Source organism: Klebsiella quasipneumoniae subsp. quasipneumoniae, assembly GCF_020525925.1.
In the GTDB taxonomy this organism is placed as follows: Bacteria; Pseudomonadota; Gammaproteobacteria; order Enterobacterales; family Enterobacteriaceae; genus Klebsiella; species Klebsiella quasipneumoniae.
Genome location: NZ_CP084876.1, coordinates 3,796,319 through 3,853,989 on the forward strand (window position 1 = coordinate 3,796,319; position 57,671 = coordinate 3,853,989).

The window sequence follows — 57,671 nt, forward strand, 5'->3', positions numbered from 1 at the left end:
TGGGCCAACCTGCTGCAGGGCAGCGCGATCCTGCTGATTGTGGCGATGGCGATGACCTTGATCGTCAGCGCGGGCGCGATTGACCTGTCGGTAGGCGTCGCGCTCGATTTTGGCGCCGCCTTCGCCCTCGTCGCCCTGAAAACCTGGCATCTGCCGTGGCAGGCGGCGGTGGGCTGCGCCCTGCTCGGCGGGGTGCTGATTGGCCTGCTCAATGCTTTTCTGATCCTCATCTGCCGGATCCGCCCCTTCCTCGCCACCCTCGGCACCTGGTTTATCGCCAGCAGCGCCGAACGCATCTATACCGATGGCGGCGGCGCGATAGCCTATCGGCGGATGGCCCCCGAGTATCACGACCTGGCGGTGGGTAACCTTGGCGGCATCCCCACGCCGGTCGCGATCGTGCTGGCGCTGTGGCTGGCGGCCTGGCTGGTCACCGAGCGTACCCTGTGGGGCAAATATATCCGCGCCATCGGTCAGAACAGCGAAGCGGCGCGCATCGCCGGGATCCGCGATCGCCTGACCATGCTCGGCGTGCTGGTGGCCGCCTCGGCCCTCTGCGCCATCGGCGGGGTGATCCTCTCCGCCAACCTGCGGCAATTTACCCCGCTGGCCGGGCAGTCTTATCTGATGGACGCCATTGCGGCGGTGTTTATCGGCACCGCCTTTAACCGTCTGGGACGGGTCAGCATCGCCGGCACGCTGGGCGGCGTGCTGTTCCTCGCCATTATTGATAATGGTCTGAATCTGATGGGGCTCAATTATCTGGTGAAGGACGCTCTGGTCGGGGTGATTCTGGTGGTGGCCCTCGCCCTATCCTTCTGGCAGGCGCGCCTGCGCCAAACGCATCGCTAAACGGGAGAACGATGGCAACCTTTGACGCCGTGTTTGTCGGCCTGACTATTCTGGATATCGCCGGGCGCCCGGTGGTGGCGATCCCGCCGCGCGGCGGCGTCGCCTTTATTGAGCAAATTCGCCTCAACCCCGCCGGCACCGCCGCGGGGGCCAATATTAACGCCGCGAAGCTCGGGATCCGCACCGCAGCGGTGGCCTGCCTGGGCGAAGATGAAAAAGCCGACTTTATCCTCGCCAGCTATGCCCGGCTGGGCATCGACTGCTCGCTTATCCAGCGCACCGCGCTGAAGGAGACCTCGGCGACGATCCTGCCGATTCGCCCCAACGGCGAACGTCCGGCCCTGCACTGCCGGGGCGCGTCTGACGCCCTGTTCGTCAGTGAGGCGGAATTTGACGCCGTCCTTGACTGTCGCTTCCTGCATCACGGCGGGACCGGACTGCTGGCGGCAATGGACCAGGGACAGAGCGCGCGGCTGTTGCAGGCGGCCAAAGCGCGCGGGGTCACCACCAGCTTTGATCTTATCGCCCCGAATGAACACACCCTGGAACTGCTGCGGCCCCTGCTGCCGTCGGTGGATTATTTCATGCCTTCCCTGGAGGAAGCCGCCTTTCTCTCCGGGGAGACGCAGCCGGAGGCCATCGCCCGCTTTTTCTTTGCGCTGGGCGTGGGCACCTGCATTCTGAAAGACGGCGAGAACGGCTCCTGGCTTATCGGCCGCGATGGCGTGCTGGAGCATATTGCGCCGTGGCCGGTCGAGGCGGTGGATACCACCGGCTGCGGCGACAGCTACTGCGGCGGGTTTATAGCCGCGCTGGCGCGCGGACTCAGCGTGAAAGCAGCGTGCGACGTCGCCTCGGCGGTGGCCGCGCTGGTGGCGACCGGGATGGGATCGGATGCCGGGGTGGTGGACTGGGAACAGACCCAGGCTTTTATGGCGGCCCATCGCCCCTGACGCTGGACCCGCGCCGCCGCAGGCGCGGCGGCGCTAGCGGCTTAACGCCACTGGTACAGCAGCGGCTCTCCGGCGACATAGCGCTGAAGATCGGCGGCAATCATCGCCGTGTGTTTGGCGATACTCTCCCGGGTAGCCCCGGCGATATGCGGCGTAATAATCACGTTATCAAACTCGGTGACAAATGGGTGATCGCGCCACAGCGGTTCTCGGTGATACACGTCCAGCGCCGCGCCGCCCAGCGGGCCGTGACGCAGGGCATCAATCAGCGCCGCTTCGTCGACCACCGCCGCGCGGGAGGTATTGATCAGCAGCGCGCCGGGCTTCATGCTGTTTAACAGCGCCGCATTCACCAGCCCGTCGCTGTGCGGTCCGCTGCTCAGATGCAGGCTGACGATATCCGCGTCGCGGAACAGCGCCTCCAGGGTCGTTTTCTGTAGCCCTGGCTCATTGATATCCTCTGCGGCGACGAACGGATCCACCACCCGCACCGCCATGCCGAACGCCCGGGCGATACGCGCCACCCGGCGGCCAATGTTGCCATAGCCCACCAGCCCCAACGTTTTATTGCGCAGTTCACTGCCCTTAAACACTTCATAGGGGCTTTCCGGGCTTACGTCCCAGACCACATCCCGCCGCAGGCCCTGCTGAGTGGCGGCGGCGGCATTATCAGCCTGCGTGAACTCCCCCCGCTTCAGCGCCGCATGGGATTGCGGAATGTGGCGCGCCAGGCTAAGCATCAGGCCAAGCGTCAGCTCCGCGGCGGCATCGGCATTGCGCCCCGGGGTGTAGAGCACCCGGATGCCGCGCGCCTGCGCGGCCTGGGTATCAATATTCACCGGATTGGCGCGGCTACAGGCGATCACCTGCAGACGCGGACAGGCGGCCATCACCGCGTCCGTCACTTCATCATAGCTGGTCACCAGCACCTCGGCGTCGTGGGCCAGCTCAATCAGCTGGCCGGCGCTGAGTTTCGGTTTGCCCAGCGCCCATCCCTCCACCAGCAGCTCGCCCAGCTGGTGGAAGGCGCTAAGGTCGCCAGCATGCTCGGCGGTAAAAACGATTTTCATGGTTGTACTTCCTGAGAAAGATGTTGAAGAGCGGCCTGCCTGGCCTGCCATACCGGCAGCATCTGCTCGCGCAGCAGGCGATAAACGGGATACAGCGCCGCATAGCGGGCATGCGCCTGAGGGCGCGGCTGATAGCGGGTCTGCGCCAGCGGAGGCGTCTCGGCCAGCGCAGCGACGCTGCGGGCCGCCAGAATCGCCGCCCCGCGCGCGCTCAGTTCGTTAAAGGCGCTGGAGACCACCGTGCGCCCGGTACAGTCGGCGATAATCTGCAGCCAGGTGGCCGAGGCGGCGCCGCCGCCGGTCAGATACAGCTCGCCGCCCTGCGGATAACCCTGCAGCGCATCGACAATGGCGAAGGCCAGGCCTTCAAACACCGCGCGCTGCAGTTCGGCGCGGGTGGTGTGCGGGCTAATGCCGATAAAGCCGGCCCGCGCGTCGGGACTGTAAAACGGCGCGCGTTCGCCATTGAGGTACGGCTGCCAGAAGACGCCGCCGCTGCCCGGCTCCACGTCCGCGATCGCCTGCTCCAGCCGACCCAGATCGGCGTCCAGCGAAATATGCTGCTGCAGCCAGTCAATGTTTGGCGTACCGGCCTGCATCGGAAACAGCGAGATCACCTGTCCGGCTTCGGTATGGGTGACAAAGCGCGTCGCCTCGTTCACCGTCTGCGGGCCGCGGCAGACGATCCCGGTGCAGCAGGTGGTGCCGAGGATCGTGTAGATGTCCCCTTCGTTGACCGCGCCGCAGCCCAGCGCGGCGCTGCAGACATCCAGCGCCCCGGCGGCCACCGGCGTCGCGGCGGGCAGCCCGGTCAGCGCCGCCACCGCGTCGCTCAGCGTGCCGGCCGGAGCATCCGGGGCCAGCAGCGGGGGAAACAGCGGCAGCAGTTCGTCCAGCCCCATCTCGTTCATCACCACCGAGGACCAGCTGCCGCTCTGCTGATTGAGTAACGAGCTGCTGGCGTCCGTCAGCTCCAGCGCCGCCACGCCGGTCAGGCGAAAGCGGATCCAGTCCTTGGCGAAAAACAGATAGCGCGCGGCCGCCAGCCGCTCCGGCTGATACTGTTTCAGCCAGTACAGCTGCAGGCTGGTATTGCAGGGCTGCAGGTGGGTGCCGGTATCGGCGAAATAGCGCCGGTCAAAGCCGGGCCGGCGCAGCAGGTCGCTCATCAGCGCGTGGCTGCGGGTATCGCTCCACAGGATCCCCGGGCCCACCGGTTCGCCCTGCTCATCGCTGAGCCAGACTCCCTCCCCTTGCCCGGCGAGGCCGATGGCCCGCAGCCGCCCCGCCTGCAGCGCCGGGTGGCGGGCAATCTGGCGCAGAATAGCCAGCACCGAATGCCACAGCTGGGTCATATCCTGTTCCGCGTAGCCATTGGCCGACAGGCGGGGGGAGGTGTTTTCCGCGGCGCTGGCGCGCGCGGTGAAATGCTGATCAAACAGCACCGCTTTCACCCGGGAGGTGCCGATATCGATACCAAGATAAAAATCCATACCTGCTCCGGCTCAAGGCTCGTAGCGGCGGCGCATCAGCTCGCACTCGAACAGGAACTCCAGCCCTTCCAGTTGTCGGCGGGCCTCCTGAATATCTTTCCCCCAGCAGGTCAGGCCATGTCCGCGCAGCAGAAAGCCGTAGCGCAGCGGGCGGGTTTGCGCATAATCGGCAATCCGCGCCGCCAGGGCGTCAATATCCTGATCGTTATCGAAGATGGCGACCGGAACGGTGTCGAGATGGCTGTGCTGCCCGCTGAGGGTTTTCTGCATTTCATACCCCTGCAGCGCCAGCGTGTCGCTTTTTTCGATGCGCGACAGCACGGTGGCGTTGACGGTATGCACATGCAGCACCACGTTGGCCTCCGGGAACAGGCGATAGACCAGCGTGTGCAGGCCGGTCTCGGCCGACGGTTTCCGTCCGGAAGGGGCCTGGTTGGTGGCGATCTCCACCTGCAGGAAATCCTCGGTCGTCAGGCTGCCTTTGTCGCGGCCCGACTCGCTTAGCCAGCACCAGGTGTCATCCTGACGCACCGACATATTGCCGCCGGTCGCCGGCGCCCAGCCTTTCGCGCCGATCCAATGACAGGTGGTAACCAGTTGCGCGAGTCTTTCTTGCCACATAGCAGTTCCTTAGGTTAGCGATGATTTATTTAGCCGTCTAAATGGCTATTTACCCGATACTAACACCGCTAACCGGAGGGAACAATATTTCAGGAAACACACATAAGACAAATGGTTATATCATAAATGCATATTAAATAACCTTTATTCACAGCAATTTAACCAACCGCGGTGAGTCCGCTACGATTCCCTCCTGTCTGGCGCCAAAACGCTGGCGGATTCTGCTGGTTGAAATTCTCCGCCTGCGCCGGGAATACCGTCGCCGCTCTCCTCTGCCCCCGGCTGGTGCAAAACATGGCAGGATGCACACTAAAATGGCATTACTCCCCCTGCATCCTGCAATAACTGTGCATATTGCACACCGCGCGCTATTCCCCGTGCCCGGTTTTTCCTGGCACATCTCTTGCTACTTCCGGCTATCACCGCCCATCTAACCAGCCAGAGGTTCCAGGATGTCAAACAGCAATGATTTTCCCCTCGTCGAAGCGCCCGCCGCCGGACGTAAAGGCGTATTTTCCATCGCCATGGTGTTATTCAGCTTTACCTTTTTCACCGGCACGATGTTCGCCGGCGGTAAACTCGGCGTCTCCTTTTCCATCGTCAATCTGCTGTGGATAGCCTTCATCGGCAACGCCTTGCTGGCCCTGTATGCCGCATCGCTGGGCTGGATCGCCGCGCGCAGCGGCCTGAATACGGTGCTGATGGGCCGCTTCTGCTTCGGCGAAATCGGCAGCAAGCTGGCCGATTTTATCCTTGGCTTTGCCGAGCTGGGCTGGTACGCGTGGGGGACGGCCACGGTCGCTATCTCGCTGGTGAAGATCCTCGCCCTGCCCGAGGCGCTGACCCTGCCGCTGATGGTGCTGTTTGGCATTCTGTTCTGCGTCACCGCGCTGGTGGGCTACAAGGGGCTGGACGCGCTGTCGCGCCTGTCGGTGCCGCTGATGTTCGTGCTGCTGGTGGTCTCCATGTATCTGGCGCTGCGCCACGCCGGCGGCTGGCAGGCGATGACCCGCATTGCGCCAGGCGACGCCATGACCTGGTCGGCGGCCATCACCATGGTCTTTGGCACCTTCGCCAGCGGCGCCACCCAGGCGACAAACTGGACCCGGCTGGCCAACTCCAGCCGTACCGCCATTCTCGCCAGCATGGGCAGCTTCCTCGTCGGCAACGGGCTGATGATCGTCGCCGGCGCCTGGTGCGCTATCGTCTATCAACAGGCCGATATCGTCGAAGTGCTGATCCTGCAGGGGCTGTCGGTAGCCGCGGTGATCATGCTGTGTCTCAATCTGCTGACCATCCAGGGCCCCACCATCTATAACGTCTCCGCCGCCGCCTGCCATCTGCTGCGCAGCGAACGTCGCCGCACGCTGACCCTCGCCGCCGCCGGGGTGGGCATTGTGCTGGCCATTGGCGGTATGTACGAAATGCTGATCCCGTTCCTCGTGCTGCTGGGCAGCATTATCCCGCCCATCGGCGGGGTGATCCTCGCCGACTACTGGTTCGCCCGCGGCGGGCGCTATCCCCTGCTGCAGAACGCCCGCTTGCCGCGTTTTAACTGGCTGGGACTCGGCGCCTACGCCGCCGGCGCGGTGGTGGCTTATCTGTCGCCGTGGATCGCGCCGCTGGTGGGGATCACCGTCTCCGCGCTGGTCTATATCGCCCTGACCCTGCTAAGCAAGCGTCAGCCTGCCGCCGTCGCGGAGCAGGAGCCATGAGCCTGACGGTCAGCGAACTGCTGGCCCTTGAGGGACTCTCCGCCCTGCGTCTGCGGGCGGGAAAGCAAGGGCTGCAGCGGGCGGTACGCTGGTACTACGTGGCGGAAAATGAGCATATCGCCGAGTGGATCATGGGCGGCGAGCTGGTCTTTATCACTGGCATCAACCATCCCCGGGATGAAGCCAACCTGATCCAGCTGCTGATGGAGGGCAAACAGCGCGGCATCGCCGGGATGGTGATCCTCACCGGCGAGGCCTATATCCACGCCATTCCCGCCACGCTGATCGCGCTTGCCGACGAGCTGGGCATTCCACTGATCGAGCAGCCCTACCTGCTGAAGATGGTGATTGTCACCGAGCGGGTCGGCACCGCGCTGGTTCGCAGCGAAAGCGCCCTGCAGTCGCAGCGCGACATCCTGATGCAGCTGGTCACCGGCGACTATCCGGACCTGCAGATGCTCCACCAGCGCGCCCTCCACCAGCAGCTCGATTTTACCCGCCCGCTGCGGCTGGCGGCGCTGCGCCTGGAGGGACTGTCCCGCCTGTTTCGCCAGTTTCCGCCCGAACAGGCCGAAGCCTGGCTGCAGCAGGCCCACCGCAGCGTGCGCCAGCAGCTGCAGCTGCAGCTCAACCAGCAGGGCAACCCCTTCCCGCTGCTGGAGCGCAGCAATATGTTCCTTTTCCTGCTGCCGGATGAGGAGGGGGAAGGCTTTCAGCAGAAAAAGTGGCTACAGCAGTGGCTGCAGACGCTGGCGGAGGGAGAAGAGAGTTTGTCGCTGCTCTGCGGCCTTTCCGCGCCGGTCAGGCAGCTGCAGGGCTACCCGCGGGCGCTGTCGCAGGCGCGACAGGCACTGGATCTTTGCGATACCCTGCGGCCGACCCAGCGGATCAGCGACTATCAGCAGCTGGGGTTTATCAAACTGCTGTCCGCGGTCAGCGACCCGGCGCTGCTCAACGATTTTATGCACGACACCCTGGGCTGCCTGTTCGAGCCGGGCCGTAAAGCGCCGTGGCTGCTGCTGGAGACCCTCGAGACGCTGCAGCAGGAGAACGGCAACGTGGTGCGGGCCGCCGACCGGCTGGGTCTCCATCGCAACACCTTGCATCAGCGCATCCAGCGTATTGAAAAACTGACCGGCTACCCGGTCAGCCACCCTCAGTTTCATCTCAACGCCTCGGTCGCGCTGGTGATCTGGCGTTTATCGCAAAACCATTTACAGGACCAACCATGAAAATTGTTAACGCCCGCCTGCGCCGCCAGGAGGCGCTGTTTACCCTTGAGCTGCAGGACGGCCTGATTCAGCGCATGACCGCCCAAACCGCGATGCAGACCGCCGTCGCCGGCGATATCGACGCCCAGGGCCGGCTGGCGATCCCCCCCTTCGTCGAGCCGCATATTCATCTTGACGCCACCCTCACCGCGGGCGAGCCGGAGTGGAACCGCAGCGGCACCCTGTTTGAAGGCATCACCCGCTGGAGCCAGCGCAAAGCGAGCATCACCCCGGAGGACACCCGCCAGCGGGCGCTGAAAACCATCGGCATGCTGCGCGATTTCGGCGTCCAGCACGTCCGGACCCATGTGGATGTCACCGACCCGTCGCTGTCGGCCCTGCAGGCGCTGCTGGCGGTGAAAAAAGAGGCCGCCGATCTCATCGATCTGCAGATTGTCGCCTTTCCGCAGGAGGGGATTGAATCCTACCCCGACGGTCGGGGGCTGATGACGCGCGCCATCGAGATGGGCGCCGACGTGGTGGGCGGCATTCCGCACTATGAAAACACCCGCGACAAAGGGGTCAGTTCGGTGATGTTTTTGATGGACCTCGCCCAGCGCTATGGCCGCCTGGTGGATGTCCACTGCGATGAAATCGACGATCCGCAGTCGCGTTTCCTCGAAGTGCTGGCGGAAGAGGCCCGGGTGCGCGGTATGGGGGCGCAGGTCACCGCCAGCCACACCTGCGCGATGGGCTCTTATGACAACGCCTACTGTTCGAAGCTGTTTCGCCTGCTGAAAGCCTCGGGGATCAACTTTATCTCCTGCCCGACCGAAAGCATTCATCTGCAGGGCCGGTTTGACAGCTGGCCGAAACGGCGCGGCGTCACCCGGGTGGCGGAGCTGGATCGCGCCGGCATCAACGTCTGCTTTGCTCAGGACTCGATTCAGGATCCGTGGTATCCGCTGGGGAACGGCAATATCCTGCGCATTCTGGATGCCGGACTGCACATCTGCCATATGCTCGGCTATGACGATCTACAGCGCTGCCTCGACTTCGTCACCGACAACAGCGCCCGGGCGCTCTGTCTGGGCGATAACTACGGCCTCGCCGAAGGCCGCCCGGCTAACCTGCTGATCCTCGATGCGGAAAACGACTACGAGGCCGTCCGCCGCCAGGCGCGGGTGCTAACCTCCATTCGCCACGGTAAGGTGATTTTACAGCGTGAGGTGGAGCACATCCGCTACCCGGCATAAGGCGCAAGGCGCTGCGCGTCGGCGCCTTTCTGTGATACCTTTTCAGGCAGTGTGCGTGACCGACGCCCGCCCGGGCGTCGGCTTCCTGGAAAACAGACGGCGCGAAACGACGATGAGCGATAAAAAATGGATTAAGGCCGAGGATGTGGCCAGACTGGCCGGCGTCTCGCGCTCGGCGGTCTCCCGGACCTTCACCCCCGGCGCCTCGGTGTCGGAGAAGACCCGGCAGAAGGTGCTGAGCGCCGCGGAAGCTCTGGGCTATCAGGTGAATATCATCGCCCGGACGATGATCACCGGCAGCAGTAATTTTATCGGCATCGTCACCGCCGGTTTCGACAACCCGTTTCGCAGCAAACTGCTGGCGCCGCTGGTCCATCAGCTGGCGCTCAACGGCTTTATGCCGCTGCTGATGAACGCTGACGATCCGCAGCAGCTCGCCCCTTCGCTTAAACAGCTGCTGAGCTACCACGTCGCCGGCGTGATCATCACCTCCGGCGCGCCGCCGCTGTCGCTGGCGGAAGAGTACCTGGCGCGCAAGATCCCCGTCACCCTGATCAACCGTCATGCGGACCTCGCCGGCTGCGACCGGGTGTGCAGCGATAACGCCCAGGGGGCGAAGCTGGTGGCGGGCTTGTTCAGTCGTCGAGGCTGGCGGCAGGTTGGCTTTATTGGCGAAAATCGCGAGAACTTCAGCACCCGCCAGCGTTATGACGCGTTCATCGCTCAGACGTCGGGCATGACAGTGACCAGCCGCTTCTGCGACGGCGGCGGTTATCAGGCCGGCCACCAGGCCGCCAGAGAATTAGTTGCTGAAAACCCCGGGGTGCAGGCCCTGTTCTGCGCCACCGATATGCTGGCGCTGGGCGCCCTGGACGGCCTGCGGGACGCCCCCGCCGCCGCCCCGCTACCGGCCATCGTCGGCTTTGACGATATCCCGCAGGCGGACTGGCGCCCCTATCAGCTCACCACCGTTCAACAGAATACCGCCCTGCTGGCCCACCACGCGGTGGATCTGTTGATGACGCGGATCGCCCGCTTCAGCCTGCCCTCGCGCCATCGCGAAGTGCCAGTGAAACTAATTATTCGTCAAAGTGCGAAATGAAAAAATCATTTTATGCTGGATCGATCACAGAATCTTCTGTGAAACCCGGCCACACTCATTCGGCCCTTCGGGGCTGTTTTTTTCACGCAAAATGCACACGTGTGCAAAATAGGGAGTCACTATGCAATCTCAGGAATCAGAAGCGCTACAGACCCGCTACCGCCTGGCCTGCGAGCTGGCGAAAGCGGGGGCTGAGCTGGCGTTTGAATACTATCAACAACGCGAAGCGCTGACCGTCGACCATAAGGGCGACGATCTGCAGGATGTGGTCAGCGTGGCCGATAAGCGGGTGGAGGCCTTTGTGAAACAGCGCATTCAGAGCGCGTTTCCGGAGGATGGTTTTCTCGGCGAAGAGAGCGGCGCCCGCCTGTCCGACGCGCGGGTGCTGTGGGTGGTCGACCCCATTGATGGCACCAGCTGTTTCCTCAACGGCTTGCACACCTGGTGCCTGTCGCTGGCGATCGTCGCCGACGGCGAACCGGTCATCGGCGTGGTCTATGACCCCAACCATCGCGAGCTGTTTCACGCCCTGCGGGGCCATGGCGCCTGGCTCAACGACGCCCCGATCCGTCCGCACCCCGCGACGACGGTCAGGGAGGGGGTGATGGGCGTCGGCACCTCGCATCGCGTCACCCCGGCGGACTTTCTGCCGTTTCTGCAGGCGCTGCTCAGCGACGGCGGCATGTTTATCCGCAACGGCTCCGGCGCGCTGATGAGCGCCTGGGCGGCGGCAGGCCGCTTGATTGGCTACTACGAGCCGCACATGAACCCATGGGACGCCCTGCCGGGGCTGGTGCTGATGCGCGAAGCGGGCGGCGCCAGCAACGATTTTCTGGCGCAGGAGGGGATCCAGCGCGGCAACCCGCTGCTGCTGGCCAGCCAGACGCTCTACCCGCAGCTGAAAAAGATGATCCTACAACCATTACATTAACCCTTACGGGTCAGGCTATTTCTGATTATGTACTCTACACAGTAACGATAACTTCATTCACGGACGAACCACATCAATCAGTCAGGCCTCCGACCTGCGGAGAACCACGTATGTCTGGAATTATCGCTTTTTTCCGGGCGTCGCCGCCGAAAGCGGGCGCCGCGTTTGATGAACACCGTTTTCGCCGGGTGCGCTGGCAAACCTTTATCGCCATGACCCTGGCCTACGTCACCTTTTACGTCTGCCGGTTATCGTTCACCGTCGCCAAAAGCGCGCTGGTGGAGTTGGGGATCACCCCGACGGAGCTCGGCATGATCGGCTCCACCCTGTTCTTCAGCTACGCCATCGGCAAACTGGTCAACGGCTTTATCGCCGACCACGCCAACGTGGTGCGCTATATGAGCCTCGGTTTATTGCTCAGCGCCGGGATGAACCTGATGATGGGGATGACCACCAACGCCCTGCTGCTGGCCATCTTCTGGGGGATCAACGGCTGGGCGCAGTCGATGGGCGTCGGCCCCTGCGCGGTCTCGCTGGCGCGCTGGTACGGCGTTAAGGAGCGCGGCACCTTCTATGGCATCTGGTCGACGGCGCATAATATCGGCGAGGCCGTCACCTATATGGTGATCGCCGCGGTGATCGCCGGGTTTGGCTGGCAGATGGGCTACCTGTCCACCGCCGCGCTCGGCGCCGCCGGCGTGGTGCTGCTGGTGCTGTTCATGCACGATTCGCCGCAGAGCAGCGGCTTCCCGTCCATCAACGTCATCCGCGATGAACCGCAGGAGGAGGCCGAAGCCCGCGGCTCGGTGTTTAAAAACCAGCTGCTGGCGCTGCGCAACCCGGCGCTGTGGACCCTCGCCCTCGCCTCCGCCTTTATGTACATCGACCGCTACGCCGTCAACTCCTGGGGGATCTTCTTTCTGGAGCAGGATAAAGCCTACTCCACGCTGGAGGCCTCTGGGATTATCGGCGTCAACGCCATCGCCGGCATCGCCGGGACCATCATCGCCGGCATGCTCTCCGACCGCTTTTTCCCGCGCAACCGCAGCGTGATGGCCGGGTTTATCAGCCTGCTGAACACCGCCGGCTTCGCCCTGATGCTCTGGTCGCCGCACAGTTATTACACTGATATTCTGGCGATGATTATCTTCGGAGCAACCATTGGCGCTCTGACCTGCTTCCTCGGCGGGCTGATCGCCGTCGATATCTCCTCGCGCAAAGCGGCGGGGGCCGCGCTCGGCACCATCGGCATCGCCAGCTACGCCGGCGCCGGCCTGGGCGAGTTTCTCACCGGGATCATTATTGATAAAACGGCTATCCTTGAGAACGGCAAAACGCTGTATGATTTCAGCACGTTGGCGCTGTTCTGGGTGGGTACCGGTCTGGGTTCCGCGCTACTCTGTTTTACCACTGCCGCCATCGTCGCCCGGCGCCATGCCGTCGAACGGCAGACCTCGTTCTCCTCATAACCGATTAACGAATTAAGGAAGAAGATATGATGCCTGCAAGACATCAGGGGCTGTTACGCCTGTTTATCGCCTGCGCGCTGCCGCTGCTGGCGCTGCAATCTGCCGCCGCCGCGGACTGGCAGCTGGAGAAAGTGGTGGAGCTTAGCCGCCACGGGATTCGTCCGCCGACGGCCGGCAACCGGGAAGCCATCGAGGCCGCCACCGGACGACCGTGGACCGAGTGGACCACCCATGACGGCGAGCTCACCGGTCATGGCTATGCCGCCGTGGTCAATAAAGGGCGTGAGGAAGGCCAGCACTATCGCCAGCTTGGCCTGCTGCAGGCGGGATGCCCGACGGCGGAGTCGATTTACGTGCGCGCCAGCCCGCTGCAGCGGACGCGGGCGACCGCCCAGGCGCTGGTGGATGGCGCCTTCCCCGGCTGCGGCGTCGCTATCCATTACGTCAGCGGGGACGCCGATCCGCTGTTTCAGACCGACAAATTCGCCGCCACGCAAACCGACCCCGCCCGCCAGCTGGCGGCGGTAAAAGAGAAGGCCGGGGATCTGGCGCAGCGTCGGCAGGCGCTGGAGCCGGCCATCCAGCTTTTGAAACAGGCGGTTTGTCAGGCCGATAAGCCCTGTCCGGTCTTCGACACCCCGTGGCAGGTCGAGCAGAGTAAAAGCGGGAAAACCACCATTAGCGGACTGAGCGTGATGGCCAATATGGTGGAGACGCTGCGTCTCGGCTGGAGTGAAAACCTGCCTCTCAGCCAGCTGGCGTGGGGCAAGATCGCCCAGGCCAGTCAGATCACCGCCCTGCTGCCGCTGTTAACGGAAAACTACGATCTGAGCAACGACGTGCTGTATACCGCGCAAAAACGCGGGTCGGTGCTGCTCAACGCCATGCTCGACGGCGTCAAACCAGAGGCGAATCCGAACGTACGCTGGCTGCTGCTGGTGGCCCATGACACCAATATCGCCATGGTGCGCACGCTGATGAACTTTAGCTGGCAGCTGCCGGGCTACAGCCGGGGAAATATCCCGCCGGGCAGTAGCCTGGTGCTGGAGCGCTGGCGCGACGCGAAGAGCGGGGAACGCTATCTGCGGGTCTATTTCCAGGCGCAAGGCCTCGACGACCTGCGTCGTCTGCAGACGCCGGACGCGCAGCACCCGATGCTGCGTCAGGAGTGGCGTCAGCCGGGCTGCCGTCAGACCGACGTCGGTACGCTGTGTCCCTTCCAGGCGGCTATCACCGCGCTGGGTCAGCGTATCGACCGGCCCTCCGCCCCGGCGGTAGCGATGGTCCTGCCGTAGCGGCCAGGCGATTGCCCGGGCCGGGGAAACCGTTTTTCCAGGCCCGGCACAGGGTCCGCTATCCGTGGTCCGCCGCAAACGCCCCGGCGGCAACTTGCGCCGGGGTGACCACCCCGCTGTCCAGCACCCAGCCGCTAATCAGCCCGGCAGGCGTGACGTCGAACGCCGGATTGTAAACGGCAGCCCCGGTCGGCGCCCACTGTACCGCGCCAAAGCTGCCCGCCACCCCGGTCACTTCCGCCGCGGCGCGCTGCTCAATGGGGATGGCCGCCCCGTTCGGGCAATGGCGATCGAGGGTCGTCTGCGGCGCAGCGACGTAGAACGGGATCTGGTGGTAATGGGCCAAAACCGCCAGCGAATAGGTGCCGATTTTATTCGCCACATCGCCGTTGGCGGCGATACGGTCAGCACCGACCCACACCGCATCCACCTGCCCCTGCGCCATCAGGCTGGCGGCCATTGAATCGGTGATCAGCTGATAGGGCACGCCCAGCTCGCCCAGCTCCCACGCGGTTAAACGTCCGCCCTGCAGCAGCGGCCGGGTTTCATCGACCCACACGCTGGCCACCTTTCCCTGCCGGTGCGCCAGCGTGATAACGCCCAGGGCGGTCCCCACCCCGGCGGTCGCCAGGCCACCGGTGTTGCAGTGGGTCAGCAGACGGCTACCGGGCTTCACCAGCGCACCGCCTGCCTCAGCGATGCGGTCGCACAGCTGTTTATCTTCTTCGACCAGACGCAGAGCTTCCGCTTCCAGCGCCTGCGGGTAATCCTCCCGGGCCAGCGCCTGCTTCATGCGATCCAGATTATTCATCAGGTTGACCGCCGTCGGCCGCGCCGCGCGCAGCGTCTCCAGCGCCTGCTGGAGTTCATCCCGGCTCAGGCCGCGCTGGGCCAGCAGGGCCAGCAGCAGGCTGGCGGACAGGCCAATCAACGGCGCGCCGCGCACCCGCAGGGCGTGAATATGGTCCACCAGCAGCGCAACGTTATCCGCCGCCAGCCAGCGTTTTTCCTGTGGCAAGGCCTGCTGGTCGAGAATAAAAAGCTGATTTTCACTCACCCGCAGGCTGGTGGTCTGTAATGTCTGCATGTCGTTAAATCCCTGTTGCGTTGTTGTATCACATTGTGTCAGGATGAAATCCAGAAGTATAGACGTCTGAACGGCTTAATCAGAATTCGAGGATCGAGGCAATGTCGCAATACCATACCTTCACCGCCCACGACGCCGTGGCTTACGCGCAGCAGTTCGCCGGCATCGACAACCCATCTGAGCTGGTCAGCGCGCAGGAAGTGGGCGATGGCAACCTCAATCTGGTGTTTAAAGTGTTCGATCGCCAGGGCGTCAGCCGGGCGATCGTCAAACAGGCCCTGCCCTACGTGCGCTGCGTCGGCGAATCCTGGCCGCTGACCCTTGACCGCGCCCGTCTGGAAGCGCAGACCCTGGTCGCCCACTATCAGCACAGCCCGCAGCACACGGTAAAAATCCATCACTTTGATCCCGAACTGGCGGTGATGGTGATGGAAGATCTTTCTGACCACCGCATCTGGCGCGGGGAGCTTATCGCTAACGTCTACTACCCTCAGGCGGCCCGCCAGCTTGGCGACTATCTGGCGCAGGTGCTGTTTCACACCAGCGATTTCTATCTCCATCCCCACGAGAAAAAGGCGCAGGTGGCGCAGTTTATTAACCCGGCGATGTGCGAGATCACCGAGGATCTGTTCTTTAACGACCCGTATCAGATCCACGCGCGCAATAACTACCCGGCGGAGCTGGAGGCCGATGTCGCCGCCCTGCGCGACGACGCCCAGCTTAAGCTAGCGGTGGCGGCGCTGAAGCACCGTTTCTTTGCCCATGCGGAAGCGCTGCTGCACGGCGATATCCACAGCGGGTCGATTTTCGTTGCCGAAGGCAGCCTGAAGGCCATCGACGCCGAGTTCGGCTACTTCGGCCCCATCGGCTTCGATATCGGCACCGCCATCGGCAACCTGCTGCTGAACTACTGCGGCCTGCCGGGCCAGCTCGGCATTCGCGACGCCGCCGCCGCGCGCGAGCAGCGGCTGAACGACATCCACCAGCTGTGGACCACCTTTGCCGAGCGCTTCCAGGCGCTGGCGGCGGAGAAAACCCGCGACGCGGCGCTGGCTTACCCCGGCTACGCCTCCGCCTTTCTGAAAAAGGTCTGGGCGGACGCGGTCGGCTTCTGCGGCAGCGAACTGATCCGCCGCAGCGTCGGGCTGTCGCACGTCGCGGATATCGACACTATCCAGGATGACGCGATGCGGCATGAGTGCCTGCGCCACGCTATTACCCTGGGCAAAGCGCTGATCGTATTGGCCGAGCGTATCGACAGCATCGACGAGCTGCTGGCGCGGGTGCGCCAGTACAGCTGAGCGCGGCCTGTTGCCCTCTCCCCAGCCCTCTCCTCTGGGAGAGGGAGCAAAGCCTAAAAAGTGCAATCTTCTGGGATTGCCCGGCGGCGCTGCGCTTGCGCGGGCCTACAGATAACCGCATAACGGTTTGATATTGCAGTCTTTCGCAGGCCGGGTAAGGCGAAAGCCGCCACCCGGCAGACATGCGAGCACAATAACGAAACAGGTTTGTCATCAGCCAGAAAAAGGCAATTGTCATTGCCTTTTTGCGTTTACCTTGCCCTCACCCCGGCCCTCTCCCCCAGGGAGAGGGAGCAAAGCCTAAAAAGTGCATTCTTCTGGGATTGCCCGGCGGCGCTGCGCTTGCGCGGGCCTACAGATAACCGCATGACGGTTTGATATTGCAGTCTTTTGTAGGCCGGGTAAGGCGAAAGCCGCCACCCGACAGACATGCGAGCACAATTTTGCGTTGACCTTGCCCTCACCCCAGACCTCTCCCCTGGGAGAGGGAGCAAACCCTAAAAAAGTGCAATCTTCAGGGATTGCCCGGCGGCGCTGCGCTTGCGCGGGCCTACAGATAACCGCATGACGGTTTGATATTGCAGTCTTTTGTAGGCCGGGTAAGGCGAAAGCCGCCACCCGGCAGAAATGCGAGCACAATTTTGCGTTGACCTTGCCCTCACCCCAGACCTCTCCCCTGGGAGAGGAAGCAAACCCTAAAAAAGTGCAATCTTCAGGGATTACCAGGCGGCGCTGCGCTTGCGCGGGCCTACAGATAACCGCATGACGGTTTGATATTGCAGTCTTTTGTAGGCCGGGTAAGGCGAAAGCCGCCACCCGGCAGACATGCGAGCACAATAACGAAACAGGTTTGTCATCAGCCAGAAAAAGGCAATTGTCATTGCCTTTTTGCGTTTACCTTGTCCTCACCCCAGATACTCAATCACCGACAGCCCGCCGTTGTAATCGGTGCTGTAGATAATGCCCTGCGCATCGACAAACACATCGCAGGACTGGATCACCCGCGGGCGGCCGGGACGGGTATCCATCATCCTCTCAGGAGCAGCCGGCACCAGCGCCCCGGTCTCCAGCGGACGATACGGGTTGGAAATATCGTACGCCCGCACGCCGGCATTCTGATAGGTGGCGAAGATAAGCGTTGAGCTGACAAAGCTCCCCGGCCGGTTCTCATGCAGGTTATGCGGCCCGAAGTGCGCCCCTTTCGCCGCATAGTCGATTTCGTCAGGCTGTGGGAAAGTTGAGATACTCACCGGGTTCGCCGGCTCGCGAATATCAAACAGCCAGATCAGCTTCTCGCCGTCCTCCTGATTGTCGAGCACCGCTTCATCCAGCACCACCAGCAGATCGCGATCCGGCAGCGGCAGCGCGGTATGCGTTCCGCCGCCGAACGGCGGGCTCCAGTTGCGATGGCTGATCAGCGTCGGCTGGGTACGATCTTTGACATCCAGCAGCGTCAGGCCGCCGTCGCGCCAGCTGCCGTAGGCGGTATCCCCGGCAATAATGGCGTGGTGCAGGGCATAGCGTTTGCCCTGCGGCCAGTCCGGTGTTTCACCGCCCGCCTGGTGCATCCCCGGCAGCCACCAGCGCCCGGCAACCTGCGGTTTACGCGGATCGGCCAGATCGATGGTCAGGAAGATGTAGTCGGTAAAACCGTCGATCAGCGCGGACACATACGCCCAGCGGCCGCCGACGTACCAGATGCGGTGAATGCCGATACCGCTCAGCGACAGAAAGCCAATTTCACGCGGCTTATCCGGCGTGGAGATATCAAACACGCGCAGCCCGGCGCTCCAGCCTTTGTCCTGCACATCGCTGACCGTGTCACCCACCGAGCGGGTGTAGTACACCTTCTCATCGGCAAAACGGGCGTCGGCAAACAGATCCCGGGCGTTGATCACCAGCAGCAGATCGTCATGCGCCTGGAGGTGCACGTTCCAGGTGCCCGGCGGCGCGGCAATATAGTTGACCGTGGTGGGCCGGGTCGGATCGCGAACATCGACCACGGAAAAACCCTGCGACACCATATGGCCGATATAGGCGAATCCGCGGTGCACCATCAGCTGGACGCCGTCCGGACGACCGCCCTGGTCGCTATGGCCGATCAGCCGCATATTGCGGCTGTATTCTGGGGAAGGTAATGCTGACATAGGGAATTCCTTTCGCCCGGTGGCGCTGCGCTTACCGGGCCTACGGGCGCTGTTGGTTTTCCCCCTCTCCCTGTGGGAAAGGGCAACAGGCCGCCCCCGCCGCCACCCGGCTTCGTTTTATTTGTTTTTCGCTTCCAGCGTCGCAAACCACGGCGCGATAAAGTCTTCCGTCTGGCCCCAGCCCGGAATGATTTTCCCCAGCGTGGCCACGTTCACCGCCCCCGGCTGGGCCGCCAGCAGCGCCTGCGGGATCGCCGCCGCCTTGAAGTCGTAGGTGGCCGGCGTCGGCTCGCCGGCGATCTTATTGGCGATCAGCCGCACGTTGGTCGCGCCGATAAGCTTCGGATCCACCGCCACGCTCACCTTCCACGGGCTGCCGGCTTCGCGCATCAGCTGCAGATCCTGGTTGGAAATATCAATACTGTAGAGTTTGATCTCGGTGCGGCCGTTCTCTTTCAGCGCCTTATAGGCCCCCTGGCTAAAGGCATCCCAGGTGCCCCAGATAGCGTCGATTTTCCCTTTCGGATATTTGGCGAGGATCGCCCCCACCTTGTTGGCAGTGTCGCCCTGCACATCGGACGAAACGGCGCCGATCGACTCCAGCTCTTTAATCCCCGGATTTTGCTTCAGCAGCGTCTGGTAAGCCGCCTGACGGCGCTCCATTGGCGGGAAACCCGCCACCCACAGCTTGACGATGTTGGCTTTGCCGTTGAAGTCTTTCACCAGCTGGCCAAAGGAGAGATCGGTCAGTGAGGCGTCATCCTGCTGGCTGACCGTCACGCCGGGGATCTCGCCGCTCACCGCGGTATCGAACACCGCCACTTTGATCCCGGCGTCCACCGCCTTCTTCACCAGGGCCGTCGAATAGGGGTCACGCCCCTGGGAGAGAATAATGCCGTCGTATTTCTGGCTGATCGCCTGGTTGACGAAGTCCTGGAATTTGGCGTCATCGCCGTTGCTCAGGAAGGTGCTGATTTTGAAACCGAGCTTTTTGCCTTCCTGCAGCGCCCCGGCGACAAACTGGGTGGTGTTATCGTCAGACCCCAGGTTGCGGATCACTGCAATGCGGATCGGGCCATTGTGTTCGGCAATGGCCGCCGGCGTCGGCGTCGGGGCGGTGGCCAGCACCGCCGTCGACTGCAGCAGACCCAGCGTAATGAGAGAGAGTGCGATCTTTTTCATGCGGTTTACCCTGTAAAATGTTAAGTACGGCGCTGAAAATAGGTCAGTGCCAGCGCGCCAGCCAGTACCAGCCCTTTAATAATGTCCATCGCGTAATACGGCACCGAGAGCATCACCAGCCCGTTGGAGAGCACGCCGAGGATCACCGCCCCCACCAGCGTCCCCAGGGCGTTCGGTTTGCCGGAACCGGCCAGCGAAAAGCCGATCCAGGCCGCCGCCACCGCGTCCATCAGATAGCCGCCGCCGGCGTTAACCTGCGACGATCCGATACGCGAGGCCAGCAGAATGCCGCCGAGCCCGGCCAGCAGCGAGGCAATCACGTACGCCGCCACTTTATAACGCGTGATCCGCAGGCCGGAGAGCCGCGCCGCCTCCGGGTTGCCGCCGATGGCGTACATCCGCCGGCCGTGGGTGGTAAACGACAGCGCCAGCTGGGCGACCAGCGTTACCACCAGCATGATGATGACGATGGTCGGCACCTGGCCCAGCGCGCCAAATGCCGCCGGGAGGGTGCCTTCTGCCATCTCGCCGCTCGGCAGCACCATGTTTTCGGTAATCGACCCGCCGTAGCTGTATGTCATTGCCACCCCCTGAATCACAAACAGGCTGGCCAGGGTGGCGAGCATGTCGGGGATGCGCAGCACCACGATCAGAAAGGCGTTAAACAACCCCACCAGGGTGCAGAGCGCGAGGGTGATCAGAATGGCTTCGGTGGTCCCCAGGCCGTGCCAGACAAACAGAGAGATCACCAGGGCGTTGGCCAGCGACGCCGTCGATCCGACGGACAGATCGAAGCCGCCGATGGTGAGGGAAATCGACACCCCAATGGCAATCACCGTCACGATGGCTATCGAGCGCAGAATGTTGATGATGTTGAACGGGTCAAGGAAGTTGTCCGAGGCGAAGCCAAAGACCGCCACCAGCAGCACCACGGTCAGCAACATGCCCCACTTATAGAGAAAATCAAAAAATCGCTGACGGCCCGATACCGTCGCGTTCACTGCCAGGGCCTTGCTCACGCTGCCGCTCCTCCGGTTGAATAATAAAGCAGTGTCTCTTCCCGGGCTTCCGCGCCGGGGATCTCCGCCACGATCCGTCCGTCCCATAGTACGCAGATGCGGTCGCATAAACCGACCAGCTCGGCGAATTCACCCGAGGCATAAATCACCCCTTTGCCTTCCCGCGCCAGACCATCGATCAGCATGAACAGATCGGTTTTCGCTTTCACATCGACCCCTTTGGTCGGTTCGTCAAAAATCAAAACGTTGGCATCGCCGCGCAACCATTTGCCAATGGCCACCTTCTGCTGATTGCCGCCGGACAGACGGCGCAGCGTCTGACCGGGACCGGTGGCGCGCACGCCGAGGCGGGCAATCACCTCCTCCGCCCAGCGCCAGGCCTGGCGATGGCCGAACAGGCTCCAGCGCGAAAAGTGGTTATCGGCGCTGACCGCCAGGTTCATCGCGATCGGCTCTTCGATGAAAATGCCCTCTTTGCGCCGCTCCTCCGGGACCAGCGCCAGGCCGCGCCCCACCGAGTCGGCGGGATCCCGCGGCCGCCACGGCTGGCCGTTCAGCTCGCCGCGCTGCACCCGGCTTTTGCTGGCGCCGAACAGCGCTTTGCACAGCTCGGTTTTGCCCGCCCCGGCCAGCCCGGCGATACCCAGAATTTCCCCCTTACGCAGGCGCAGCGAGATATCCTGCAGCAGCGCCTCATCGTGCAGCCCTTCCACCTGCAGCAGCACGTCTTCACCGTGCGGCGGACGCGGCGGCGGGAAGATATCGCTCAGCTCGTGGCCCAGCATCTTTTCGACAATCTGTTCCCCGCTCAGCGGCGCCATCGGGCCGCTCTCAATCAGACGCCCGTCGCGCAGCACCGTCAGGGTGTCGCAGATCGCCTTCAGCTCGTGGATGCGGTGCGAAATAAACACCACCCCGATCCCCTGCTGCTGCAGACGGCGTACCACCGCAAACAGGCGTTCGCTTTCATGCTGATCCAGCGGCGCGGTGGGTTCATCGAGGATCAGAAAGCGGCAATGGTGCGACAGGGCGCGGGCCAGCAGGATCTGCTGTTTTTCGGCGAGCGTGCAGCTGTCAATAGAGCGCCTGACGTCCAGCGCCACGTCCAGCTGCGCCAGCGCCTCGCGCGCCAGCTGCCGAACCCGCGACCAGCGGAAGGTCGTCCCCGGCTCCGCCAGCCTGTCCAGCATGATGTTTTCGGCAATGCTCAGGCCCGGCACCAGCGCCACGTCCACCTCCTGCTGCACCAGGTGGATCCCCAGCTGTTTGGCATCCCGAGGCGAACGAATAGTGACCGACTGGTTATTGATCGTCACTTCGCCCTGATAATGGGCGTGGGTGCCGCACAGCACCGCCATCAGCGTCGACTTACCCGCGCCGTTGGCGCCGGTCAGGGCATGCACCGACCCGCCATGAAGGGTGAAGGCCACCTTGTTCAGCGCCTGAAAGCCGGAGAAGGCCAGGCTAATGTTATGCATCTCAAGGCGATTCGCGCTCATCACTGCTCCCGTGCGGCAATTAATCTTCTGATTTAACGAATTTTTCATAGCCGCCGCTGGCTGACAACTGCGTAAAAAGCATAAGATACAACGAAATAATATTAGCCATCTGGATGTCCAGACATAACATCAGGTTAGCCCAACACCTATAAGGACAGCTTTCATGAGCAACAGCGAAATCCGCGTCGTGCCCGGCCCGGCCAACTATTTCTCCCACCCTGGCAGCCTTCAGCGGTTAAGCGATTTTTTTAACGCCGACCAGCTATCGCGGGCGGTGTGGGTCTATGGCGAGCGCGCCCTGGCCGGCGCCGAACCTTTTCTGCCGGCGGCCTTCCACCTGCCGGAGGCAAAAAAGATCCGCTTTACCGGCCACTGCAGCGAACGCGATGTGGCGGCGCTGGCGCAGGCCTCAGGTGACGATCGGGCGGTAGTGATTGGCGTAGGCGGCGGCGCGCTGCTCGACAGCGCGAAAGTGCTGGCCCGCCGCCTGGGGGTTCCGCTGGTGGCCATCCCGACCATCGCCGCCACCTGCGCGGCATGGACGCCGCTGTCGGTGTGGTACAGCGACGCCGGACAGGCCCTGAATTTTGAGATCTTCGATGACGCGAATTTCCTGGTGCTGGTCGAGCCGCGCATCATTCTCAACGCCCCGGCGGAGTACCTGCTGGCGGGCATTGGCGACACCTTAGCCAAATGGTATGAGGCAGTGGTGCTGGCGCCGCAGCCGGAGGCCCTGCCGCTCACCGTGCGGCTGGGGATTAACGGCGCGCTGGCGATCCGCGACGTGCTGCTGGCCAGCAGCGAAACGGCGCTGGCGGACCAGCGCCGCGGCGAGCTGAGCCAGGCGTTTCGCGATGTGGTGGATGCGGTTATCGCCGGCGGCGGGATGGTTGGCGGGCTGGGGGAACGTTACACCCGGGTCGCCGCCGCCCACGCGGTGCATAACGGGCTGACGGTGCTGCCGCAGACGGATAAATTCCTCCACGGCACCAAGGTGGCCTACGGCATTCTGGTGCAAAGCGCCCTGCTCGGTCAGGATGAGGTCCTGGCGCAGCTGGTGCAGGCCTGGCAGCGCTTTAACCTGCCGGCGACGCTGGCGGCGCTGGAGGTCGATATCACTAACCGCGCAGAGCTTGACCGGGTCATTGCCCATACCCTGCGCCCGGGCGAGTCGATTCACTATTTACCGGTGACGTTAACCCCTGAGGTTCTGCGCGCGGCGTTTGAGAAGGTGGAATACTTCAGCCGTTAATCACCCCGACCGTCTATACCTAATGATGATTCTCACCACTCTCGCAACGAGGTCATCATGCAGATCGATTTAACAGGTAAGAAGGCGCTGGTTACCGGCGCCAGCCGTGGGTTGGGTCGTGCTATCGCCCTGTCGCTGGCGCGCGCCGGCGCCGATGTGGTTATTACGTATGAAAAATCGGCCGATAAAGCCCAGGCGGTCGCCGATGAAATAAAAGCGCTGGGCCGGCACGGTGAAGCGGTGCAGGCCGACAGCGCCAGCGCGCAGGCGATTCAGGATGCCGTCACCCATGCGGCGCGTTCCCTCGGCGGGCTGGACATTCTGGTCAACAACGCCGGGATCGCGCGCGGCGGCCCGCTGGAGTCCATGACGCTGGCGGACATCGACGCGCTTATCAACGTCAATATTCGTGGGGTGGTTATCGCCATCCAGGAGGCGCTGGTGCATATGTCAGACGGCGGGCGCATCATCAACATCGGCAGCTGTCTGGCTAACCGCGTGGCGCAGCCGGGCATCGCGGTTTACTCGATGACCAAGTCCGCCCTCAACTCCCTTACCCGCGGCCTGGCGCGCGATTTAGGCCCCCGCGGGATCACCGTTAACCTCGTCCATCCCGGCCCGACCAACAGCGATATGAACCCGGAAGACGGCGAGCAGGCCGATGCCCAGCGTCAACTTATTGCGTTAGGTCACTACGGCCAGCCGGAAGACATCGCCGCGGCGGTCACCTTCCTCGCCAGCCCGGCCGCCGGGCAGATCTCCGGCACCGGTTTGGATGTGGATGGCGGTTTGAACGCCTGATCGCACATTTTCTGCAAGCCTCTGTCGCCCGGCAGAGGCCTTTTCGAGCCGCCTCGACGGGTTGCGTTTTGCCGCTTACCTGCGTTTTTTCTCCGCTCTACCCTACCCCATAAGAAATTCGGGATTTATCTAATAGTCTTATTATTTCCTTATATTTTGTGTGGTCGCACAGTGGAGGTACGGATGAAGATTGTCTGGTCAAAAACGGCAGATAAGCCATTTTCTAAAATCGATAGTGGCGGTTAAACGCCGAACCACCACCACCTACCTGCATGAGGAGCATGCCGAATATGACTATTCAGTACATCAAGGATGAAGAAGGAAAAGACCAGTATGTCGTCATTCCTTACAGTGATTACTTTCGTATGCGCCTGGCTCTGCTGGAGTACGACGACGAGGATGAAAGGGACTGGGAAGATATTCCTTATGAATCAGACATCTATGATAACGTCATGCTGCCAGGCGAAGTATGCGACGTGATGCATAAAGAAAACGTCAGCCTGCAGGCTGCGTGGCGCATCCTGCGCGGGATGTCCCAGCAGGAGGTCGCCGAAAAGCTCGGCATCAGCCAGTCCGCCGTGTCACAGCTGGAAGCGCTGGACTCCCGTCCGCAGAAGCGCACCCGCGAGAAGCTGGCGGCGCTCTACGGCTGTAAGCAGGAGCAGATCAGCCTCTATCTGCCGAAAGAGGGTTAACAGCACTTCGCCCCGCCCTTGCCGCCGTAGCGGGCGTCCTGGCGTTCGCGGAAAAATGCTTCGTAGGTCATTGGCGTCTGATCCGGATGGTTGACGCGCATGTGCTCGACGTAGTTGTCGTAATCCGGCACGCCGATCATCATTTTGGCGGCCTGGCCCAGGTACTTACCTGCTTTGGAAAGGGTGTCGAACATAATTCTGATCTCACAGAAAAAGTACGCCGGGTAAGGCGAAGCCGCCACCCGGCACACAGGTTAATGCGCCCCTTTCGCCTGGGTCACTATCGCGTCCAGGTTTTCAGGCATTGGCTCATACGGTGTCTCTTTCGCCGTCGGTTTATTCTCTTTCAGCGCCGCCAGCGCGGTTTTAATCGAGAACAGCGCCAGCACCACCACCACGATCATAAAGAAGATGGTCAGCCCGGCATCGAGACGGTTGTTAAACACCAGCTGCGCCAGCTGCGACTCGGTGTACTGCGCCGGGATTTTGCCGCTGTCGATCATCGCCTGGAACTTGTTGGCAATCGCCAGGAAGCCCACTTTATTGTCCGGGCTGAAGGCCTTCTGCCAGCCGGCGGTGAGGGTACAGATCAGCAGCCAGGCCGTCGGCACCAGCGCCACCCACGCATAGCGCTGACGTTTCATCTTGAACAGCACCACTGCGCAGAGCATCAGCGCCATCCCCGCCAGCATCTGGTTGGCGATACCGAACAGCGGCCACAGGGTGTTAATGCCGCCCAGCGGATCGACCACTCCCTGATGGAGGAAGTAGCCCCACGCCAGCACGCACAGCGCCGTCGCCAGCAGGTTAGCCGGTAAAGAGTCAGTACGCTTCAGGTTCGGGGAGATCACCCCCAGCAGATCCTGCAGCATAAAGCGCGCCGCACGGGTGCCGGCATCCACCGCCGTCAGGATAAACAGCGCTTCAAACAGAATGGCAAAGTGGTACCAGAACGAGACGTCCATCAACCCGCCCAGCGCGCCGTGGAGAATGTAGGCCATGCCCACCGCCAGCGTAGGCGCCCCGCCGGCGCGGGAGATGATGGACTGCTCGCCCACCTCATTCGCGATATGCGTCAACGTTTCCGGGGTAATCGCAAAGCCCCAACCGCTCACCACCTGCGCCGCCGACGCCACCACATCGGTGGTTCCCGCCGGCGCCAGCACCGCCATCGGGCTGTTCATCGCGAAGTAGACGCCCGGGTCAATGATACAGGCGGCCACCAGCGCCATAATCGCCACGAAGGATTCCATCAGCATGCCGCCGTAGCCGATAAAGCAGGCCTGATTTTCATTCGCCAGCATCTTCGGCGTGGTACCGGAGGCAATCAGGGCGTGGAAGCCCGACACCGCGCCGCAAGCGATGGTGATAAACAGGAACGGGAACAGGTTGCCAGTCCATACCGGGCCAGTGCCGTCGATAAATTTGGTCAGCGCCGGCATGGTCAGGGTCGGACGCATAATCAGAATGCCGATCGCCAGACCGACGATAGTGCCGATTTTCAGGAAGGTGGAGAGGTAGTCGCGCGGGGCGAGCAGCAGCCAGACCGGCAGCACCGCGGCGACAAAGCCGTAGCCCACCAGCATCCAGGTGAGCTGGACGCCGGTAAAGTCAAAGAACGGCGCCCAGGTCGGGCTTTCCGCTACCCAGCCGCCGGAGATAATGGCGAACACCAGCAATACCAGCCCAATCACCGACACTTCGCCAATGCGCCCCGGGCGCAGATAGCGAATGTAGATCCCCATAAACAGCGCCAGCGGAATGGTAAAGGCCACGGTATAGGTTCCCCACGGGCTGTGGGTCAGCGCTTTCACCACGATCATCGCCAGCACCGCGAGGATGATCACCATGATCATAAAGGTCGCCACCAGGGCAATCACCCCGGCGGTCGCCCCCATCTCCTCTTTCACCAGTTCGCCCAGCGAACGGCCGTCGCGACGGGTGGAAACGAACAGCACCATAAAGTCCTGCACCGCCCCGGCCAGCACTACGCCGGCGAGGATCCAGATCATCCCCGGCAGATAGCCCATCTGCGCGGCGAGCACCGGACCCACCAGCGGCCCCGCGCCGGCGATGGCGGCAAAATGGTGACCGAACAGCACTTTTTTGTCAGTCGGGACATAGTCGAGGCCATCGTTATGCCGCACCGCGGGCGTCATGCGCGTCGGGTCGACGCCGAGCACGGTTTTGGCGATATACAGGCCATAAAAACGATACGCGATCAGATAAACGCAGACTGCCGCGACGACAATCCACAGCGCGTTGATCTGCTCACCCCGGTTTAAAGCAATGTAGCCGAGGGCAAAGGCTCCGATCACGGAGAGCAGTGCCCAGATAAGGTATTTCCCTGAATTATTCATTGTTGTGGTCCACCGGTAGGGTAATCAGGATGTTACAGTTTGTTTCTAGAACACAACGCAGAATTTAACAACATCGAAACAGCGCAGATGCCGTCCACCCACAGAGATTTGTCTCACATTGCTAGCGAGATCACTTAAGGCAGGAAAATGAATGAAAGGATTATCGTGAACGGTGCCGTTTGTTTGTCGGGTGGCGGCTAACGCCTTACCCGACCTACAGATCCGTAGTCCGGCTAAGCGCAGCGCAAGCCGGGGAAAGCGTGGCTACTTAGCCCAGCACCGCGGTGCCCAGACGACAGGTGCAGCAGCGCCGCCCCTTCTCGTCATACACCACAATCTCCCAGCTCTGGCTCTGCCGGCCAAGATGCAGCGGGCGGCACTCGCCGCGCACTTTCCCGCTGGAGACCGCCCGGTGATGGGTGGCGTTCAGCTCGGTGCCGACCACGCACTGCCCCTCGTCGGTCATCAGCCAGCCGGCCATCGACCCCAGCGTCTCCGCCAGCGCCGCTGAAGCGCCGCCGTGCAGCAGGCCAAACGGCTGATGGGTGCGGGCATCCACCGGCATCTCCGCCTCCAGCAGCCCCGCCTCCAGCCGGGTGTAGACGATCCCCAGATGCGCCACCAGGGTGTTTTCGCTGCTGGCGTTCAGCGCCGCCAGCGTGAGCGCTCGTTTCCAGGCCATTTACGCCCCCAGCGTCGAGCCGCCGTCCACCACGATATCCTGCAGGGTGATATGGCTGGCATGAGCAGAGGCGAGGAACAGAATGGTATTGGCAATCTCCTGCGGGCGGGCAATCTTACCCAGCGGGATGCCGAGCTTAAACTGCTCGCCGAAACCGCGGATCCGTTGCTGCTCCGCATCGTCGCTGACCCACAGCGTGCGCTGCATATCGGTATCGGTAGAGCCCGGCGAGACCAGATTACAGCGCACCCCGCTGCCCGCCAGCTCAAGGCCGACGGTCAGCGCCAGGCTTTTCAGCGCCGCCTTCGAGGCGCCATAGGCGCTCATGCCGATGCGCGGCGTGTGCGCGGCATCGGAGGCGACGGTGACGATGGCCCCGCCCCGCTGGCGACGGAACTGGGCCATCGTCTGCTGAAACAGGTTGAACGCCCCGCCGACGTTGACCGCGAAGGTCTGCTGCCAGTCTTCCGCGCTTAGCTGGTCGGTGGCGCCCATGCGCAGGATCCCGGCGGCGTTCACCAGCACGTCTAACCGCTCGGTGTTCGCCAACAGGCGGCTGCACACCTCGCGCACCCGGTCGGCATCGGCGACGTCCAGCGTTTCGGTCGCAAACGGGTAGCGTTCGCCGTCAAAGGCGAGGTCGAAACCGGTGACGTTGGCGCCGGCCTCCACAAAAGCCAGCGCGGTGGCATAACCGATCCCTTTACCTGCGCCGGTCACCCACACGGTCTGGCCGCGAAAATCCAGCGCCGCCATTATCTCACCTCGCGGGAAAGCAGCGCCCACCAGGCGTCGATGGTCGGGTTTTTCGCCAGCATCACGAAGTCGATATCGCCGTGAACTTTGCGCCAGCGGGCGGCCAGGGCCATCATCCGCACCGAATCCAGACCGTAGTCGATCAGGTTTTCATCATCCAGCGGTTCGTCGGATTCGTCGAGCAGCGGCAGGATCAGCGCGCGCAGCGCCGCTTTGGAGGCCGGCAGCGGCAACAGCGCTTCGGTCATCACCACGCGGCCGGAGCGGCCGGCGACGTATTTCAGCGCCATCAGGTGCTCTTCGCGGCTGAAGTCCGCCAGCGCGTCGGCGACAAAGAACGGTTTGATATCGCGCATAAAGGCGTCGGTGGCGGTGGTCATGCAGCCGATATGGGCATACACGCCGGTGATGATCAGCTGGTCGCGGCCGCTCTCCTTCAGCATCGTCTCCAGCGGCGAGCGATGAAACGCGCTGTAGCGCCATTTCACCAGCACGGTGTCGTCTTCATCCGGCGCCAGGGCGGCAATCACCTGCTGCTGCTCCGGCGAACGGGTCAGCCCCGGCCCCCACATATCATTCAGCAGCGCGCGATCTTCATCGCTCTGCTCTTTCGGCTGGGCGGTGTAGTACACCGGAATGCCGTTCTGTTTGCAGAAGTCGCGCAGGGCGGCGATATTGGCCACCACTTTCTCCATCATCGCGCTGTTTTCGCCCCAGAAATTGAGGAAATACTCCTGCATATCGTGGATCAGCAACGCGGCGCGGGAAGGCTCAAAGGCCCAGCTGACTTTGTTCGCCGGGATATCGCTGGCTTCCGGCAGCGCGTAAGCCTGTAATTTAGGGATTGCCATTTTCTGTTCTCCTTCAGCCCAGCTTGCCTTCGGCCAGCCACTGACGTAATTGTTTCTTATCGACTTTGCCCACCGGCGTCAGCGGCAGCGCGGCAACGCACTCCACGCGGTCCGGCAGTTTAAATTCAGCCACCCCCTGCTCGCGCAGGAAGCGGCGCACCGCGACGGCGCGCAGCGGCGAGGTCGCCACCAGGTAAGCGCAGCTCTTCTCGCCCAGCAGGTTGTCCTCAATGCTGACCAGCGCGGCGTGGATCACCGCCTCATGGCGCAGCAGCAGGTTTTCGATCTCTTCGGCGGCGATCTTCTCGCCGCCGCGGTTGATCTGGTCTTTTTCCCGGCCCTGGACGGTGATATACCCGTCTTCATCGATCGATATCAGATCGCCGGAACAGTAAAACCCGTCGGCGTCAAAGGCTTCCGCGTTATGCTGCGGGCTGTTGTAGTAGCCGCGGAAGGTGTACGGCCCGCGGGTCATCAGGCGGCCCACTTCGCCGCGCGGCAGCGGGTTGCCGTCGGCATCCGCCACCCACACTTCATCGTCCGGGCACATCGGGCAGCCCTGGGTATGAATGATCCGCTCAGGGCTGTCGTTAAGGCGGGTGTAATTCACCAGCCCCTCCGCCATGCCGAACACCTGCTGCAGCTGGCAGCCAATTTCCGCCGGGATGCGCGCGGCAAGGGTCGCCGACAGGCGCGCGCCGCCGACCTGCAGCAGCTGCAGCGACTGCAGCTGGGCATTGCCGCCCCATTCATGGATCGCCTGCAGCCACAGGCTGACCGCCGGCGGCACCAGCGAGGCGACGTTGATCTGATGTTTTTCAATCAGCGGGAAACAGAGGGTGGCGCTGGGGTCGGCGGCAAGGATCACCCGCCCGCCGGCGAGGAATACGCCCAGCGACCCCGGGGAGCTCATCGCATAGTTATGTGCCGCCGGCAGCGCGTTGAGGTAGCGCGTCTCAGCGTTAATCCCGCAGATCTCGTTGCTGCGGCGAATGCTGTAGTCGTAGTCGTTATGGGTACGCGGGATCAGCTTCGGCGTCCCGGTGCTGCCGCCGGAGAGCTGGAAAAAGGCCACTTCGTCGGCAGGGGTTGGGTTAGCGATAAAGTTATCCGCCGGGCGGTTAATCTCCGTCGCCAGATCGCGCTCGCCGCCGTCGTTACGCAGCAGCGCCACGCGCAGGGAAGGATGTTCAGCGATAAACGCGTGAAGAAAGCTATCGTCGGCAAACAGCGCGTGCTCGCGGTCGGCGATCAGCAGCGCCGGTTTAATCTGTGCGGCGTAGGCGTTAAGCTCGCTGCGCTGGTGGCTGAACAACGCGTTCACCGGCGCGACGCCGATACGCAGCAGCGCGAAGAAGGTGATGTAAAACTCGGCGACGTTGCCCAGCTGCACCAGCGCGGTTTCCCCGCGCTTCAGTCCCTGACGCTGCAGAGAGCAGGCAAGGTTGTCCACCCGCTGGTTAAACTGGCGGTAGCTAATGTGTTGATCGCCATCGATAATCGCCACGGCGTCGTTTTCCGCGTGACGGGTGATCAGATTGGTTAATGGCAGATCCTGCCAGTAGCCTTTTTGGCGATAGCGGGCCGCGAACTCATCCGGCCAACGGGTAAATGCAATCATCCTTGCCTCTTAATTCAAGCCAAATACGTTAAGCATGGTGGTCAGTTTGACGCCGGTTTCGCGCCATTCGCCCAGCGGCGAGGAGGCCGGAACGATGCCCGCGCCGGCAAACAGGCGCAGCGTACGCTGCTGCAGACGCGCGCAGCGGATGGTCACCACCCATTCGCCGTTGCCTTCATCGTCACACCAGCCGACGATGCCGCCGAACAGCTGGCGGTCGAAGGGTTCCAGGTCGGCAATCAGGCGCTTCGCCGCCTGGTGCGGGAAGCCGCTCAGCGCCGGAGTCGGGTGCAGCAGGCAGGCCAGCGACATGGCGTTTTCTTCCGCCAGCGCCGTGCCCTCGATCGGCGTCGCCAGATGCCAGAGCGTCGGGGTGGTGATCAGCTGCGGCGATGCCGGCAGCGACAGCTGGCTGCTGCGCGGGCCCAGCACGCTCTTCATCGCCTGGGTCACCAGTTCGTGCTCGTGGCGATCTTTGCCGGATGCCAGCAGCCTGTTGCCCGCTTCGCGGTCCAGCACATCGTCCGGCTGGCGGCGGGCGGAGCCGGCCAGCGGCAGCGAGCTGAAGTGTGGTCCTTCTTTACGCAGCAGCAGCTCCGGGCTGGCGCCCAGCAGCACGCCGCCGTCGGAGAGCGGCACATGGAAGTTGAAGCTGGCGGGGTTCTGGGCGATCAGTCGCTCCATCAGGGCGCCGCTATCGACAGGATCGCGGGTGGTGATATCGATAAGTCGTGATAGCACCACTTTGTCCACTTCCGGCGTGGCGGTCAGCGCGGCGGCGCGTTCCACCATGGCTAAAAACGCATCCTGTTCCGGGATCTCCCGGCGCTCCACCACCTCCATCGTCTCCAGCGGCGCGGCATAGCGGGCGGAACGCTGTTTTTCCGGGCGCGAGAACGCTTCCCAGCGCTCCGGGATATAGAGCTCGGAAGGCTGACAGGTGTCGAACGGGATGGCCCCAACCATGACCGGCTTGCGGATCCCCGCCGCCCGGGCCTCGGCAAAGGCGGCGGCCATCTGCTGCTGGAACACGCCATTCAGCGCATCGCCGCCGTCGGCGGGCGCTGAGAAGCGGCGGAAGCAGCCTGAGGTGCTAAAACTGCGGTACGGCGACATAAAGAAGAAGCTGTCCGGCGATAAGGTCCGGGTAGATTTCTGTACATCCTCAGCCAGTGACGTTTCCATATCATCCTCCAAAAACGATAAATATATTACGAATAATTATCATTTGTATTTTGGTTGGCTAACCTAAAAGGTATTGCCCGTCATGTCAACCGCGTTACGTCATCGCGCCGCCACTTTGGCTTGCATCCTGTCGGCGCAAAGTTGAAAATGAGACGCATTTATTACCCTTCGAATCAGGATGCGATGACGTGAACTTCTCTTCTTTTTACCGCCGCGGCGCGCTGGCCGGGATGCTGTTGTTTTTAGGAATTACCTCAGCCCAGGCGGCGGACTGGCCGCGCCAGGTCACCGACAGCTACGGGACGCACACCCTGCCGAGCCAGCCGCTGCGCATTGTCTCCACCAGCGTGACCCTCACCGGCTCGCTGCTGGCGATCGACGCCCCGGTGGTCGCCAGCGGCGCCACCACCCCGAACAACCGCGTGGCCGATAGCCAGGGCTTTCTGCGCCAGTGGAGTGAGGTCGCCAAAGCCCGCAAGCTGACGCGGCTGTACATCGGCGAACCGAGCGCGGAAGCGGTGGCCGCCCAGATGCCGGATCTGATCCTGGTGAGCGCCACCGGCGGCGACTCCGCCCTGCCGCTGTACGATCAGCTCAAAACGATCGCCCCGACGCTGGTCATCAACTATGACGATAAAAGCTGGCAAACGCTGCTTACCCAGTTGGGGCAGATCACCGGCCATGAGCAGCAGGCCAGCGCGCGCATCGCCGACTTCAATAAACAGCTCGTTTCGTTAAAAGAAAAAATGAAGCTGCCGCCGCAGCCGGTCACCGCCCTCGTCTATACCGCCGCCGCGCACAGCGCCAATATCTGGACGCCGGAATCGGCCCAGGGGCAGATGCTCGAACAGCTGGGCTTTAGCCTGGCGACGCTGCCGGGCGGCCTGCCCGCCAGCCATAGTCAAGGCAAACGCCACGATATCGTGCAGCTGGGCGGGGAGAATCTGGCGGCAGGTCTGAACGGCCAGAGCCTGTTCCTGTTCGCCGGCGACCAGAAAGATGTCGATGCCATTTACGCCAACCCGCTGCTGGCGCATCTCCCGGCGGTCGAAGGCAAACGCGTTTACCCGCTGGGCACCGAGACCTTCCGTCTTGACTACTACAGCGCCCTGCTGGTGCTCCAGCGTCTCTCCAGCCTGTTCGGCTAATGCGGGCCGTGCCATCGGGACGGGTACGCGGCCTGAACGCTTTGCCGGGCGGCGCTACGCTTGCACCGGCCTACAATGCTTGCGCCCTCCAGGCCAGACCTTCGGCCCGGTAAGGCGTAGCCGCCACCGGGCATCAGGACGGGTACGCGGTCGGAACACCTTGCCGGGCGGCGCGGCGCTTGCCCGGCCTACAACGCCCGAGGCCCCGGTACCGTAGGCCCGGTAAGGCGTAGCCGCCACCGGGCAATCGCACCGTACTCAGCTTTCGTTGACTATTTCCGGGCGCTGGAAACGGCGCAGCTCGCGTAGCAGCCCCACCAGCAGCACGCCGACGAGGGCCAGCGCCCAGCCGCTGGCGCTGGCGGAAGCGACCGGCGTCATCACCGCCCCTAACCCGCCGAGCAGCGCCGCGCCGATGGCGTCGCCGGTAACGTTCTGCGCGGTCCACAGACCGTTAATTCGCCCGAGCATATGTTCCGGCGTCTGGGTCTGGATCAGGGTGTACTGCAGCAGCGAGCTAATAGCGCTCAGCCAGCCAAACAGCGCCAGGCACAGCGCGCCCAACGCCCAGTGCGGCATCAGGCTGAACAGCGCAATGGCGACAAAGGAGCACACCGTCGTCGCCAGCATCAGCGCACCCGGCCGCACGGTCTGGGCCAGCTGGCCGCTGGTCAACGCCCCCAGCGCCGCGCCGAGCGGAATCGCGGCGTACAGCAGGCCAATCTGCCCTGCCGACATCTGCCAGCTCCCGGCCAGCGCCGGATAGAGCACCCGCACCGCGCTGGCCATGGTCAGCAGGCCGCCGAGCAGCGCAATCCCGCCGATAAGCGGACTCTGGCAGAGGAAGGTCAGCCCCGCCAGCAGGGAACGCAGCGGATGCTCGCGCGGCCGCGGAGGCGGCGGCAGCTGTGGCAGACGCAGCAGGGTTAAGGTGGTGATAAAGGTCCCCGCCGCCGCCAGGCCGAAATTCCAGGCCACGCCGCCGGAGGCCAGCAGCAGGCCGCCGATCATCGGCGAAATCACCGAGCCCAGGCGCACCGTGAGCATAGTGATGGCCCCGGCCTGCATCAGATTTTCCCGCCCCACCAGCGCCGGCGTCGCCGCCAGCAGCGCGGTCACCCCCAACGAGGCGAAGAACCCATCCCAGATCCCCAGCAGGTAGATCGCCGCCAGCGACGGCTCCGGCAGCAGGGCGTTCAGACACAGGCCGACAAAGCCCACGCCGCAGGTGCCGCGCGCCAGCAGGATCAGGCGTTTGCGCTCATAGCGGTCGGCCAGTACGCCCCCCACCATCAGGCCAATAAACATCGACGCGCCGGTCAGCGTCACCGACAACCCGACCTGCCAGGTCGAATGGGTCATCATCTGGATCTGCACCGGGATGGCCACACCCAGCAGGCCAAGCGACAGAATAGAGATAAAGCGAGCGATAAAAACGGCGCGAAACGCCGGGTGAGTTTTCAGCAGGCTGAGGTTGAGCAGCCAGGATTGTCGGTTCATTACAGCGCCTTGTCGTTATTTTTAATACCCTTTTTACTGTGGGTCATGCTACCATAGCTGAATAAAATCGATAACGATAATTACTATCATTATCATATCAGGGATGTCAGTTATGTCGTTTTCTACGACCGCGGTACGCTCTGTCGCCGTGCCCGGATTGTTGCTGTTACTCGCCTTAGCCGCCGCGCTTAGCCTGACCATCGGCGCCAAATCGTTGCCGATCGGCACGGTATTCACCGCCTTTAGCGGAACCTGTCAAAGCGCCGACTGCACCATCGTGCTGGACGCGCGCCTGCCGCGCACCCTGGCCGGTCTGCTGGCCGGCGTCGCCCTCGGCCTCGCCGGCGCGCTGATGCAAACGCTCACCCGTAACCCGCTGGCCGACCCCGGCCTGCTGGGGGTCAACTCCGGCGCCAGCTTCGCCATCGTCCTCGGCGCGGCGCTGTTCGGGATCACCTCCCCGCAGGAGCAGCTGCTGCTGGCGTTTTGCGGCGCGCTCTGCGCCTCGCTGCTGGTGGCCTTCACCGGCAGCCAGGGTGGCGGCCAGCTGAGCCCGGTGCGCCTCACCCTCGCCGGGGTCGCCCTCGCGGCGGTACTGGAGGGGCTGTCCAACGGCATCGCCCTGCTCAACCCGGACGTCTACGATCAGCTGCGCTTCTGGCAGGCCGGTTCGCTGGATATCCGCACCCTGCAAACCCTGAAAATTGTCCTGCTGCCGGTGGCGATGGCGGGGATCGCCGCCCTGCTGCTGAGCCGGGCGCTTAACAGCCTGAGCCTCGGCAACGATACCGCCACCGCCCTCGGCAGCCGCGTCGCCCGCACCCAGCTGATCGGCCTGATTGTGATTACCGTCCTGTGCGGCAGCGCTACCGCCGTGGTCGGCCCGATCGCCTTTATCGGCCTGATGATGCCGCATATGGCCCGCTGGCTGGTGGGGGCCGATCATCGCTGGTCGCTGCCGGTCACCCTGCTGGCCACCCCGGCCCTGCTGCTGTTTGCCGACGTGATTGGCCGCCTGCTGGTGCCCGGCGAACTGCGGGTATCGGTGGTGAGCGCCTTTCTCGGCGCGCCGGTGCTGATCTGGCTGGTGCGGCGCCAGCCGCGCGGAGGTGGCCTGTGATTGCCCCGTCCCGCCGCCTGATAGCCAGCTGTCTGCTGCTGTTGGCCGCCAGCCTGTTGATTTCCCTGCTCGGGCTGGCGCAAGGCCCGGTGCCGCTAACGATTGACCAGGTCTTCTCCGCCCTGTTCGGCGACGCGCCGCGCAACGTCGCGATGGTGGTGAACGAATGGCGGCTGCCGCGGGTGTTAATGGCGCTGCTCATCGGCGCCGCGCTCGGCGTCAGCGGCGCCATTTTCCAGTCGCTGACCCGTAACCCGCTCGGCAGCCCGGACGTGATGGGCTTTAACACCGGCGCCTGGAGCGGCGTGCTGGTGGCGATGGTTCTCTTCGGCCAGAACCTGACGGCGATTGCCCTGGCGGCGATGGCCGGCGGGGTACTCACCTCGCTGGTGGTCTGGCTGCTGGCCTGGCGCAACGGGATCGAGACCTTTCGCCTGATTATTATCGGCATCGGCGTACGCGCCATGCTGGTGGCCTTCAACACCTGGCTGCTGCTGCGCGCCTCGCTGGAGACCGCCCTTTCTGCGGGCCTGTGGAACGCCGGATCGCTTAACGGCCTGACCTGGGGTAAAACCTGGCCGTCGGCGCCGCTGATCCTGCTGATGCTGGTGGGCAGCGCCCTGCTGGTTCGTCGGATGCGGCTGCTGGAGATGGGCGACGATACCGCCTGCGCGCTGGGCGTGCAGGTTGAGCGTTCGCGCCTGCTGCTGATGCTGGTGGCGGTGGTGCTCACCGCCGCCTCGACGGCGCTGGCCGGGCCCATCTCATTTATCGCGCTGGTGGCGCCGCACATCGCCCGCCGCCTGAGCGGCACGGCCCGCTGGGGATTGACCCAGTCGGCCCTGTGCGGCGCGCTGCTGCTGGCGCTGGCCGATTACGGCGCCCAGCGGCTGTTTATGCCCTGGCAGCTGCCGGTGGGCGTGCTAACCGTCAGCCTCGGCGGTATTTACCTTATTGCATTATTGATTCAGGAGTCCCGCAAAAAATGAGTGCTGTCCCCTCCCGTTTGCGCGGCGAGCAGTTAACCCTGGCCTACGGGAACAAGACCATCGCCGAGTCGCTGAACGTGACCATCCCTGACGGCCACTTCACCGCCATTATCGGCCCCAACGGCTGCGGCAAGTCGACACTGCTGCGCACCCTCAGCCGTCTGATGACGCCGGCCAGCGGCCATGTCTGGCTCGACGGCGCGCAGATCCAGCAGTACGCCAGTAAAGAGGTCGCCCGCCGCATCGGCTTGCTGGCGCAAAATGCCACCACCCTTGGCGATATTACGGTGCAGGAGCTGGTGGCCCGCGGGCGCTACCCGCACCAGCCGCTGTTCACCCGCTGGCGCAAAGAAGATGAAGCGGCGGTGAATAATGCGATGCGGGCCACCGGGATCAGCGATCTGGCGCTGCAGAGCGTCGATACGCTTTCCGGCGGCCAGCGGCAGCGGGCGTGGATTGCGATGGTGCTGGCCCAGGAGACGGCGATTATGCTGCTGGATGAGCCGACCACCTGGCTTGACATCAGCCATCAGATCGACCTGCTGGAGCTGTTGAGCGAGCTGAATCGCGAGAAGGGCTATACCCTGGCGGCGGTGCTGCACGATCTGAACCAGGCCTGCCGCTACGCCACCCACCTGATCGCCCTGCGCGACGGTAAGATCGTCGCCGAGGGGGCGCCGAAGGAGATCGTCACGGCGGATCTGATTGAACGGATTTACGGTCTGCGCTGCACGATCATTGAGGATCCGGTGGCGCATACGCCGCTGGTGGTGCCGCTGGGCCGCCGGTAATTTCCCCATTCCCCGACTTGCGCGACGCTGAGCCGGGCTACCTGCTGTAGCCCGAACTCAACCGTTATCCCAGAATCTCCCTGACCACCGGGCCGATGGCTTCAAAGGCCTGCGGGGAGATAATGTCGACGTGGGCGCAGTTCTGGCTGAACACCTCCAGCTCGCCCACCCACGGGCCCCATACGACCTGCGGATCCATCCCCGCCTGCCGCGTCTTCTCCGCCACGAACAGCGTCGCCTTGCCGTCAAACTTCGCGCTGTGCGCGGTGGTTAACAGCCGCACCGCGTCGGCATAGTTGCCTTCGATGGCGCTGAACAGCTCGCCGGAGGCTTGCCCCTGCTGGGCGGCGAGGAACGCTTCGCGCTCGCGGGCAATTTCCGCCAGCACCGCCGGATCCAGCCCGTTCGCCTCTTTCTCCGCCCAGTTTTGCGTCTCCGGCGGCCAGGTATCCAGCAGGCCGAGGAAGGCCACCGCTTCGCCGCGCTGGCGCAAGCGGGCGGCAATGCCCTGGGCTAAGGTGCCGCCGAGCGAATAACCGAACAGATAATAAGGACCGTGCGGCTGCTGCGCCAACAGCGTTTGCAGATGATGCTCGCACACCTCGTCGAGGCTGGCGGCGCCGGCCATCGGCCCCTGCGGGCGCGGCGACTGAATACCGGTAATCGACCAGCGCGGGCTGAGATAGCGCGCGAGCACGCTGAACTGCCAGGCGAAGCCGGAGGCCGGATGGAAACAGAACAGCGTTGGGCCGTCGCTCTCGCGCAGCGGCAGAAGCGCATCCAGCCCCAGGCGCTGAGCCTGCTCATCGCTGAGATCGGCGGCCAGCAGCGCGCTCAGTTTGCCCACCGTCGAGGCCACCATCACCTGCCCCGGGGTCACCTGCCGCGCCAGCTGGCGGCTGAGCTGCGCCGCCAGGCGCATCGCCAGCAGCGAATGGCCGCCGAGGGCGAAGAAATCAGCGTCGATATCATTCACCTCGCAGCCCAGCAGCTGACTGAAGGCGGCGGCGACAACGGTTTCCATCCCGGGCTCCGGCGGCCGGCCGCTGCGCTCGCCGCCGAGGGTCGGCAGCGGCAGCGCTTTGCGGTCCAGTTTGCCATTGGCGCTGAGCGGCAGGTCGGGGAGCTGCATCAGCACCACCGGGACCATATGCGGCGGCAGCTGTTCCGCCAGCCGCGCTTTCAGCGCCGCGGTATCCAGCGGCAGGCCGGAGTCAGAGACCAGATAGCCCACCAGCTGCCGGGCATCGCCGCCGGTCGCCGCCGCCTGGTTGAAGACGCAGGCGTGACTCACCGCCTGCGCCACGTCCGGCAGGGCCGACATCACCCGGTCAATCTCGCCAAGCTCGATGCGCTGCCCGCGGATCTTCAGCTGATCGTCGCTGCGGCCAAGATACTCCACCGCGCCGTTCGCCAGCCAGCGCGCCACGTCGCCGGTGCGATACATCCGCTCGCCGGGGGCAAACGGGTCGGCGATAAAGCGGCTGGCGGTGAGGTCCGGACGCCCCAGATAGCCCTGCGCCAGCTGAATGCCGGTGAGATAGAGATCCCCGGCCACCCCCGGCGGCACCGGGCGCATCGCGGCGTCGAGAATGCGCAGCCCGGTGTTCCATACCGGCCAGCCAATCGGCACGCTGCTGCCGGACACCGCCGCCAGCTCAGGCCCGCAGGCCGGATACCAGCTGACGTCCACCGCCGCTTCCGTCGGGCCGTACAGGTTATGCAGCGGCGCGCCGGTCAAGCGCTCCCATTCGCGGCACAATTCCGTCGGCAGCGCTTCGCCGCTGCAGAATACCCGCCGCAGCGTGCGGCAGGCGGCCACGCTGTCGGCATCCAGCGAGGCGACAAACGCCGCCAGCATCGACGGCACAAAGTGGGTGGTGGTCACGCCGTAGTGGGCGAAGAACTGCTGCATCGCCAGCGGGTCGCGGTGCGCCTCCGGCTCGGCCATCACCAGCTGCGCGCCGGCGATAAACGGCCACCAGAACTCCCACACCGACACGTCGAAACTGCACGGCGTTTTCTGCGCCACCACGTCGTCGGCAGATAACGGATAACGATCCTGCATCCACAGCAGGCGGTTGACGATGGCGGTCTGGCCGACCATCACCCCTTTTGGCCGCCCGGTGGAGCCAGAGGTAAAGATGATATAGGCGGTATGCTCCGGTTTTGACAGCGCCAGCGGCGCGTCATCCGCAACGGCCAGCGGCTGCTGGTAGCAGAGGCTCTCCAGCCCGGGGATATCGCTGAAGCGGGCCAGCTGATCCTCCGTGGCGATCAGCAGCGACGGCCGGGCGTCTTCCAGCATCATCCGCAGGCGGTCGTCCGGGTAGCCAGTGTCCAGCGGCAGCCAGGCGGCTCCCGCTTCGACAATGCCGTGCAGCGCCAGGGTCAGGAACACCGAGCGCGGCAGGGCCACCGCCACGCTGTCGCCCGGCTTCACGCCGCGCTGACGCAGCAGCTGCGCGAGCGCCACCACCTGCTGACGCATCTCACGATAGCTGAACTGCCAGTTAGCATCCGCCAGCGCCGGAGCATCCGGGGTCTTCCGCGCCTGGTCGACCACCAGCGCGCTGAGGGTGGTGGCGGGCAGGGGCATAGCGGTATCGTTGACCGCCGCCAGCCGGGCCTGCTCGTCGGCGGAGAGCATCTCCGCTTCGCCGCAGCGTAGCGTCGGATCGGCGGCAAACTGCGCCAGCAGCGCGGTCAGTCGCGCCATGTGGCGACGCAGCTCGGCTTCATCGTACCGGGCCTTGTTAGCGAGGATCTCCAGCGACAGCCCGCCGGTCTCATCCGGGAACAGCGCCAGCTCGAGATCGTTGACCGGGCCGGTGGCGAGGGTGTGGGTCACCGCCTCGGCGCCGTCGATATCCACTTGGTAATCAAAGACTTTGACGTTCAGCACCGGGCCGAACAGCGGTTCGTCCCCGGCCGCTTTGCCGCTGTCGCGGACGATCTGCTCGGCGTCATAGCGCTGATGGCGGCGCATCTTTTTCAGCTGCGCGGCGAGGCGCATCGCCAGGTCCGCCAGCGTCTCCTGGGGATCAATATGCACCGCCAGAGGCAGGACGTTGAGCACCGGCCCCGTCGAGGTCAGCGCCGCTGAGCCCATCCGGCGCATAAAGATAAAGCCCGCCGCGTAGTCCATCCGGTTGCACAGGCGGCCCAGCCACAGCGTGGTGAGCGCCAGCGCCAGGTCAGCGGGCTGACACTGCGGCGCATGGCCGGCCAGGCGGCGGAAGGCGTCGGCGTTCATCGCCAGCTTCATCCGCCAGATATCGCTCCCGGCGGCACGCCCGCCCAGCGGGGCGGCAGAGAGCGAGGCGGGCGCCGGTAACGCCTGGCGCTGGGCCTGCCAGAAGGCTTTATCCCGCTGCCAGGCCTCGCTGCCGGCGTAGCGCTGGTACTCGTCCACCACTTCGGCAAAGGGGGTGAAAGGCGATTCCGGGGTGGCTTCTCCACGCTGCCAGGCGCGGTAAATGGCGGCGATCTGCCGGGTAATCGCCGGGAAACTGAAGCCATCCACCAGCAAGTGGTGATAGCGCTGATACCAGTACCAGCGGTCGTCGCCGACGCGCAGCAGCTGATGGCACACCAGCGGGTTGCCGCCATCGACGCGCAGATCCTGCGCCAGATCCGCCTGCATCCGCTCCGTGGCGGCGCGGTGCGGATCCGGCGCCGTACGCAGGTCAACGATCGGCGGTTCGCCAAAGGTGCGTTCCGCCGCCAGCCACTGCCAGACTTCCCCTTCCTCTTCCTCAAAGCGCAGGCTGAGGGTATCCGCCTGCTGCAGCCCGGCGACAATCGCCTTACCCAGCAGCGCCGGGTCGAGCGCGCCGCGCAGTTCAACATAGTGGGCCACGCTCCAGGCGCCAGGCAGAGTGGAGAGGCGCTCTGCCATCCAGATCCCCGGCTGCGCGGCAACCAGCGGTAAACGAGTGGTCATGGTCAGCTCCTTATGCCGCATGATGGGCGGGGGTCAGTGTCGGCCAGTTGGCCGCCAGCCAGGCGTTGCACGCCTCGACCGACTGCGGAGGGCACACCACCGTCCAGCCGGCAGGCAGCGCGCAATGCCCCGGCCACAGGCTGAACTGCCGCTGGTCATTGCGCAGAATGTAAAACTGCCCTTGCGGATTGTCGAAGGGGTTACTGAATTGCATATCAAACTCCTGTCGTAAAGCGCTGTGCTAAGGGGGCGACAGCAGAGGCTGCCAGAGCTGGATCAGCCCCGCCGTCAGCCCGCCGCGCCAGCAAAGCGCATCATGCCCGCCGTCAACCTGACGCCAGAAAATCGTCTGCTGCGTTGTGGTGAGTTGCGCCAGCAGCGCCTGGTTGGCGCGAAAAATAATCGGTTCACGCTGGCCCGCTTCCAGCCAGATGCGCAGCCCGGCCGCGGACGCCTCGCCCTGGCGGAGACGTTCGCCGATAAAGCCCGTCCCGCTGCCATCGCGATGCGGCCACCAGTAGGAGCCTGACTGGCTGAGCACGCAGCCAAAGCGCTGCGGCCAGTTGAGGGCGGCGAACATTGCCGCCAGGCCGCCGAAGCTTTGCCCGGCCACCACCGTCCGATCCGGGCGGTCGCTGAACGGGACGTGACCGCGGACCAGCGGCAGGAGCTCCTCCTGCACCGCCAGCCAGAAATCGCGATGACAGGGCAGCTCAACCCCGCGGCGCTGGTTGTCGATCGCGTCGATCAGCAGGTAGACCGCCGGCGGCAGCCTCCCCTCGCGGGTCAGCGCGGCCAGCGGCGACCACACCGGCATGCTTTCGGCCCAGAACTGGCCGTCAAGCAGGATCGCCAGCGGCCGCGTTTGCGGGTCGACGGCCTCGCCGGGGGTGTAGATCCAGACCCGGCGATGGTTGCCCAGACGCGCGCTGCGCCACTCAAGGCAACGGGCGGGAGGATGCGCCTCATTAAGCAGATCCCAGCCGGGCTGCGCCGGCGCCTGCGGCATCTCCAGGGCGGAGACGCCATGGCCGCGTCCGCCCCGCCAGCTGTGCGGGTTCAGCGGATCGGCTATCGCCCGCGGCAGCAGTTTGCACCAGCCTTCGCGCAGCAGCGCGCGGTCCGGCTTATCGGCGCTGAACACCTCAGGGGAAAAATCATCGTCACGGTCGGAGGGAATAAAGCAGTAGCTGCCGCGCCAGGTCGGCGACAGCGTGGTTCGCCAGCACCAGGCGTCGGTCCCGGGCAGACGTTGCAGCGATTGCGGCCGCGCATTTTGATGGTGGTCGGTCACGCCGGTGATATAGAGCCATACCCGACGCCGTGGAGAACGCGTTTCATCCCCCGCCGGATCCCGCCACCAGAACGTCACCTCGATGGCGCCATCCACCGCCCGGGACTGCGGTCCCTGCAGAGTTCGCCACCACTCCTCGCTTCCTGTCGTTAACATTCAGTCATTAACCCTATGTATCGCGTGACTTTTTTAATTAATTGTCATTCTTTATTGATAATATTATTGATAACTATTTGCATTTGCAATAGCGTATTAGCGCGCCGTGGGAAGCGCGTCTTTCACAACACATGTCGAAGAGAGCTTATTCAGCTAGCGACGGAGTGCCTTTGCCCTCTTCCGGCAACATTTATGCCGCCTCCCCTCCCGGTGGGAAGGGGCGTTTGGGGAACGTGGCGACAAAAAAGCAGGAATAACAATGAATAACAGGATCAAATCCCTGGCCTTGCTGGTCAATCTGGGAATTTACGGGGTTGCTTTTCCGTTAAGCGCAGCGGAAACCGCCACCGACGATAAAAACAGCGCCGCGGAAGAGACCATGGTGGTCACCGCCGCCGAGCAGAACCTGCAGGCGCCGGGCGTCTCCACCATCACCGCCGATGAGATCCGCAAACGTCCGCCGGCGCGCGACGTCTCGGAGATCATTCGCACCATGCCGGGGGTCAACCTGACCGGCAACTCCACCAGCGGCCAGCGCGGGAATAACCGCCAGATTGATATCCGCGGCATGGGCCCGGAAAACACCCTGATCCTGATCGACGGCAAGCCGGTCACCAGCCGCAACTCCGTGCGTCTCGGCTGGCGCGGCGAGCGCGACACCCGCGGCGACACCAGCTGGGTGCCGCCGGAGATGATCGAACGCATCGAAGTGATTCGCGGCCCGGCCGCCGCCCGCTACGGCAACGGCGCCGCCGGCGGCGTGGTGAATATCATCACTAAAAAAACCGGCGATGAGTGGCACGGCTCCTGGAACACCTATATGAACGCCCCGGAGCACAAAGACGAAGGCTCCACCAAGCGCACCAACTTCAGCCTCAGCGGCCCGCTGGGCGGTGATTTCAGCTTCCGCCTGTTCGGTAACCTCGACAAAACCCAGGCCGACGCCTGGGACATCAACCAGGGCCATCAGTCCGAACGTACCGGGATCTATGCCGACACCCTGCCGGCCGGGCGCGAAGGGGTAAAAAATAAAAACATCGATGGTCTGGTGCGCTGGGAATTCGCGCCGATGCAGTCGCTGGAGTTTGAGGCCGGCTACAGCCGCCAGGGCAACCTCTACGCAGGCGACACCCAGAACACCAACTCCAACGACCTGGTAAAAGAGAACTACGGCAAAGAGACCAACCGTCTGTACCGCAACACCTACTCGGTCACCTGGAACGGCGCCTGGGACAACGGGGTGACCACCAGCAACTGGGCGCAGTACGAACGTACCCGCAACTCGCGCAAAGGCGAAGGCCTGGCCGGGGGGACCGAGGGGATCTTCAACAGCAACCAGTTCACGGATATCGATCTGGCGGATGTGATGCTGCACAGCGAAGTCAGCATCCCGTTCGACTATCTGGTTAATCAGAACCTGACGCTGGGCAGCGAGTGGAACCAGCAGCGCATGAAGGATAAGGCCTCCAACACCCAGGCGCTGTCGGGGGGAGAAATTCCGGGTTACGACAGCACCGGCCGCAGCCCCTACTCGAAGGCGGAGATCTTCTCCCTGTTCGCTGAGAACAACATGGAGCTGACCGACACCACCATGCTGACCCCGGCGCTGCGTTTCGATCATCACAGCATCGTCGGCAACAACTGGAGCCCGTCCCTCAATCTGTCTCAGGGCCTGTGGGACGACTTCACGCTGAAGATGGGTATCGCCCGTGCCTATAAAGCGCCGAGCCTGTATCAGACCAACCCGAACTACATTCTCTACAGCAAAGGCCAGGGCTGCTACGCCAGTAAAGACGGCTGCTATCTGCAGGGGAATGAAGATTTAAAAGCCGAGACCAGCATCAACAAAGAGATTGGCCTCGAGTTTAAACGCGACGGCTGGCTGGCGGGCGTGACCTGGTTCCGCAACGATTACCGCAACAAGATTGAAGCTGGCTATGCTCCGGTCTATCAAAACGGTAAAGGTACCGATCTCTACCAGTGGGAAAACGTGCCGAAAGCGGTGGTGGAAGGCCTGGAAGGTACGCTGAACGTCCCGGTGAGCGAGACCGTGAACTGGACCAACAACATCACCTACATGCTGCAGAGTAAGAATAAAGAGACCGGCGATCGGCTGTCGATTATCCCGGAATACACGCTGAACTCCACGCTGAGCTGGCAGGTACGCGATGACGTTTCGCTGCAGTCGACCTTTACCTGGTACGGCAAACAGGAGCCGAAGAAGTACAACTATAAGGGTCAACCGGTCACCGGCAGCGAGAAGAACGAGGTCAGCCCCTACAGCATCCTCGGCCTGAGCGCGACCTGGGACGTGACCAAATACGTTAGTCTGACCGGCGGCGTGGATAACGTCTTCGACAAGCGCCACTGGCGCGCGGGCAACGCCCAGACCACCGGGGGCGCCACCGGCACGATGTACGGCGCCGGCGCCGAGACCTACAACGAATCGGGCCGCACCTGGTATATGAGCATCAACACCCACTTCTGATAGCGGGTTCTCCCTCCCCCGCCCTTGCAGGATAAAGGGCGGGGACAACCGCGGTATACTTGCCTTATGCGCATTCTTCACGCCACCCTGCCGCTGGCCGGCTATCGCTTGCAGCACGTCGACTTCGACCCGGCGACTTTTCAGGCTGCCGATCTGTTGTGGTTGCCCTATCACGCCAGCCTGAGCGGCTGGAGCCGCAAGCGGCAGGCGGAGCACCTGGCCGGGCGCATCGCCGCGGTGTACGCCCTGCGCGAGGTGGGAGAAAAACAGCCTCCCGCGATTGGCGAGCGGCGCCAGCCGCTGTGGCCCGCGCCCTGGTTTGGTAGTATCAGCCACTGCGGCCAGCGCGCGCTGGCGGTGGTCGCCGACCGGCCGGTAGGCGTCGACATCGAGCGCCGGTTTACTCCACAGCTGGCGGCGGAGCTGGAGAGCAGCATTATCAACGAGGCGGAAAAAAAGGTGCTATTGCACAGCGGCCTGCCCTTCCCGCTGGCGCTGACGCTGGCCTTTTCGGCGAAAGAGAGTGGGTTTAAGGCCTGGTCCTCTCACGCTTTAGCCCTGCCCGGCTTCCACAGCGCCCGGATTGTGGCACTCACTGCGCAGCAGATCCATTTACGTTTTACCGCCAGCTTCTCCGTACAGCTTGCTCATTTCACCTTGCAAATCAACTATCTGATAAAAGACGATTTCGTTATTACCTGTACCTGCCCGCCTCGCGAAGCGTGATCCTTTTCGCTTTTTAAGAAATTACCTGTGCAAACCGTAGACAGTTCTGGCTGGCCGCTTTATGGTTACATTGAATAATAAATCATTGTTGAATATATATTCAATACGGAGATAATAATGAAAACTACCCTGATAAAGTCTGTTCTGTTTGCCTCCATGATGGCCGCATCTGGCTCACTTTTCGCCGCCGATAATGGCCTGATCGCAATCATTACCCCTTCACATGATAATCCGTTCTTTAAAGCCGAGGCTGACGGCGCAGCGGCGAAAGCGAAAGAGCTGGGTTACAGCACCCTGGTCGCCTCGCACGACGATGACGTCAACAAACAAAACCAATTGATTGAAACGGCTATTGCGCGGAAAGCCAAAGCCATCATCCTGGATAACGCTGGCGCGGATGCCACCGTCGGCCCGCTGGAAAAAGCAAAAGCGGCAGGTGTGCCGGCATTTTTAATCGACAGAGAGATCAATAAAACCGGCGTCGCCGTGGCGCAGATCGTCTCTAACAACTATCAGGGCGCCCAGCTTGGCGCGGAAAAATTCGCCAGCCTCCTCAACGGTAAAGGCAAGTATGTCGAACTGTTAGGTCGTCAGTCCGACACCAACGCCAGCGTCCGCTCGCAGGGTTATCACGATGTGCTGGACGACTATCCGGAAATGAAAATGGTCGCCCAGCAGACGGCGAACTGGAGCCAGACGGAAGCCTTTACCCGTATGGAAGCTATTCTGCAGACGAATCCGGATATCGTCGGTGTGATTTCCGGCAACGATACCATGGCGCTGGGGGCGGAAGCGGCGCTGAAAGCCGCAGGTAAAAACGACGTGATTGTCGTCGGCTTCGACGGCAGCGACTACACGCGCGACTCGATACTCAAGCAGGGCAACATTAAAGCCACGGTTCTCCAGCCTGGCTGGAAGCAGGCGCAAATGGCCGTGGAACAGGCGGACTTTTTCCTCAAGAACGGGAAAGCCCAGAAAGAAGAGAAGCAGTTGATGGACTGCATCCTCATCGATAGTGGCAATGCGAAAAAACTCAACATGTTCAACCTCAGCGAGTAAGGCGGAAATGATGCGGTTAAAACAATGGGGCGCCGTGCTGATGGGCTGCGCCGCCCTGTTGCTGACGGCCTGCACGGTGGTGGACTTAGATGAGAATGGCAAGCCAGTGCTGCCTGCCGACCCGAACGCGAAACCCAGCTTCGACCATCTCACCCCGCAGCAGATCGCGCAACAAACCTGGCAATCTCGTGTGATTGACGCAGCGAACCAACATGCGCTGGACGCGACTGCGCTGGAAAAAGTGCGCCAGGCGTCTGGCGCTACGCCACAGAGCGTCTTTGTCCGCCTGAACAGCGAGGTGACCGGGACTGACGTCAGCAACCCACGCGAGCAAAAGCTCAAACTTACGCTACACGGCCAGCCGTTGGTCGTGCAATTAGGTCCTGTCATGCGAGGCAATGCCATCCGCGATGCCAGCGGTTTCAAATTTGAAGACTTTACCAACCAGGTGCAGTTTGCGCAGCTTTCACGCGCCTACAATCGAGAGGCTATTAAACAGTTGCCGAAAGTGGACGCGAGCTGGACAGGCAAGCCTGTCGATATTCTCTTTGCGGTCACGGTTATTAACGGCAGTCTGCAGGATGCGGCCGCTCTTCAGCTAAAACAGGAGGCGCGCTGATGGCCAGTTCACCCGCAGAGGATATCATTTTACGCACCCGTGGTATTTCGATGTTGTTCCCCGGCACGGTGGCGTTGGATAACGTCGACTACAACGTCTGGCGCGGCAAAGTGAACGTGATCATCGGCGAAAATGGCGCCGGTAAATCAACGCTCATGAAAATTCTCGCCGGTGTGCAACAGCCGAGCCTGGGTGAAATGGAGCTCAACGGCAACATAGTCCATTTCTCCAGCACCCGCGAGGCCGCCGCCCACGGCATTGGTATGGTCCACCAGGAGCTGAACCTGTTTGAAAATCTTAGCGTCGCGGAAAATATCTTTCTTGGTCGCGAGCTACAGCGCGGGCTGACGCCAATTAACGAAGCAGAGCAGGAACGACAAGCCGCGGAGCTGTTGCAGCGACTCGATCAGCCGATCTCGCCGCGGGAGCTGGTGGGTAACCTGAAGGTCGGTCAGCAGCAGTTGGTCGAAATAGCCAAAGCGCTGGCGGAAAATGCGGACATTCTGATCCTTGATGAGCCCACTTCAGCCTTAAGCAAAACCGAGGTGGATATCCTGTTTCGGGTCATCCGCGAACTGACGCGTCAGGGGGTGTCCATTATCTACATCTCACACCGTCTGGAGGAGCTGATGGCCATCGGCGACGTCATTACCATACTGCGTGACGGCAAATTCCAGGCGGAGGCCAGGGTGAGTGAAATTGATGTGCCATGGATCGTCCGTGAAATGCTGGGCAGCGATCCGGTAAGCCATTTTCTTCCCCCGGATCGCCGCTTCGGCGCCCCACTGCTGGAAGTGGAGAACCTGACCTGCGTGAATGCCGCGGGCAATACGGTGGTGGATAACGTCAGTTTTAAAGCACATGCCGGTGAAATTATTGGGATCTACGGTCTGATGGGCGCCGGGCGAACCGAGCTGTTTGAATGTCTGCTGGGGACAGCGCGCCACTACTTTGGCAAGATCTGGCTGGACAGCAAACCGGTTCCCCAGCGGTTAACCACGGCCGAACGTATCCGCATGGGCATGAGTCTGGTGCCGGAAGATCGTAAGCGGACCGGGATTTTTCCCATCTCGTCAGTCGCCAGCAATCTGACCATTGCCAGCCTGTGGCGTCGTCTTCAGCGCGGGTTAACCATTGCCACTAAAAAGGAAGAGGCCGTCGTCGCCAGCACGATTGGCAATCTCTCCATTAAGGTCTCATCACCAGAGGTCGAGATCCAGGCGCTCAGCGGCGGCAATCAGCAAAAGGTGGTTATTGGCCGTTCGCTGTTAACCAATCCGAAGGTGCTGTTTCTTGACGAGCCTACGCGCGGAATCGACATCGGCGCCAAGGGGGATGTGTTTCGCATGATGGTGCAATTGTCGCAGCAGGGAATGGCGGTGGTGTTCTCCACCTCCGATTTAAAAGAAATCATGGCGGTCTCTGACCGTATCCTGGTGATGTCAGGCGGCAAACTGACCGCCGATATCGTTCGTGACCAGGCCGAAGAGTCGGCGCTGGTTTCAGCAAGCGCTCAGGGGTTCTAAGATGAAAATGACACAATCGGTCGCACTGGCGCCGCGCGGCGGAGCCTCTCTCTCCCGTGAAAATATCCTGCTGTTGTTATTAAAACTGCGCACCTTTATCGCGCTGTTCCTGATTGTCGGCTTCTTCACGATGACCGTGCCCGGTTTTTTATCCGCTGGCAGCATGGTGATTATGATTAAACACATTGCGATTAACGCCTTTCTGGCGTTGGGGATCACCTTTGTCATTATCACTGCCGGTATCGACCTTTCGATTGGCGCTACGCTCGGTCTCTGCGGAATGATAGCCGGCTGGCTTATCACCAAAGGGATCGTCTTGCCGATGTTCGGCATCGCCATTTTTCCAAGCGTGTGGGTCATTGTGCCCCTGGTGCTGCTGATAGGCGCGCTGATTGGCGCCGTTAATGGCTGGATCATTACCCGCTACAATGTGGCGCCGTTTATCTGCACCCTCGGTACCATGTATGTGCTCCGCGGAGCCGCGATGCTGACCTCTGATGGCCAAACCTTCCCCGGGCTCGCGGGCAATCCGCAGCTGGGCAACACGGGTTTCGATGAAATTGGCGCAGGTGCGCTCTTTGGCATCCCGTGGGCCATCTGGCTGATGATCCTGCTGGCGCTGATCATCGCCTATATCGCGCGGCGTTTGCCCTTTGGCCGCCATGTTTATGCGATCGGTGACAATGAGCGCGCCGCCGAGCTCTCCGGCGTGAAAGTGAAGCAAATTAAAGTGCTGGTCTACACGCTGTCCGGTTTTTGCGCCGCCATTGCCGGGATAGTGGTCTCCGCGCAGCTGCTGGCCAGCCATCCGGCTAACGGTACCGCTTTTGAGATGAATGCTATCGCCGCCGTCGTACTGGGCGGAACATCACTGGCCGGCGGCCGGGGAACCATCCTGGGTACGCTGATTGGTGCGTTTGTCATCGGTTTTCTCGCCGACGGGCTGGTGATGATGGGGGTGAGCGAGTTCTGGCAGATGGTCATCAAAGGGATCGTGATTATTGTGGCGGTCATTATCGATCAGATGCAAAACCGGATGCAGCAGAAGGCGGCGGTGGTCGCCCAGAAAGCGGTCATGGAGAATAAGTAACCGCAAGACCTCCTGTGGCTCAGACCACAGGAGGCGAGACTGACTCACGATGCGCCTTTCTCCGAGGCGCTTCGCAAAACCTCATCGAAAAATCCTGCCCGACAGCAAGCGGTGGTAGCATCCCGCCACTCTGCTCTGCCAGGCAAGGAAGCCATGAAAAAACGTCCTCACTCGACCCCGCACGACAGTCTGTTTAAGCGCTTTCTGCGCGACAGCGAAACCGCACGCGATTTTCTGGATATTCATCTGCCGCCCGCGCTGCGGCAACTGTGCGACTTAAGCACTCTGCACCTGGAATCCGGGAGCTTTGTTGAGGACAACCTGCGCGCCAGCTATTCCGATATTCTCTACTCTCTGCAGACCAGCAAGGGAGAGGGCTATATCTATGTGGTCATTGAGCATCAGAGCACCCCGGACAGCCATATGGCATTCAGACTCCTGCGCTATGCCCTCGCGGCCATGCAACAGCATCTTGATCGCGGCCATAAAGCGCTGCCGCTGGTAATTCCCATGCTGTTTTATCATGGCAGCATTTCTCCCTATCCCTTTTCACTGTGCTGGCTGGATGAGTTTCCACCTGACTCACCGGCAAAACAGCTTTATCTCGGGGCCTTTCCGCTCGTCGATGTGACCGATATTCCCGACGACGCCATATTACAGCATCGGCGGATCGCGCTTCTGGAACTGGTCCAGAAACACATCCGTCAACGCGATCTTAGCCATATCCTCCAGCAGTTGGTGGAGGTGGTGCTGATGGGATACACTGACCACCAGCAGTTCAAAACGTTATTTACCTATATGTCGCTGCATGGTAATAGCGCCGACCCGGATAACTTTATCGACCAGTTGGTCGAACGTCTGCCGCAATATGAGGATACCCTGATGACGATTGCCGAGTACCTGAAGCAGAAAGGTCGCGAAGAGGGAAAACAACGCTGGTTACAGCAAGGCCAGCAAGAGGGGCTTCAGGAAGGTTTACAGGCGGGTGAGCATCGCGAAGCCTGCCGCATCGCGCTGATGATGTTAGAGAACGGTATGGACACTGAAACCGTGTTGCGGATGACTCGCCTCAGCGCGGACGAACTGGCGACGCTGGCACGCCAGTCTCCACCCCCGCTTAGCCCTTAATTAACGCGCGCGCGGTCGGGAAGTCGGTGATCAGGACATCAATATAGTCGCCCTGCAACGCGCCGCGGATGGCGTTCGCTTTGTCCACGCCGCCGGCCAGCGCAATCACCTGCGGACAGCGACGAATTTGTTCAAGCTCCATCCCGATCACCGGATCCTCATCCTGGCTCAGTACCGGTTTGCCCGCCGCATCATAGTAATGCAGGCAGATATCCCCCACCGCGCCGCGCTCCGCCAGCAGCTGGAGCATGCTTTCATTATAATAGTTACCGGAGTTTTTCAGCAGCTGCGAAGGCTCCAGTTCACCAATACCGACGATGGCCACATCCACTTCGGCAAATTTCGCCACCACCGCCGCGACGTCCGGGCTGTTTACCAGACGGCTGCGCTCCTCCACGGAGTGCTCAATACTCTGCGACGGCAACAGCCACGCCGGGCAGCCTAAATGCGCCGCCAGCTGCTGGGTTAAAATGGTAGCCTGCACGTTGCCGTTGGGACCGACGCCGCCCAACAGCTGAATCACCCCGGCGGCGCGAATGTTCTGCGGATGCATCTCATCCACCATGCAGCGGATCGTACTGCTCCAGGACGAGATACCCACGAGGTCTTCCGGCCGCAGCCGCGTTTCGACATAGTGCGCCGCCGCGCTGCCGATGGCATGCTTTACCTGGCTGTAACTGGCATTCTCACCCACATCCACGACTATCGCTTGTCGAATGCCAAAACGCTCCTCAATCGCCTTTTCCAGATCGACAAAAATGTTTGTCGGCTGGACTACGGTAATTTTCACCAGCCCCTCTTTCTGGCAGCGGGTAAGCGCCCGTGAAACAAAAGACTGGGACAGATGCAGCAGCGAGGCGATCTCGGACTGCTTTTTATTCTCGCTGTAGTAAAGCGTGGCGATCTTCACCAGCAACCGCTGTTCATCCTGCTTCGACATGGCATTCCCCTCTGTTTTCTGCTCGTTATTTTTATGCATCATTGAATAGATAACAAGCGCAGCGCCCTTTTCCCGACGATCCAAATGTGATCGTTTTCTCCTTTTTTAGAAAATAGGCCGTACAAATCGTGGACAAACCCCGTCACAGGGCATATCTTACCTATGTGAATAATAAATCAGTAGTGAATATATATTCAATCACTTATTAATACCTTGTTTTGTCGACGATAAAAGGTAGTCAGGATGGAAAGTGTTTTTTTACCCTGCTGGAATATTTATTCATACAAGAATTTACTTTCAAGAGGTGTTTTATGAATCCGTTTTCACTCTCCGTTAAGGAGTTAGAACAAAAAGCACGCGCCATCCGCCGCCGCATCATCGTCTTAAATGCGGAAAGCCCGGCAGGCGGCCACACCGGTGCAGATTTGTCACAAGTCGAACTTCTGACCGCCCTCTACTTTCGCATCCTTAACTGCTCTCCTGCGCTAGAAAAGAGCGACGAGCGCGATATTTATATTCAATCGAAGGGGCACGCTGTCGGCGGTTACTACTGCGTGCTGGCCGAGGCAGGCTTTATCCCCCTTGACTGGCTGGCAACCTATCAACACGCCGACTCGCATCTGCCTGGACATCCGGTGAAGCACAAGACGCCGGGTATTGAGCTCAATACCGGCGCATTGGGCCATGGTCTGCCCGTGGCGGTAGGCATTGCGCTGGCAGCGAAACGCGATAACAACCCGCGTCGCGTATTTGTCGTCACCGGCGATGGCGAACTGGCGGAGGGCAGCAACTGGGAGGCCGCGCTGGTCGCCGCCCACTACCAGCTGGATAACCTTATTATTATCAACGACAAAAATAATCTGCAGCTGGCCGGTGCGACCAAAGAGATCATGAATACCGACCCGCTGGATGAAAAATGGCGCGCTTTCGGCATGGAGGTCACACAGTGCAACGGCAACGATATGGCGGAGGTGGTCGCCACCCTTGAGCGCTTGCAGCCGAACGGGAAACCACACGTCGTGATTGCCAATACCACCAAAGGCGCAGGTATTTCATTTATTCAGGGAAGACCCGAGTGGCATCACCGGGTACCGAAAGGAGAAGAAATTGAACTGGCGCTGGAGGAACTGAAAGATGAGTAATAGCGAACATCTCGCCACGGTGATGGTGAATGCCTTTATTGATGCCGTAGACCGCGGCGTGGATCTGGTGCCAGTAGTGGCTGACTCCACCTCAACGGCGAAAATTGCCCCATTTATCAAAAGATTCCCTGGCCGGCTGGTCAACGTCGGCATCGCCGAGCAGACGCTGGTTGGCGCTGCCGCCGGCCTGGCGCTGGGGGGTAAAGTGGCCGTGACCTGCAACGCGGCGCCATTCCTTATCTCACGTGCCAATGAGCAGATTAAGGTCGACGTCTGCTACAACAACACCAACGTCAAACTGTTCGGGCTGAACGCGGGCGCCAGCTACGGTCCGCTGGCCAGCACTCATCATAGCATTGACGATATCGCCGTTCTGCGCGGTTTTGGCAATATTGAAATTTACGCGCCGTCCAGTCCCGGCGAGTGCCGACAGATTATCGATTATGCCCTTGCCCACATCGGGCCAGTGTATATCCGCCTCGATGGTAAAGCGCTACCGGAACTGCATGACGAACATTACCGGTTTATTCCGGGCAACATTGATGTGCTGCGTTCGGGGCGCGATGTTGCGTTGGTTGCCATGGGCTCAACGGTACATGAAATAGTGGAAGCCGCCGCACAACTCGCTGCAGAAGGTATTGACGCCACCGTTATCAGTGTCCCATCTATTCGTCCTTGTGATACCCAGGCGCTACTAAAGGCAATACAGTCCTGTCCGGTCGCGATCACGGTGGAAGAACACAACGTCAACGGCGGCGTCGGGAGTCTGGTGGCGGAAGTGCTGGCCGAGGCCGGGTGCGCTATCCCGTTGAAACGCTTAGGTATCCCTGACGGGCAATACGCCATTGCCGCCGATCGCGCCGCCACGCGCGCGCGCCATGAAATCGATGCCGCCGGGGTGGCGAAGCACGCCCGCAAGCTGCACACAAAAAAAGCATCCTGAAAAATAACAAGAACATCTTACTGGAGAGAACGCAATGTCCCGTATTCCTCAACAACTCACCATGGGCGTCATTATTGGCAATCGGGGATTTTTCCCCAGCTATCTGGTCGCCGAAGCGCGCGAACAGGCGGTAGCCCTGTTTAGCCGCCTTGGGATTAACACCATTATGCTTGATCCATCCCAGACGGAACTGGGTGGCGTGGAAACCCGGCAGGATGCCAAAATTTGCGCCGAGCTGTTCCGCACCCACCGCGACAACATTCACGGTGTCGTGGTGCTGTTACCCAACTTTGGTGATGAAAAAGCCATCGCCGAGACGCTGCGCCTCTCCGGTCTCAACGTCCCGGTGCTTATTCAGGCCGAAGAGGATAATCTGGATAAAATGGGGTTGTCGACGCGCCGCGATAGCTTCTGCGGCAAAATTTCCCTTTGCAACAACCTGCGCCAGTACGGTATCCCGTTTACGCTGACCACCCAGCACGTTTGCGCACTTAGCGGCGAGGTGTTTGAGCAGGATCTCCGGCGCTTCACGCAGATATGTCGCGTGGTAAACAGTATGCGCGGTGTACGCGTTGGCGCGATTGGCGCCCGTCCTGCGGGCTTTAACACCGTGCGCTACAGCGAAAAACTGCTCGAACGTTTGGGCATCGCAGTGGAAACGTTAGATCTATCCGAGGTATTTACCCGGATTAAGTGCCTGCGTGATGACGATATTCGTGTGGATGAGAAGCGCCGCCTGCTGATCGATAATGCCGACGCCAGCGGTATTCCGGCAGATAAACTGATCACTATGGCAAAACTGTTTGTGGTCCTGAGCGAGTGGATTGTTGCCAACGATATCGACACCACCGCGATTCAGTGCTGGACCTCGCTACAGGAAAATCTGGGGATTAACGTCTGCTCCATCATGAGCGTGATGTCCGGACAACTGATGCCAAGCGCCTGTGAAGTCGATGTCATGGGTGCGCTCTCCATGTATGCGCTCGCCAGCAGCAACCTGAGCCCCGCCTCGATCGCGGACTGGAATAATAACTTCGGCGACGATCGCGATAAATGTGTGCTGTTCCATTGCGGGAACTTTGCCTCGGCCAGTCTCGAGTCGCCGCACATGGGAACGGCCGATATTATCGGCACCACCGTCGGCAAAGAAAACACCTGCGGTGCCGTGCATGGTCGCATGAAAAGCGGCGCGCTGACCTATTTTCGCCTCAGCACTGACGACCTGACTGGCGAAATCAAGGCCTACGTCGGCGAAGGCCAATCGGTTGACGATCCCCTGGATACGGTAGGCTGTCGGGCGGTCATTCAGGTTCCCCACCTGGAAAATCTGCTGTCGTGGATCTGCCGTAACGGCTTTGAGCACCATGTCGCGATGAACCATTCTGCCAGTGCTTCAATTCTGCACGAGGCGTTTACGCGATACCTGGGCGTGTCGACCTATCTCCACCAGTAAGGCCGGAGGCCGCTATGTCGGTAAACAAGGATATTATTATTGCCCTCGATGAGGGCACGACCAATGCCAAAGCCGTTGCCTTCGATAGCCACGGGCGGGTAATCGCGCAATTTTCCCGCGCGCTTGAGATCGCTACGCCTCAGGAAGGATGGGTAGAACAGTCAGCGGAGCTTCTGCTTGCCGCGTCGCTGGAGGTGATTTCTCGCACAGTGGCCGCTGTTGGCGCGGAGCGTGTGGCGGCCCTGGCGATCAGCAACCAGCGCGAAACCGTCGTGGGCTGGTATCGGGAAACGGGCGAGGCCATAGCGCCCGCCCTGAGCTGGCAATGTTCACGTAGCGCCACATTTTGCCGCTCGCTGCGTGAACAAGGCCATGAGCCGCAGATCAAGGCGGTAACCGGTCTGCCAATCGCCCCGCTCTTTTCCGCCTCGAAAATGCGCTGGCTGTTGGACCACACGCCGGATGGCCTCAACCGGGCGAAAGATGGCGAGATTTGCCTCGGTACGGTGGATAGCTGGCTACTCTGGCACCTGACGCAAGGCCAGCAATTTTGTTGTGATTACGCGAACGCGTCTCGTACGCAGCTCATGAATCTGCAAACAGCGGACTGGGATACCGATATGCTCGCCCTGTTTGGCATTCCGCGGGCAGCACTCCCGGTGATAAAACCATCGAGCGGCCTGTTTGGTTACACCGCTGGTTTAGCCACCCTCCCTGATGGGATCCCGGTAATGGCGATGATTGGCGATTCACATGCCGCCCTTTTCGCCCACGGTCTGGGCGCCGCCGGTTGCGTTAAAGCTACTTACGGTACAGGAACCTCGGTGATGGCGCCCGTCGATTCGGTGGCGTGTCACGTCAGCAATCTCGCCACCACGGTGGCCTGGCACGACGGAGAAAAGCTGGTCTATGCACTAGAGGGGAATATTCCCCATACTGGCGATGCGGTGGCGTGGATGGCCGACAGTACGGGCTTGAGCGAACTCTCTCCCGTTGAGCTGGCCCAGGCGCTGAATGCTCTGCCTCGCTCGGTAGACTCCACCTTAGGCGTCTTTTTTGTACCTGCCCTCACCGGCATGGGGGCGCCCTGGTGGGACGAGAATGCCCGCGGACTGATCCATGGGTTAAGCCGGGGGGTGAAGCGTGCCCATCTCATTCGTGCCGCGCTCGAGTCTATTACCTACCAGATTGCCGATGTAATCACTGC

Annotated in this window: 48 protein-coding genes and 1 pseudogene (2 of these 49 running past the window's edge); 29 read left to right on the plus strand and 20 right to left on the minus strand. The window is 62.1% G+C overall.

What is annotated here, in order from left to right; genetic code table 11:
• Window positions 1-852, plus strand: partial view of an ABC transporter permease gene (locus tag LGM20_RS18375; protein WP_044521593.1) — the 3' portion only. It extends 153 nt beyond the left edge of the window; 852 of the gene's 1,005 nt are visible here — the last part of the coding sequence; its start codon lies beyond the left edge, outside the window; the stop codon is at window positions 850-852.
• An 11-nt stretch (window positions 853-863) separates the two neighbouring features.
• Entirely contained in the window at window positions 864-1,805 is a 942-nt protein-coding gene (locus tag LGM20_RS18380) for a carbohydrate kinase family protein (protein WP_044521592.1), read from the plus strand.
• Window positions 1,806-1,846: 41 nt separating this feature from the next.
• Here the strand turns inward: LGM20_RS18380 and LGM20_RS18385 are convergent, their stop codons facing one another.
• Genes LGM20_RS18385 through LGM20_RS18395 form a run of 3 tightly spaced genes read right to left on the minus strand, consistent with a single transcriptional unit; the run spans window position 1,847 to window position 4,989 of the window.
• Complete coding sequence (locus LGM20_RS18385; RefSeq protein ID WP_044521591.1) at window positions 1,847-2,875, minus strand: 2-hydroxyacid dehydrogenase; 1,029 nt, start codon at window positions 2,873-2,875, stop codon at window positions 1,847-1,849.
• Window positions 2,872-4,368: an FGGY-family carbohydrate kinase gene (locus tag LGM20_RS18390; RefSeq protein WP_044521590.1), complete on the minus strand. Its 1,497-nt coding sequence runs from the start codon at window positions 4,366-4,368 to the stop codon at window positions 2,872-2,874. Before LGM20_RS18390 ends, LGM20_RS18385 begins: the two co-directional genes overlap by 4 nt.
• Before the next feature lie 12 nt (window positions 4,369-4,380).
• A complete protein-coding gene (locus tag LGM20_RS18395) occupies window positions 4,381-4,989 on the minus strand; it encodes a methylthioribulose 1-phosphate dehydratase (RefSeq protein ID WP_008805607.1) in 609 nt (202 codons plus the stop codon).
• Window positions 4,990-5,441: 452 nt separating this feature from the next.
• Between LGM20_RS18395 and codB the strand changes: the two genes are divergently transcribed.
• The 7 genes from codB (at window position 5,442) to LGM20_RS18430 (ending at window position 13,968) form a co-directional block, all read left to right on the plus strand.
• Window positions 5,442-6,704: a cytosine permease gene (gene codB, locus LGM20_RS18400; protein WP_044521587.1), complete on the plus strand. Its 1,263-nt coding sequence runs from the start codon at window positions 5,442-5,444 to the stop codon at window positions 6,702-6,704.
• Window positions 6,701-7,936: a PucR family transcriptional regulator gene (locus tag LGM20_RS18405; protein ID WP_044521586.1), complete on the plus strand. Its 1,236-nt coding sequence runs from the start codon at window positions 6,701-6,703 to the stop codon at window positions 7,934-7,936. Before codB ends, LGM20_RS18405 begins: the two co-directional genes overlap by 4 nt.
• A complete protein-coding gene (gene codA, locus LGM20_RS18410; protein WP_023288804.1) occupies window positions 7,933-9,171 on the plus strand; it encodes a cytosine deaminase in 1,239 nt (412 codons plus the stop codon). The genes LGM20_RS18405 and codA overlap by 4 nt, the downstream gene beginning before the upstream one ends.
• A 145-nt stretch (window positions 9,172-9,316) precedes the next feature.
• Complete coding sequence (locus tag LGM20_RS18415) at window positions 9,317-10,273, plus strand: LacI family DNA-binding transcriptional regulator (protein ID WP_072096504.1); 957 nt, start codon at window positions 9,317-9,319, stop codon at window positions 10,271-10,273.
• A gap of 121 nt (window positions 10,274-10,394) precedes the next feature.
• Complete coding sequence (locus LGM20_RS18420) at window positions 10,395-11,204, plus strand: inositol monophosphatase family protein (RefSeq protein ID WP_044521584.1); 810 nt, start codon at window positions 10,395-10,397, stop codon at window positions 11,202-11,204.
• A gap of 110 nt (window positions 11,205-11,314) precedes the next feature.
• Window positions 11,315-12,673, plus strand: a complete 1,359-nt coding sequence (locus LGM20_RS18425) for an MFS transporter (protein WP_044521583.1) — start codon at window positions 11,315-11,317, stop codon at window positions 12,671-12,673.
• A gap of 26 nt (window positions 12,674-12,699) precedes the next feature.
• Window positions 12,700-13,968: a histidine phosphatase family protein gene (locus LGM20_RS18430; RefSeq protein WP_044521580.1), complete on the plus strand. Its 1,269-nt coding sequence runs from the start codon at window positions 12,700-12,702 to the stop codon at window positions 13,966-13,968.
• Window positions 13,969-14,026: 58 nt separating this feature from the next.
• Here LGM20_RS18430 and mtnA read toward each other — a convergent pair whose 3' ends face one another.
• Complete coding sequence (gene mtnA, locus LGM20_RS18435; RefSeq protein WP_044521579.1) at window positions 14,027-15,055, minus strand: S-methyl-5-thioribose-1-phosphate isomerase; 1,029 nt, start codon at window positions 15,053-15,055, stop codon at window positions 14,027-14,029.
• Window positions 15,056-15,156: 101 nt separating this feature from the next.
• On the opposite strand from mtnA, the gene mtnK reads away from it, so the two are divergent.
• The gene (mtnK, locus tag LGM20_RS18440; RefSeq protein WP_044521578.1) at window positions 15,157-16,356 is read left to right on the plus strand and encodes an S-methyl-5-thioribose kinase; all 1,200 of its coding nucleotides are present in this window, start codon (window positions 15,157-15,159) and stop codon (window positions 16,354-16,356) included.
• Window positions 16,357-17,261: 905 nt separating this feature from the next.
• On the opposite strand, the gene LGM20_RS18445 is transcribed toward mtnK, so the two are convergent.
• The 4 genes from LGM20_RS18445 to LGM20_RS18460 form a co-directional block, all read right to left on the minus strand.
• Entirely contained in the window at window positions 17,262-18,503 is a 1,242-nt protein-coding gene (locus LGM20_RS18445; RefSeq protein ID WP_044521566.1) for an LVIVD repeat-containing protein, read from the minus strand.
• A 117-nt stretch (window positions 18,504-18,620) separates the two neighbouring features.
• Window positions 18,621-19,685, minus strand: coding sequence for a sugar ABC transporter substrate-binding protein (locus tag LGM20_RS18450; protein WP_044521563.1), 1,065 nt, complete (start codon window positions 19,683-19,685; stop codon window positions 18,621-18,623).
• Window positions 19,686-19,705: 20 nt separating this feature from the next.
• Window positions 19,706-20,704 carry an ABC transporter permease gene (locus LGM20_RS18455; RefSeq protein WP_044521561.1) on the minus strand — a complete coding sequence of 333 codons (999 nt, stop codon included), beginning with the start codon at window positions 20,702-20,704 and terminating at the stop codon, window positions 19,706-19,708.
• A complete protein-coding gene (locus LGM20_RS18460; RefSeq protein ID WP_044521558.1) occupies window positions 20,701-22,203 on the minus strand; it encodes a sugar ABC transporter ATP-binding protein in 1,503 nt (500 codons plus the stop codon). Before LGM20_RS18460 ends, LGM20_RS18455 begins: the two co-directional genes overlap by 4 nt.
• A gap of 163 nt (window positions 22,204-22,366) precedes the next feature.
• Here LGM20_RS18460 and LGM20_RS18465 point away from each other — a divergent pair, with 163 nt between their 5' ends.
• The 4 genes and pseudogenes from LGM20_RS18465 to LGM20_RS18480 all read left to right on the plus strand — a co-directional run bounded on the left by LGM20_RS18465 (window position 22,367) and on the right by LGM20_RS18480 (window position 24,951).
• Window positions 22,367-23,455, plus strand: coding sequence for an oxidoreductase (locus tag LGM20_RS18465; RefSeq protein WP_044521557.1), 1,089 nt, complete (start codon window positions 22,367-22,369; stop codon window positions 23,453-23,455).
• A 57-nt stretch (window positions 23,456-23,512) separates the two neighbouring features.
• Window positions 23,513-24,256, plus strand: a complete 744-nt coding sequence (locus LGM20_RS18470; RefSeq protein WP_023288792.1) for an SDR family NAD(P)-dependent oxidoreductase — start codon at window positions 23,513-23,515, stop codon at window positions 24,254-24,256.
• 232 nt (window positions 24,257-24,488) lie between these two features.
• Window positions 24,489-24,572, plus strand: a pseudogene (locus tag LGM20_RS26645) (type II toxin-antitoxin system RelE family toxin); the annotation flags it as partial.
• The gene (locus LGM20_RS18480) at window positions 24,547-24,951 is read left to right on the plus strand and encodes a helix-turn-helix domain-containing protein (RefSeq protein WP_044521555.1); all 405 of its coding nucleotides are present in this window, start codon (window positions 24,547-24,549) and stop codon (window positions 24,949-24,951) included. The pseudogene LGM20_RS26645 and the gene LGM20_RS18480, both read left to right, overlap by 26 nt.
• On the opposite strand, the gene LGM20_RS18485 is transcribed toward LGM20_RS18480, so the two are convergent.
• The 7 genes from LGM20_RS18485 to entC form a co-directional block, all read right to left on the minus strand.
• A complete protein-coding gene (locus tag LGM20_RS18485) occupies window positions 24,948-25,145 on the minus strand; it encodes a YbdD/YjiX family protein (RefSeq protein ID WP_023288790.1) in 198 nt (65 codons plus the stop codon). The genes LGM20_RS18480 and LGM20_RS18485 overlap by 4 nt on opposite strands.
• Before the next feature lie 60 nt (window positions 25,146-25,205).
• Window positions 25,206-27,311: a pyruvate/proton symporter CstA gene (gene cstA / locus LGM20_RS18490; RefSeq protein ID WP_023288789.1), complete on the minus strand. Its 2,106-nt coding sequence runs from the start codon at window positions 27,309-27,311 to the stop codon at window positions 25,206-25,208.
• 268 nt (window positions 27,312-27,579) lie between these two features.
• Window positions 27,580-27,993 carry a proofreading thioesterase EntH gene (entH, locus tag LGM20_RS18495; protein WP_023288788.1) on the minus strand — a complete coding sequence of 138 codons (414 nt, stop codon included), beginning with the start codon at window positions 27,991-27,993 and terminating at the stop codon, window positions 27,580-27,582.
• Window positions 27,994-28,740, minus strand: coding sequence for a 2,3-dihydro-2,3-dihydroxybenzoate dehydrogenase EntA (gene entA, locus LGM20_RS18500; RefSeq protein ID WP_087672169.1), 747 nt, complete (start codon window positions 28,738-28,740; stop codon window positions 27,994-27,996).
• Window positions 28,741-28,748: 8 nt separating this feature from the next.
• Complete coding sequence (gene entB / locus LGM20_RS18505) at window positions 28,749-29,600, minus strand: enterobactin biosynthesis bifunctional isochorismatase/aryl carrier protein EntB (RefSeq protein ID WP_044521552.1); 852 nt, start codon at window positions 29,598-29,600, stop codon at window positions 28,749-28,751.
• A gap of 13 nt (window positions 29,601-29,613) precedes the next feature.
• Window positions 29,614-31,221 (minus strand): (2,3-dihydroxybenzoyl)adenylate synthase EntE, encoded by a 1,608-nt coding sequence (entE, locus tag LGM20_RS18510; protein ID WP_044521550.1) that lies wholly within the window; start codon window positions 31,219-31,221, stop codon window positions 29,614-29,616.
• 9 nt (window positions 31,222-31,230) lie between these two features.
• Window positions 31,231-32,406: an isochorismate synthase EntC gene (entC, locus tag LGM20_RS18515; RefSeq protein ID WP_044521547.1), complete on the minus strand. Its 1,176-nt coding sequence runs from the start codon at window positions 32,404-32,406 to the stop codon at window positions 31,231-31,233.
• Between the two features lie 188 nt (window positions 32,407-32,594).
• Here entC and fepB point away from each other — a divergent pair, with 188 nt between their 5' ends.
• Window positions 32,595-33,554 carry a Fe2+-enterobactin ABC transporter substrate-binding protein gene (gene fepB / locus LGM20_RS18520; RefSeq protein WP_032455076.1) on the plus strand — a complete coding sequence of 320 codons (960 nt, stop codon included), beginning with the start codon at window positions 32,595-32,597 and terminating at the stop codon, window positions 33,552-33,554.
• 258 nt (window positions 33,555-33,812) lie between these two features.
• Here the strand turns inward: fepB and entS are convergent, their stop codons facing one another.
• The gene (entS, locus tag LGM20_RS18525; RefSeq protein ID WP_044521546.1) at window positions 33,813-35,054 is read right to left on the minus strand and encodes an enterobactin transporter EntS; all 1,242 of its coding nucleotides are present in this window, start codon (window positions 35,052-35,054) and stop codon (window positions 33,813-33,815) included.
• A 112-nt stretch (window positions 35,055-35,166) separates the two neighbouring features.
• Here entS and fepD point away from each other — a divergent pair, with 112 nt between their 5' ends.
• The 3 genes from fepD to fepC are packed head-to-tail and all read left to right on the plus strand — an operon-like array spanning window position 35,167 to window position 37,954.
• On the plus strand, window positions 35,167-36,174 hold the full coding sequence (gene fepD, locus LGM20_RS18530) for a Fe(3+)-siderophore ABC transporter permease (RefSeq protein WP_023288781.1): 1,008 nt from the start codon (window positions 35,167-35,169) through the stop codon (window positions 36,172-36,174).
• Window positions 36,171-37,163 carry an iron-enterobactin ABC transporter permease gene (gene fepG, locus LGM20_RS18535; RefSeq protein ID WP_044521544.1) on the plus strand — a complete coding sequence of 331 codons (993 nt, stop codon included), beginning with the start codon at window positions 36,171-36,173 and terminating at the stop codon, window positions 37,161-37,163. Before fepD ends, fepG begins: the two co-directional genes overlap by 4 nt.
• Complete coding sequence (gene fepC / locus LGM20_RS18540; protein WP_044521542.1) at window positions 37,160-37,954, plus strand: iron-enterobactin ABC transporter ATP-binding protein; 795 nt, start codon at window positions 37,160-37,162, stop codon at window positions 37,952-37,954. Before fepG ends, fepC begins: the two co-directional genes overlap by 4 nt.
• Before the next feature lie 64 nt (window positions 37,955-38,018).
• Here the strand turns inward: fepC and entF are convergent, their stop codons facing one another.
• From entF to fes, 3 genes are read right to left on the minus strand one after another with little or no spacing between them, the layout of a single operon-like run.
• The gene (gene entF, locus LGM20_RS18545; RefSeq protein ID WP_044521540.1) at window positions 38,019-41,900 is read right to left on the minus strand and encodes an enterobactin non-ribosomal peptide synthetase EntF; all 3,882 of its coding nucleotides are present in this window, start codon (window positions 41,898-41,900) and stop codon (window positions 38,019-38,021) included.
• Between the two features lie 10 nt (window positions 41,901-41,910).
• Window positions 41,911-42,114 (minus strand): MbtH family protein, encoded by a 204-nt coding sequence (locus tag LGM20_RS18550; protein WP_032455062.1) that lies wholly within the window; start codon window positions 42,112-42,114, stop codon window positions 41,911-41,913.
• 27 nt (window positions 42,115-42,141) lie between these two features.
• On the minus strand, window positions 42,142-43,350 hold the full coding sequence (fes, locus tag LGM20_RS18555; protein WP_044521539.1) for an enterochelin esterase: 1,209 nt from the start codon (window positions 43,348-43,350) through the stop codon (window positions 42,142-42,144).
• 259 nt (window positions 43,351-43,609) lie between these two features.
• Here fes and fepA point away from each other — a divergent pair, with 259 nt between their 5' ends.
• The 7 genes from fepA (at window position 43,610) to LGM20_RS18590 (ending at window position 51,986) form a co-directional block, all read left to right on the plus strand.
• A complete protein-coding gene (gene fepA / locus LGM20_RS18560; RefSeq protein ID WP_044521538.1) occupies window positions 43,610-45,838 on the plus strand; it encodes a siderophore enterobactin receptor FepA in 2,229 nt (742 codons plus the stop codon).
• A 66-nt stretch (window positions 45,839-45,904) separates the two neighbouring features.
• Window positions 45,905-46,564 (plus strand): enterobactin synthase subunit EntD, encoded by a 660-nt coding sequence (gene entD, locus LGM20_RS18565; RefSeq protein WP_044521537.1) that lies wholly within the window; start codon window positions 45,905-45,907, stop codon window positions 46,562-46,564.
• A 117-nt stretch (window positions 46,565-46,681) separates the two neighbouring features.
• On the plus strand, window positions 46,682-47,623 hold the full coding sequence (locus tag LGM20_RS18570) for a D-ribose ABC transporter substrate-binding protein (RefSeq protein ID WP_004178959.1): 942 nt from the start codon (window positions 46,682-46,684) through the stop codon (window positions 47,621-47,623).
• 10 nt (window positions 47,624-47,633) lie between these two features.
• Window positions 47,634-48,242, plus strand: a complete 609-nt coding sequence (locus tag LGM20_RS18575) for a DUF2291 family protein (protein ID WP_044521536.1) — start codon at window positions 47,634-47,636, stop codon at window positions 48,240-48,242.
• The gene (locus LGM20_RS18580; protein ID WP_044521535.1) at window positions 48,242-49,768 is read left to right on the plus strand and encodes a sugar ABC transporter ATP-binding protein; all 1,527 of its coding nucleotides are present in this window, start codon (window positions 48,242-48,244) and stop codon (window positions 49,766-49,768) included. The genes LGM20_RS18575 and LGM20_RS18580 overlap by 1 nt, the downstream gene beginning before the upstream one ends.
• A 1-nt stretch (window position 49,769) precedes the next feature.
• Complete coding sequence (locus LGM20_RS18585; RefSeq protein ID WP_004885708.1) at window positions 49,770-50,858, plus strand: ABC transporter permease; 1,089 nt, start codon at window positions 49,770-49,772, stop codon at window positions 50,856-50,858.
• Between the two features lie 153 nt (window positions 50,859-51,011).
• Entirely contained in the window at window positions 51,012-51,986 is a 975-nt protein-coding gene (locus LGM20_RS18590; RefSeq protein WP_044521534.1) for an Rpn family recombination-promoting nuclease/putative transposase, read from the plus strand.
• Here LGM20_RS18590 and LGM20_RS18595 read toward each other — a convergent pair.
• The gene (locus LGM20_RS18595; RefSeq protein WP_044521570.1) at window positions 51,976-52,926 is read right to left on the minus strand and encodes a sugar-binding transcriptional regulator; all 951 of its coding nucleotides are present in this window, start codon (window positions 52,924-52,926) and stop codon (window positions 51,976-51,978) included. The two genes, LGM20_RS18590 and LGM20_RS18595, sit on opposite strands and share 11 nt — an antisense overlap.
• A 311-nt stretch (window positions 52,927-53,237) precedes the next feature.
• Here LGM20_RS18595 and LGM20_RS18600 point away from each other — a divergent pair, with 311 nt between their 5' ends.
• The 4 genes in view from LGM20_RS18600 to LGM20_RS18615 are tightly spaced (at most 34 nt apart) and all read left to right on the plus strand, a layout consistent with a single transcriptional unit that may run on beyond the window.
• Window positions 53,238-54,068, plus strand: a complete 831-nt coding sequence (locus LGM20_RS18600; RefSeq protein WP_004885699.1) for a transketolase — start codon at window positions 53,238-53,240, stop codon at window positions 54,066-54,068.
• Window positions 54,061-55,011, plus strand: coding sequence for a transketolase family protein (locus tag LGM20_RS18605; protein ID WP_044521532.1), 951 nt, complete (start codon window positions 54,061-54,063; stop codon window positions 55,009-55,011). Before LGM20_RS18600 ends, LGM20_RS18605 begins: the two co-directional genes overlap by 8 nt.
• Before the next feature lie 34 nt (window positions 55,012-55,045).
• Window positions 55,046-56,464 carry an L-fucose/L-arabinose isomerase family protein gene (locus LGM20_RS18610; protein ID WP_004885694.1) on the plus strand — a complete coding sequence of 473 codons (1,419 nt, stop codon included), beginning with the start codon at window positions 55,046-55,048 and terminating at the stop codon, window positions 56,462-56,464.
• A gap of 14 nt (window positions 56,465-56,478) precedes the next feature.
• On the plus strand, window positions 56,479-57,671 hold the 5' portion of the coding sequence (locus LGM20_RS18615) for an FGGY family carbohydrate kinase (RefSeq protein WP_004885691.1). 307 nt of this gene lie beyond the right edge of the window; only the first 1,193 of its 1,500 coding nucleotides appear in the window; it begins with the start codon at window positions 56,479-56,481; its stop codon lies off the right edge, out of view.

Coding starts and splice junctions, on each gene's coding strand:
- LGM20_RS18430 (WP_044521580.1), top strand. CDS start 12,700: ATGATGCCTGCAAGACATCAGGGGCTGTTACGCCTGTTTATCGCCTGC.
- LGM20_RS18390 (WP_044521590.1), bottom strand. CDS start 4,368: ATGGATTTTTATCTTGGTATCGATATCGGCACCTCCCGGGTGAAAGCG.
- LGM20_RS18460 (WP_044521558.1), bottom strand. CDS start 22,203: ATGAGCGCGAATCGCCTTGAGATGCATAACATTAGCCTGGCCTTCTCC.
- LGM20_RS18570 (WP_004178959.1), top strand. CDS start 46,682: ATGAAAACTACCCTGATAAAGTCTGTTCTGTTTGCCTCCATGATGGCC.
- LGM20_RS18605 (WP_044521532.1), top strand. CDS start 54,061: ATGAGTAATAGCGAACATCTCGCCACGGTGATGGTGAATGCCTTTATT.
- LGM20_RS18425 (WP_044521583.1), top strand. CDS start 11,315: ATGTCTGGAATTATCGCTTTTTTCCGGGCGTCGCCGCCGAAAGCGGGC.
- mtnK (WP_044521578.1), top strand. CDS start 15,157: ATGTCGCAATACCATACCTTCACCGCCCACGACGCCGTGGCTTACGCG.
- fepC (WP_044521542.1), top strand. CDS start 37,160: ATGAGTGCTGTCCCCTCCCGTTTGCGCGGCGAGCAGTTAACCCTGGCC.
- LGM20_RS18580 (WP_044521535.1), top strand. CDS start 48,242: ATGGCCAGTTCACCCGCAGAGGATATCATTTTACGCACCCGTGGTATT.
- fes (WP_044521539.1), bottom strand. CDS start 43,350: ATGTTAACGACAGGAAGCGAGGAGTGGTGGCGAACTCTGCAGGGACCG.
- mtnA (WP_044521579.1), bottom strand. CDS start 15,055: ATGCAGACATTACAGACCACCAGCCTGCGGGTGAGTGAAAATCAGCTT.
- entH (WP_023288788.1), bottom strand. CDS start 27,993: ATGGCCTGGAAACGAGCGCTCACGCTGGCGGCGCTGAACGCCAGCAGC.
- entF (WP_044521540.1), bottom strand. CDS start 41,900: ATGACCACTCGTTTACCGCTGGTTGCCGCGCAGCCGGGGATCTGGATG.
- LGM20_RS18420 (WP_044521584.1), top strand. CDS start 10,395: ATGCAATCTCAGGAATCAGAAGCGCTACAGACCCGCTACCGCCTGGCC.
- LGM20_RS18550 (WP_032455062.1), bottom strand. CDS start 42,114: ATGCAATTCAGTAACCCCTTCGACAATCCGCAAGGGCAGTTTTACATT.
- entE (WP_044521550.1), bottom strand. CDS start 31,221: ATGATTGCATTTACCCGTTGGCCGGATGAGTTCGCGGCCCGCTATCGC.
- cstA (WP_023288789.1), bottom strand. CDS start 27,311: ATGAATAATTCAGGGAAATACCTTATCTGGGCACTGCTCTCCGTGATC.
- LGM20_RS18405 (WP_044521586.1), top strand. CDS start 6,701: ATGAGCCTGACGGTCAGCGAACTGCTGGCCCTTGAGGGACTCTCCGCC.
- LGM20_RS18590 (WP_044521534.1), top strand. CDS start 51,012: ATGAAAAAACGTCCTCACTCGACCCCGCACGACAGTCTGTTTAAGCGC.
- codB (WP_044521587.1), top strand. CDS start 5,442: ATGTCAAACAGCAATGATTTTCCCCTCGTCGAAGCGCCCGCCGCCGGA.
- LGM20_RS18465 (WP_044521557.1), top strand. CDS start 22,367: ATGAGCAACAGCGAAATCCGCGTCGTGCCCGGCCCGGCCAACTATTTC.
- LGM20_RS18610 (WP_004885694.1), top strand. CDS start 55,046: ATGTCCCGTATTCCTCAACAACTCACCATGGGCGTCATTATTGGCAAT.
- entB (WP_044521552.1), bottom strand. CDS start 29,600: ATGGCAATCCCTAAATTACAGGCTTACGCGCTGCCGGAAGCCAGCGAT.
- LGM20_RS18575 (WP_044521536.1), top strand. CDS start 47,634: ATGCGGTTAAAACAATGGGGCGCCGTGCTGATGGGCTGCGCCGCCCTG.
- LGM20_RS18385 (WP_044521591.1), bottom strand. CDS start 2,875: ATGAAAATCGTTTTTACCGCCGAGCATGCTGGCGACCTTAGCGCCTTC.
- LGM20_RS18445 (WP_044521566.1), bottom strand. CDS start 18,503: ATGTCAGCATTACCTTCCCCAGAATACAGCCGCAATATGCGGCTGATC.
- LGM20_RS18585 (WP_004885708.1), top strand. CDS start 49,770: ATGAAAATGACACAATCGGTCGCACTGGCGCCGCGCGGCGGAGCCTCT.
- LGM20_RS18595 (WP_044521570.1), bottom strand. CDS start 52,926: ATGTCGAAGCAGGATGAACAGCGGTTGCTGGTGAAGATCGCCACGCTT.
- LGM20_RS18450 (WP_044521563.1), bottom strand. CDS start 19,685: ATGAAAAAGATCGCACTCTCTCTCATTACGCTGGGTCTGCTGCAGTCG.
- LGM20_RS18395 (WP_008805607.1), bottom strand. CDS start 4,989: ATGTGGCAAGAAAGACTCGCGCAACTGGTTACCACCTGTCATTGGATC.
- fepD (WP_023288781.1), top strand. CDS start 35,167: ATGTCGTTTTCTACGACCGCGGTACGCTCTGTCGCCGTGCCCGGATTG.
- entS (WP_044521546.1), bottom strand. CDS start 35,054: ATGAACCGACAATCCTGGCTGCTCAACCTCAGCCTGCTGAAAACTCAC.
- entC (WP_044521547.1), bottom strand. CDS start 32,406: ATGGAAACGTCACTGGCTGAGGATGTACAGAAATCTACCCGGACCTTA.
- LGM20_RS18485 (WP_023288790.1), bottom strand. CDS start 25,145: ATGTTCGACACCCTTTCCAAAGCAGGTAAGTACCTGGGCCAGGCCGCC.
- LGM20_RS18480 (WP_044521555.1), top strand. CDS start 24,547: ATGACTATTCAGTACATCAAGGATGAAGAAGGAAAAGACCAGTATGTC.
- fepA (WP_044521538.1), top strand. CDS start 43,610: ATGAATAACAGGATCAAATCCCTGGCCTTGCTGGTCAATCTGGGAATT.
- LGM20_RS18380 (WP_044521592.1), top strand. CDS start 864: ATGGCAACCTTTGACGCCGTGTTTGTCGGCCTGACTATTCTGGATATC.
- codA (WP_023288804.1), top strand. CDS start 7,933: ATGAAAATTGTTAACGCCCGCCTGCGCCGCCAGGAGGCGCTGTTTACC.
- LGM20_RS18470 (WP_023288792.1), top strand. CDS start 23,513: ATGCAGATCGATTTAACAGGTAAGAAGGCGCTGGTTACCGGCGCCAGC.
- entD (WP_044521537.1), top strand. CDS start 45,905: ATGCGCATTCTTCACGCCACCCTGCCGCTGGCCGGCTATCGCTTGCAG.
- LGM20_RS18600 (WP_004885699.1), top strand. CDS start 53,238: ATGAATCCGTTTTCACTCTCCGTTAAGGAGTTAGAACAAAAAGCACGC.